Genomic DNA, 57,671 nt, shown 5'->3' with positions numbered 1-57,671 from the left:
TCGGTGGAATTGTACTGATCATCATTACTGTGGGATGTATAGGCGTAATGGGAGCTGCCGTCACCGCTAATCAATTATTTCCGGCCTACGTGCTGGCGAAAAATATTAACATCGGCCATTTTCTTGAACGTATTGAAGGCATTATGATGTTCATTTGGATTTTATCTATCGTGATGAAGATTGTGCTGACGTTTGATGCATCGTTGATTGGGCTCTGCCAGCTATTCAAATTGAAGGATTCGAAGCCATATGTCATTCCCATGGGATTTGGCTTGATCGCTCTAGCGCTGTTATGTTACACAAATACGATTTCCGTCAATGATTTCCTCACTAAAAACTGGACACCCTTTGCTACGATTTTCACGATTTTTGTACCCTTGTTCATTCTAGGTATATTACTGATTCGTGCACCGGGCGCGAGTAAAAGTAAGCAGGAGAATACAACTGAGAATGAGCAAGTATAGCTGTGATGAGGAGAAGACAAATTTGAGGTTTGTTTAATAAAACGGAGCCGCCTCAAAAGGCGGCTCCGTTGCAAAGCATAAATGACGGTAAAGCTCAGACATTATTTCCCCATAACTTCTTTCAATTTCAGCAGCACAGTAACCGCTTCAGCACGGGTAGCAACGCCAGCTGGCTCAAAATTATTACCGCTGCGTCCTTGTACAATTCCTTGCTTCTTCGCCGTTTCAGCAGCCTTCTTAGCCCATGCAGGTATAGCACTGTCATCAGCAAAGCCTGTTTTGCCGGTTGCATCTGCATCAAGGCCAGTAACTTTTGCGATCATAGCTACCATCTCGGCTCTTGATATGCTTGCATTTGGACGGAAGCTGCCATCCTCATAACCTGTAAGAATACCAGCTTCAACAGCCTGAGCTACTGCCTTAACCGCCCACGCGCCAATAGCAGACTTATCTTTAAATTGCAGCTCGCTTCCGCTTGTTTGCGGCTTCAGCATTTGCATCATCATCACTGCAAACTCCGCACGTGTTACCGAAATATTCGGCTTAAATGTGCCGTCTGAATAACCATTTACAAAGCCTTCTGCCACTGCCTTTTGGATATTCAGCTGTGCCCAGTGACCATCAATATCCTTGAAGTTCAGTTGATTTTTATTTATTGCCATGACAGCAAATTTCGTAAAGTGATCCACTTCAACTTCAATTTTATTACCGTTTATCTTGCCTCCAATAGATACCCATTTCTTGCTCGTCTCATCGAAGTAGAATACAGCTGCCGTTTGATTCTCTTTAAGCAGCGATGAATTAAATTCAAAGACGAGTGTTACATTTTTGCTGAATTTACCCGAACTGTTTTTCAACACTTCAAAGACTGAGCTGAGAGGAATATCGTCTTTCGAGAAAAGCTTAGCCGTATCCAGCAGCTCTTCAATGGTCAGCATAATTTCCTGAGCTGTTGCTCCAGCTGGGATCGTGACTTTAATTTTCTCACCTAAACTCACCTTTGCTGAGTAACCAGCTGGTATTGTTGCTTTGCCATTCGTAGATACAATCTCTGTTATACCAGTGCCGCCGCCTGAATTACCACCGATTGGCGCTTTAGGTGTCGTAATATTTCTCGCATTGCTTGCCTTGGAGAAATTATTCGCATGATCGAATGCGATGACATAATACTGGTAAGCTGTTTCCGAGCTTAACCCTGTATCACTATAAGATGTACTTGTTGTTGTTGCCAGCTCAATACCATTGCGGAAAACCTTGTAGCCTGCTACTCCCAAATTGTCAGTAGAAGCAGACCATGTCAAATTAATTTGAGTGCTGGAAACCGCTTCTGCTTTTAAATTCGATGGATCAGTAGGCGCATCCGTATCAACGATAGTTGGTGTCCACCAGTTGCCGGATACGACAATCATGCTGAGCAAACGGAGATTATTGCCAAAATATAAATCATCTTCCGTTTTAACAGCCGTATTATGATCCCAAAGCTTATTTAGCCATTCTTGATTGGATGAATCGATCATTGCACTAACCATTAGCGGAGCTGAGAAAGTGATATCTTGATAATCAGCTATCGCTTCCGAGCCATCCAATTTATAGCCCGCCAAAATATTTTGTGGATCGTTATCCGTCTTTTTACGAATCCACTCATTTAATGTACTTAACTGATCTTTTGCACGTTTTTCCCCTGTAATGAGATAGTCTGTACCTATGCGCCATGGTGTACGGGATGAGTTGTAGCTATAATCGCCGTCCGTATCTGATTCTAGGAAGAACGGCGGTGCAGGTATAAAGCTTCCACTGTCAGTATCCTTCACGACAAAGTCTGGAAGCAGACCAGCGTTCGGACTGAAATTTTTATAAAGGCTTTCCATCACGTTATAGGTTTTGTCGACTACCTGATTCCAACGGCCATCGCCGGAAACAACAGCAAAATCCTTCATATGCTGCAGCATGAAATCCGAAGGACGGGTAGCATTTTCATACTCGCCGCTAGTTGCCCAATCGGCAATTCTTAATACCCAATCCTTTTGGTTGACTTCACTATCCATAATGGCTTTTATTACTTTACGAGCCTGAGCCAAATAATCAATTTCCCCATCATTTCCCCATTGCTCGCTCGCAAGAAGAAGTGCATAAGCAATATCCATATCTCCATCTGTAGCTGAATCCACACCGTTAATGTCAATAATTGCTTTACCATTATCAGCTTGCTGCCAAGCCATGAGGTCTGGATTAATTTCACTTGGATGTGCTCTGAAATAACGATACATACCGTCAAAATACTTCTTCGCATCTTTATCATGGCCTGCCATTAGAGCAGTGATCAGCATGCCGTAGCCATGAGCTTCAGAAACGGTAATCTCATTCTCTTCAAACCAGTCTCCATCCGCATACCACACATAATATTGACCTGAGGTATATGGATTCTCTTTCAAATATTTCGTTTTCCACTCGTCATATAATCTTGACACGGTATTATCCATATCAGCTTGCGTAATATGATTTGGCTTAATTGTGCCGTCCGCATAAGCGGTATGCTGAGGGAATGCTTTAAGCGGACCTTCACCCGCAGCAGCTGGCTTCGTCTTCACGCTTATCGAATTACTTGCAAGCGATTCTAGTCCCTCTTGATTAACTGCTTTCACTTCATACGTATAAGTGCTGTTTGCAGCTAAACCTGTATCGGAATAGGATAGCTTTGAGCTTGATGTTGCGCCAACTTTCACGCCATCACGGTACACATTATAACCTGCCACGATGATGTTCCCAGAGGATGCCGCCCAAGTCAATTCGTTCTGATAAGGGGATACGGCTTTTCCAGTTAAGCTTGTTGGTGCTGATGGCGGCTCATTCTCGGCACCATTTTCAATCGTTGTGACTTCCACCGGAGCGGAGTTGTCTCTTGTTCCAACAGCCTTGACGATAAAATCATATTTCTTATTCGAATTGATGTCTTTAATTTCTAAGCTGTATTCTGTTTGATTGCCGGTTACCGAAATATATTCGCTCCAGTGTGCTGCTACTTTGTCGTTCTTCTCGTAAATTCTAAATCCTCTAACCGGTTCTGTTCCTGTAGAAGGCTTCTTCCAAGATAAAATCGCTTTATCCCCTTCCACCTTCACCTTGACGTTCTCTACCTTCTCCGGCTTCGTATCCGTTCTTCTGATTCCGTAATCATCATAAGCTTTCAATCCCTTGCCAACTGTATTTTCAGCTTTTTCGTCTGCAACAGCTGCTGTGAATGCGGTAAAAGCAAGTACTTTATCCGAAATAGACACATCCGTAAACATTTTCTTGAATGGTTGAGTGTCAATCTCAGCAAAGTAATCATCATAAGGAATGGGATTGCCGTTCTCATCCTTTACTTCTTGCGCATCCCCATTTTCATCAATATAATGCTGATTATTTTTTTCGTAAAATTTATTTCCGAACGCATTAGACATCAGGTAGACTGTCCCTTTAGGATCGATGGCATTGCCTTCCTCATCGATTTTAAAATCTTTAATGATCTCATCATTTAACATTTGAAATGATCTCATATACATGTGATCATGGGCTTCGAACACCATATCGATTCCCATTTCGTCAAATTCAGGAATAAGATACTTTTTGTAAAATTGTACCCGCTCATCTTCCCACTGCGCTGAATTGTCGCCAGCTCCGTAAGGTCCTTTATGGAAAGTGACGAACTTCCATTTCTTATCGCTTTTCGCTACTGTGTTTTGCATCCATTTCACTTGATCCCAGAACTCTTTATCCGCCCATTCTACATCTTTCCCATTCGCAGCAAGTCCGCCTTCATATTGAGAATTGAATACCATGAAGAGCGCGTCGCCATACTCGAAGGAATAAACAGAACCTTCATCCGTACCGGCTACCGTTTGCTTAGGCAAGTTGAAGTGGTTATAGAAGTTATTATTAGGCGTCGTTACATCACCGTCATAATCATTCACTTCATGACCGCCAAGTACAGGCACATAAGGAACATTCGTGAGAGAATCCTGTGCTAAGCCCAGCATCCACTGCCATTGCTCCTCCAAATCTCCATTGTCGACCAAATCGCCCGCACTGATCAGAAATTTAGGATCGCCAATATAATCAACTGCTTTCCTAAACGTATCTGCCCACGGTTCAAAATCAGACTTATTAGAAGCCTGCGAATCCGATCCTGCAATAAAGCGGAAAGGTTGGTTAGCTGCTGTATCCGTTGTAAATGAACCAATCGAGCTCCAGCTGCCTTCTTCTCCATTGCCAACTCGGAATTTATAAGCTGTACCTGGTTTCAGCTCTCTTGCGATTGCTTTATGACTAATGAATTTCGTGAAGGTTTTGGAATCACGATCAGCTTCTGTCATAAAGGTTTCAATTTCCTCCGCCGTTCCTTTATAGCTGACTACTCCATCTGCCGGGAAAACATTCCCTGACATTTTCGAAGCCTCAACGACTTGAACGACAGAGTCTGTCATCGTATCGGTATACCATGCTAGAGCGATACTCGTCTTGGGATCACCGTTAAATGTCATATTGATCATTTTCGGCAAGAAAGGCGATTGTTGTATGCTAAAGCTCCATGCCAAATCACGAATCTGAGTCACTTCGTCTGTACCTTTGATTAATGATTTCGGAACAGAGATCGTATACGTTTTGCCATAGCTAAACTCCGGATGATTAATTTTAAGCGTGTTTCCACCTACAACTTCAAGTGAAACACCGGCTAATGGTTTATTCTCATTGTCGACAATGCTTACAGCAGATGCGGTGTCTAAAGAGATAGCCTTATTAAACTTCACGGTCAACGGCGCATCCACCGATACATTTTCAGCCTTGTCCTTTGGAAGCTTAACCAGATCAATAGTCGGTACAGGAATGGCCGAGTTATCTATACGCTCTCCTTGAACCAGAATGTTTCTGATTTTGCTGGAGCCTCCGCCTCCAATTCCATCACTATTGCCATTTGTGTTCTGTCCCGAGCTAACGACCCAGCGAAGATACAGAAGCTCCTGATCATTCGCTTCACTTGGAATCGCAACGTTTTTCAATTTGCATTCATCGTTAGGAGGGCAACTATATACTCCTTTTGTCATTTTAACCGCAGCGTTTGGCACATCCGTCCATGACGCCCGATCCGTGCTCATCTGCAGTTTAAAATCACGCGGGCCGGAGCCGGAAGAAGTTTGCTCCGATGACAAGGTTAAATTTTTAAAGCCTTTAGTCGAGATCGTAGCAAGCCAATATTTTTGGCTAAAATCACCGCTCCAGCCTTGATAACTAAGATCCTTGTTGCTCCCGCTATAGTATTCAAACGTTCCACCGACATTTTGGAACAAGGAAGCCGCTCCGTAAGCACCGCCTGTTGCTATGGAGATGCCATTATCCCCTTCATTCGGAAATATCCATTCCGCAACCTTCTCTGCTCCGTTACTCACAGCTGCTGGTTCATCCGCGGCAGCAACAAAGTTGGAAAAAGTGGTTGTCAACATGATGAACGTTAATAATATACAAGTCATTACATGAAATGATTTTTTCCGTTTGTTTCTGCTATGCATATACTTAACCTCTTTTCTTTTCCATAATGAAAACGAATGACCTAAAAGTCCATTTTTTGAATGCGCTATCATTTATATTTGGTTTTCACAATCACTCTTGGCTCCACCCCCTCATCCAGGACGACTTTGCGCTGTCTAAAAGTTTAAACGCTTTAATCTTCAAAAAAGAGTTTATCCTGTAAGGAAAGTCCTGTCAATCACTTCCAAGGATTTTTCTGCGAATTTCAGAGCTATTTACCTGTCAAATTCAAATTTCTCTCCATATTTCGTACTTTTTCTCCCCGTTCCTATAAGAAAAACGAATTCATTAATTATTTTAAGTATAAGCGCTTAAATTATTTGTAAATTTGAACAGCGTTGACTTTTCAGATGCATAGACTTCCTAAAATGCTTAAAATATACATTAATTACTATTCGAGTTTTCGAGAAAAGGTGGGTTTAGCTGTGATGAAAATAAGAAGAGTAAGAGGTTTATCTAGTTTTATGAAAGAACGATCAAGCACAAGGCTTCCCAGTACCCCCATAAAATGACTATCGTCATATTAAGAAAATTACCTTTATCACTAAATAAGGCATGCCAAAACTATTAAGATAAAAGTATCAAATCGATGAGGTGAGCGAGAAAATGAACGGAAACACTTTTTATATGATGATCGCTTTTATAGCCGTTTTAGTTATATGGAGAAGGACGAGAAGCATGTACCGTCCAATACGGGGGAACGGGATTCGATTACTGATTCCATTATTATTCATAATCCCTGGCCTGTCTTTAATTATTAACCCGAACGTGAATGAACCAGCTTGGGCTTTTGGAATAGCCTTCGGGCTTGGCGTTATATTTTCAATCCCATTGATTTGGACGACTAATTACGAAGTGAGAGCAGACAATTTGATTTATTCCAAGAAAAACTGGGGATTTATCGCAGCTTTCATAGGAATTGTGTTCGTACGGTTTGCTCTGCGTCAAGAATTGTCCGACTTGGATCCTCAAGGTAAAACAGCTTTATTTATGCTAGTGGCTTTCGGTTATATCATTCCGTGGAGAGTTTTTTCGTTTATCAAATTTCGGCGTGTGGCCAACCAATTGCAATTGTCTAAAATAAACTAAAGTTTGGTTGCCTGTTCTTACACCTAAACTCTCTATCGCAGAATATCACTTAAATACTAAGATGATATCTCTTAATACAATAGCTGATTGAAAGTATGCTCTCTAAATGAGCACATCTGTCAGCAGCGGCTTTATTTAAGCGCATAAATGCACTTATTTAACCAACTCCTTCTCAAATCTGCTCAACTAGATGCATTTGTACTCCTATTTTCATCATTTCCATCTCATTCGTTAAAAACAAGTGCACTTCTGCGCTTATTTACACCATACTATCGGTTCACGCCCAAACCAATCACACAACATGCTACAACATGCACACTGCATACGAGAAAAACCCTTTGTGAATAACCAGTCCAATGAAATGGGAATCTTATACAGGATAAGACTGATAAGAATTTGGAGTGAGCGGAAAATGAAAACGATGACAGCGGCTGGCAGCGCTAACCTGCAAACTGGCGCGACTCAAAAAACAGTAGGCCAGTACTTGTTCGATTGTCTACAGCTGGAGGGCATTACCGAAATTTTTGGCGTTGCTGGAGACTATAACTTTACACTATTGGATACGCTGGAGCGCTATAAAGGCATCCGGTTTATGAGTGGACGGAACGAATTAAACTCAGGTTATGCGGCGGATGGTTATGCAAGAGTTAAAGGCATATCCGCTCTTATTACGACTTTCGGAGTCGGAGAGCTTAGTGCTTGCAATGCGATAGCGGGTGCTAACAGTGAGCATGTGCCGCTGATTCATATCGTAGGTGCGCCTCCCGATAAGGATCAAAAGGAGCATAAGCTGATGCATCACACTCTAATGGATGGAAATTTTGACGTCTTCCACAAAGTGTACGAGCAGATTACGGCTTATACTGCAGTACTGACACCTGAAAACGCTGAGATTGAAATTCCTGCCGCCATTCGTATTGCGAAGGAGAAGAAAAAGCCAGTGTACCTCGTTGTGGCTGATGATTTAGTGACCATACCGATCATGACACGAAGTGAGCCGGTGCCCCCACGTCCAATGTCCAATCTGAAAACTCTTCAGGCAGCAACGGAACATGCACGCCAACTGCTGGGGCGTGCCCAGCGGCCGGTCATTTTGGTTGATGTCAAAACCATGCGTTTCGACCTCGTAACAGCAGTTCGGCAGCTAGCCGATGCGATGAACGTACCTGTTGCTACAATGATGTTCGGCAAGGGGGCATTTGACGAAACCCATCCGAATTATATTGGGATGTACGAAGGTTCATTCGGAAGTTCTGAAGTCCAAACCACAGTAGAAAATGCTGACTGTGTCATTGCGGTAGGCATGGTATGGGCGGACAATAATACCGCGAACTTCACTGCGAAGCTAAACCCGCTCGTGACAATCAATATTCAACCGGACATGGTCAAGGTCGCAGAAGCGGAATATCCGAATGTGTTCGCAGCCGACATGCTGCTTGCGGTGCAGAATATTGGATACATAGGCCAAGGTTTAGCGGGAAAAACGACATTCCCATACGACCAAATAACTGGCAGTGCCGGTGACCCACTAACTGCAGCCATTTATTACCCGCGTTTTCAGAAGTTGCTGAAGGAAGGGGATATTGTGGTCGCCGAGACTGGCACGTTTTACAACGGGATGGCGCAGGTGAGACTGCCGCGCAATGCAACGTACATTGCACAAGGTGGCTGGGAGGCGATTGGTTATGCCACACCTTCCGCATACGGTGCCAACGTCGCTGCACCTGATCGGCGGGTGTTGTTATTTACAGGTGACGGCTCCTTGCAATTGACAGCCCAAGAGATCAGCACCATGCTCTATTATGAATGCAAACCCATTATCTTCATCTTGAACAACGATGGCTACACAATCGAGAAATATTTAAATGTCAAAACAGAGAATCAACAATATAACAAAATTCCGCGCTGGTCATACACTAAGCTTGCCGAAGTGTTTGGAGGCGATGCGTTTGCCGTGACAGTACGAACCTATGGAGAGCTTGATCAGGCTATAATCCAAGCGGAGAGGGAATGTACAGGAAGACTCTGTATCATTGAAATGATAGCCGCTGACTCTATGGACGCACCAGAGAATATGCGCAGGATGCGCAATTATTTGGAAATGCAAGAGAAACAACGCAGCCAGAACTAGAATAAGCAGCATCTAGTTTGCTTCTTCTTCCTTCATATACACTGTAAATAATCTCATTATAAGGCCCGATAGACTCGTGAACCAAGCTATCGGGCTTCAACTTTATTTATGGAATGATCAGAGTTAAACAATACGCTGTTACCCATTAATTGAACGTTGTAGGTCACGAATGTCCTTCCACGAAATGAGCTTGATGTTTTCCTTTAGGAAGAGCTGCTTTATATTCAAATCACAGAGTAAGCGGAATTCAATTTCCCTTTCCATACAACAGTTTGTTAATTGCTTCAGTTCTTCAGTAATGATAGACGGATGAACAGTTAACTGGGTGATACCAGGTTTTAGGTTTTTGATCATGGATACAAACTGCGCCTTCACCGTCTCGTACTCTGCATTTGTGCTAAGGCAATACGGAAGAGAAATGATATCATCAATGAGGAAAATACCGCGCCTGTCCGCTGAAGAAATTCGTTCGGAAAACCTCTCCTTTTGCTCTTCGTTTATAAACGGCTGCATTAGAATTCTTCTAGGCAAATTAAAGGGCAGTTGATACTCTTGGCATAAATCTAATGCTATATCCAAAAAATCACGTCCTGTGTTTAGACCAAAGATACTCCCTGCATGACTGTCAAGATGAGTGGGATCAATCCCTTGAGAAATCGCATATGTAATTTGAGCTCGCATTTCAAGCCTAACCTCATCCAGATCAGCATTGGACTCTAAAAATGCGATATCTGTAAAGAATTCATTAGCTGAAGTAACAAGGCTGTGGAGCGGATTCTCATGATACACAGGCTTATATCCTTGATGCTCTGAACTTGATAATGTCAAATGAATTCCGGCGTGCTCGATAGTCTGAATATCACCCTTGCTTAAAGCTTCTTTAGCTGCTCGGCAGGGAATCATTATTGAAGTTGAGGTAATGGCAGCCTGTTGAAATAATGTATGAATAGCCTCATTGGTTCCCCAAGTTATTCCATAATCATCCGCATTAATAATTAATAATCGATCTGATTCTTTATATCCTAATTTAGAATTCATTTACTCTCCCCCTAATTCAAGTTGAAACATGAATAAGGGCGTAAGCACATTTGTGCCTACGCCCTCAATTTATAGTTGCCTTATTTTAAGAGCCTAAATCAGGTTGATCCAAGAAGCTAACTGTGTTATCCGTCGTTCCATGCAATTCAAAGATAATAATCTCATTATCGCCTTGCTTCAATAATGGACCTGGCACATACAATCTCTTCTGCGGTCCAATATCCCAATAACGACCCAGATTGAAACCATTGATGAACACGACCCCTTTGGTCCACCCTTCCAGACTGAGGAAAGTATCACATGGCTCATCCACAATTAACGTTCCTCGGAAGAAGCTCGGTCCTGTTTGTTCCGTGATGCTCCCGAATTGCAGGCCCGATAAGTCCGTTAGCGGTAACGTGTACGTCGTCCAATCCGACAAGAACTGGCGTCCAAAACGTACCCCTTCTGTAATCCCTTTCCGGTCTTTCATATAAGGTCCGTAATTAACTCGGCCTAAATTCTCAACAAGGATAGAGACCTCTACTCCTTCAGCAGGCACTTCAAATTCTATCTTCACATCGGTATGAACGCGGTCCAGAACACCAGCCGGCTGTCCGTTAAGGAAAATTTGTGCACGGTCATGCACGTCTTGCAAGAAAAACTGATCTTTAGGACGAGGTCCGCTAATAAACGTACGATAATGGATAAATCCGTAATCCTGCCCCAGCTTTTCCATTGTCTCAGGGTATGCTGTATAAATAGGTGCAGAGATGTTGTCCAAATTAGCCGCTAATGAAGCTTGCTCGGTCATTTTCACTTGTCCATACGCTTTCTTAGCGATCGGAGCTGGCAATTCACATGCAGGTACATCCACATATTTGGAGATAATATCGCGCACCGCATAATATTTAGCGGTCGGTTCACCGGATTCATTTAGCAAGGCATCATAATCATAGCTAGTCACTGTAGGTTCATAGCTATCCGCCGTATGGCCGTTTGCTCCGTTGTAGAAACCAAAGTTTGTTCCGCCATGGAACATATAGAAATTAACGGACCCGTTGAGACTAAGCATTTCATCAAGCACACTCGCGACATCCTCAGCGGGACGGGTATGATGCTCCTCCCCCCAATGATCAAACCAACCATTCCAATATTCCATACACATAAATGGCGCATCCGGTTGATATTGTTTAAGCTTCTCGAACGCTTCTGCTGGCCGAGAACCAAAATTCACCGTTGCCAGAACACCATCGATCATACCGCCTTGCAGCATCGCATCTTCAGGTCCATCGGAAGTGAATAGCAGAACGTCTATTCCACGAGCAATCATGCTTTCTTTTTGATGAATTAAGTAGCGTTTGTCATTGCTGTAGCTTCCATATTCATTCTCGACCTGCATCGCGATGATCGGCCCGCCATTGGTGCATAGGAGTGGTTTTAATTTCGGAAGCAGCACATCATAATAAGCATCTACATGATCTAGAAACGGCTTATGGTAGCAGCGCAGACGCATATCAGGGTCCGCCAGCAGCCAAGATGGCAATCCGCCAAATTCCCATTCCGCACAAATATAAGGCGCCGGGCGAACAATAACATGCAGCCCGATTTCTCCAGCCAGCTCAATAAAACGAACGATATCCGCCATGCCTTCAAAATAAAATTGGCCTTTCTTCGGCTCATGAAGATTCCATGGGACATACGTTTCCACGGTATTGAGCCCGCAGGCTTTTAATTTTGCAAGTCGATCTTGCCAATGCTCAGGTACAGTTCGGAAATAATGAAAAGCTCCTGAGAGGAGACGTATCGGCTGATCATTATAATAAAATGAAGATCCTGAATAATTAAATGTAGTCATTTATTTCCCGCCTTATAAAATAGTTAAATCATTAATTAAGCATAATGACTCGCTATAGCCAGATTGATTCTCTCTCTTGCCGCTAACAGCCATTCCCCACTGCCCTTTGGATAAACAGAGAACGTCAATGGTTCTTGCAAACCCTCTTCCAACAGCTTTATCGTCTGTTCTTTGCCAATTTTCTGCTCTAGCAGCTCGAGTGCGCGCAAGTCTTGCATCGCTTCATAGAGAACTTCCAAGCGAATAGACTCAATTGGCCCCTCTTCGCCAGGATAAACCAAGAAGGAATCTCCCGAAGGAAACGCAAGCTTTGCATCCGTTGACCGATAGGGATCCAGCTTCTGATCGATGGAGTACTGCGAATACCAGAAATTAAAACCCCAATGCAGAAAGCCCTTCAATCCAAACTTATACAACTGAAGCCCAATAATCCGGTTTCTAGAGGAAGGCATGTTAAAAAAACGATTGGACACTTCTTGATGCTGCGCACAGCAATAATAGGTCCATAAATCCGGAACGCCATGCTCCAGAAACGGTTCGATATGATTGTTTCCCGGAATCGGTCTTTGCACTAGACCCCGCTCATACATATCCAAATCAGACAGCGCGTCCATAATAGGATAATCAGACAAATGCTTACGCACGATCTGGCTGGCAGCCTGATAGGATTCCAATTGACTGAGGTCCGGCTCATCCGAAATATGGAACCAGCTTTGCTGATCCAGTCCATTTTCTTTCAAGTAGCGATCAAGACTTGGCAGGAATTGATCCAAGAAGCTTCGATAAGCTTCAGAGGATGCATCCGTCTCCCAGCCGAATAGCTTTTTCTCTTCTCCATGTACCGTTCCCATAATCTTTGGAGCGCATTTTGCTCCCCATTGCGTAAACAAGTGTGAAAACTCAAAGTACTTCACGTCCAGCTTCTTGCACATCGTTACCCACCGCGTAAGCTGATCAAAGCCAAATGTATAAGTATCTCCCTCCACATCAACTTTCACCAGTTGGACAGTTGGACGTTCTCCTCCAACAAGGGTATCGAGCGGCGGCGTAAAGAGTGGCGTCAATACCATGTTCATGCCGTGCTTGACCATCGCGTCCACATAACGTTCCAGAAGCGTCCAATGCGCTTCACTAAAGACTTCGACACCATACTGCGTTGCAATACAATCCACATGAAACCATTCCGTGTGAATTAACTGCTGCGCGGGCAATGCCGCAGGGATGACTGTCAATTGAAATATATCGGATACCGCTAAGGACTCCCCTTCCTCTGATTGAAAGGAGAATTGAATGGAATGAACACCCGCAGCGACAGAATCATCAAGCTCCACGCTCACCCAAATGGAACGCCACTGCTCGGGTACTGCATTAATGGATTGTTGATTCAGCTCATATAATGGATCTGGATATAGTCCCGGTGTCGTGCGCAGGACGTTATCATCTGGATTTTGGAAACAAGGCATCTCCGAAGGAGCCAGCCCAACAGATCTAATCAAAATACGTTCTGCAAGGTCGGAGTCGATGTTTACTTTTATATTTTTTAAGAGAGTATCTGAGGTGTAGGCGACTTGGAAGGAGTAGGTTTCGCCGAAAAGCGCAGAAGCGCTTTGAAAGGCTTGTTCGGTTGGCGTCTCATCTGCGAATACTTTTGTCAACGAGCTTAGTAACTTCGTCTCAAATTGAACTGGATTATTCATACATCTTGCACCTCTTTAAATTAGAATGCTTTCTGCAAAATCTTTGAGATTGATGCTGTTTCCATCCACTCTAGATTGCTCCGCCGCGAAGGCCATTAAATGGCTTTGAACGGATTGACTTGCCGAGGTAAGCCCCTCACTCTTGCCATCTTCTCTTACCAGCTTTAAGAAATCCTTGAGTAAACCCATATCACCGCCGCCGTGGCCAACATGACCTCCCATGTCTTCAAATGCGATTCGCTCAATCTTGCCGCTGCCAAAATGGATCACTTCAATTTCATTTTTCTCCATGGCGCCGCGGATTTCACCTTTGGTTCCCATAAGCTTGATTGTGCGGCTGACATCTCTAGTAAATGCGCTCATCGTAAATGCTGCAGTGACGGAATTCGCAAACTCCAAATTCACAACCTGGTGGTCAACAACATCGTTGTCACAATGATAGACGCATCTGCCGTAAGGTCCTTCCTCAAGCGCCTTATAACGCGCACTATAGCTCAGATCATTACTAATTGCCGAAGTTGGCCAATTCGTATCCTCTGTTAAATAGTAATTAGGCGCGTAGTAGAGACATTCGTCTGACACTGGACACCCGTCTAAGCAGCGTAACGGCGCTCCTGCCGGCGCTTGATCGGCTGTAAAATGTGAGAGTGATCCGAAGGAGGATACACGAACGCATTCCGAACCAGCCAACCAGAGCAAGATGTCCAGATCATGACAGGACTTCGCTAGAATCATTGGACTGGAATCCTCTTTCCGGCTCCAATTTCCTCTTACGAAGCTATGCGCTTGATGCCAGAACCCTACATTCTCATTATGCGTGATAGACATTAATTTACCAATTGTTTCTTTTTCTAATAATTCTTTAATGGTAGAGAAGAAATTCGTATAACGAAGCACATGACAAATCGAAAACACTCGATTCAACTGAGACGCCTTTTCTCCCATAAGCAAACATTCTTTGGCATCGGGAGACATCGGCTTCTCAAGCAGCACATGATAACCTGCCTCAAGTGCTTTCATTGTCGGATCGAAATGCTGTTTATCTTGCGTGCAGATGAGTACGGCATCCGCTAGTTTTGGCATAGCGAAAAAATCATCCCAGTTCTCAAAACACATATTATCTGCAATGTTATGTCTAGCCTGGAAGCTCTTCCTGCGCTCTGCAACCGGCTCTGCAACAGCTACAACTTGCAGCTCATTGGGATGAGCAAGAGCATATTCCAAATAGTTGACACCCCGCAAGCCCGCTCCAATTATGGCAACCGTAACTTTTTTCATAATTAATCTCTCCTCGATGTTGTAAGTCTATCTATTCCTTGACGCTTCCTACGGTCATGCCTTTAACAAAATACTTTTGCAAGAACGGATATACGAGCATAATGGGCAAAGCACCCATAAAAATTTGCGCATTTCGAAGTGTCTTCTCGCTTAAGTTGTCCATCACTTTAAGCTGCTCAATAGACATGGAAGACATTTGGGCATTAATCGACATAATTAATGTAGACAGATACGTTTGCAACGGATACTTTTCTGGTGAATTCAAGTAAAGAATGCCATCAAACCATGAGTTCCAATGCCCAACAATCGTGAACAAGCCAATCGTTGCGATCGATGGAAGCGATACAGGCAAATAAATTTGCCAAAGCACACGCCAGTGTCCCGCACCGTCAATTGTCGCTGCCTCATCCAGTTCTCTCGGAATGGATCTGAAGAAATTCAGCATGAGCACCATATTCCATACATTCAAAGCACCTGGCAAAACGAGCGCCCAAATCGAATCGATGATGCCTGTATCTTTGACAATGATATACGTAGGAATCAACCCGCCGCCAAAAAACATCGTTATCGCAAAGAACCATACATAAGGGGTTCTAAATTTAAACTGATGATTAGATTTCGCAAGCGGAAAAGCGGTAATAAATACAAGCAGCATATTAACAGCCGTCCCAAGCACGACCCGCTGTACGGATACCCATAATGATCGGAAGAACTCAACCTTCTCTCCCAAGTATTGATAGGCATCCAAGGAGAAGCCGACAGGCCAAAGCTTAACTTCTCCTGCCATCGCAGCCGTATTCGAGCTAAGTGAGATGGAGAGTAAATGAATAAACGGGATAATACCAAGCAGCGTGATAGCTGTTAACAACAACGTATTGAAGACGACAAAAAGCTTTCTACTGATTGATGGTTTGTGTATCACTGTATTACCTCCGTTCTAGAATATTCTGTAGTTGTTAAGTTTATAAGCCGCATAGTAGGTAATGGATACTAACCCTAATGAAATGACCGATTTAAAGAGGCCGATTGCCGCTGCCGGTCCGAATTGCTGGCTGAACATCCCTAGTCGATAAACGAATGTATCAATGATATCTGCGCCTTCATAAACGGTCGGGTTATACATAATTAGAATTTGTTCGAAGCCAGCATTTAGAATTCCGCCTAAGCTTAATACGCCTAGCAAAATGAGTATCGGGGAAATGCCTGGAAGCGTAATGTGCATCACTTGCTTCCATTTGCCTGCTCCGTCAACCTCTGCTGCTTCATAAAGCGTTGCATTGATCCCTACAATGGCAGCGAGCATAACAATCATATTGTAGCCCATGCCTTTCCACACATCTGATCCAATGACAATGCCTCTGAACCAGTCATTGTCGAGCATAAACATAATCGGCTGAAATCCAATTTCGGTTAACAAGCCATTAACAGGTCCGCTCAGCGAGAACAATTCAATTACGACTCCGCCAAGCACGGTCCATGACAGAAAGAACGGAAGGAAGATGGCAGATTGAATGAAACCTGAGAACCATTTTCTTGTCACTTCATTTAGCAATAACGCAAGAATAAGAGGAACAAGCAAAAACAGGATCATTTTGAAAATCGCAATAATGATCGTATTCCAAAGCACTTGACCAAAATCCGGCAACGCAAATACGTAACGGAAATTGTCAAAGCCTACGAATTCAGATTTAAAAAAACCGGATAATGGTTCAAATTGTTGAAAAGCCATCACTAGGCCAGCCATAGGACCGTATGCATAGATCAATGTAGCAATAACACCGGGCAGTAACATCAAATGTAGTACATATTCTTTTTTCAGCGTTCTCATAGATGACCCTCCTAACCAGCTGCTAATTTTAAAGCGGGAGGAGTTGTCGACTCCTCGACTCGTCTCTCCCGCTTTTGATTGATTTAAGATTTAATTTTTCGCTTGCTCGCCGTACCATGCATTTACTTCTGCTGTAATATCATCGCCGCCTAGCGATTTCCAGCTTGCAACGAACTTATCAAATTCATCAATGGAAGCGCCCATAATGATCTTTGTAAAGGATTCCTGCATGAGCTTATCCAGCTGAGCGCCTTTCTCTACTTGTGTTTTTGTAGGAAGGCCATAGAATTCATTGTTTACAAACGCACCGCTTTCTTTAATTTTACGCGTCGTTCCCCAGCCGCCATCTTTTGCTGCACGGCTGTAATATTGACCCCAATTGACGCCTTTGGAAGCATCTTTTGTATTGCCTGCGAGGAAATCGGTTCCTGCTTTGAATACATCCGCTACATTCTTGTAGTTCTCGTCATCCAGCGTAATTTCAGTTTGTTTAGCGTCGAGTGCTTTGTTTACTTCTGTATAGATGGTTTCAATTTGAGCCGGGTTGTAGATACGTGGATTAAACCAGTTGTATACATAACCATTCTCGGCTTTGTTTTTCTCCAAATATTGTTTATTGCCCATTTCGATATAGAAGTTGATCATTTTAATTGCAGCTTCTGGATTTTTCGCTTTTTTGTTTACAGCGAAAACCTTGCCAGCGCGAATTTTCGGAACGAGTGATTTTGCTGGACCGTCCAGCCCTGGAATTTGAACAGCAATCCATTCAGCCTTCGGATCCTTGTCAATATTTAAATTAAGCGGCCAGTTCGGGTACCACCATTCTCCGTAGGAAATACCTACCTTGCCCGAAGTAAGATCTTCTACTGCTTTGTTCTCATCCTTTAGCGCAAACTCCTTATTGAGAATGCCATTTTGGTACCAAGACTGCAGCTTGCTAAGCGCCGTCTTCACCTCAGGTTGAATAAGGCCCGGTATTAGTTTATCTTCACCATTTTTGATCCAAGCCGTCTGAGCATCACCAATGGATGGGTAAGCTCCGAATCCGTTAAATAATCCTCTTACATCAAAGCCCCAGAAAAACAATGTTTTCTGCAATGAAATACCATAAGTATCATTTTGCTTGTTTTGATCTGGATCGTTTTTCACAAATGCTTCTGCAACCTTCTCCAGCTCATCGATTGTCGTAGGCGCTTGTAAGTTCAGATTATCCAGCCAATCCTTCCGAATCCAAAGCAATTGCGTGGATAGGAATGGATCTTCAAAAGCTGGAATGGCCAGCTGTTTGCCGTCTGCGTTATAAGTCTTCATTGCAAAGCCGCCATCCGATTCCATATATTTCTTAAGTGTTGGCGATGCATATTGCTCATATGCTTCTGTCAGATCAGCGAGCATATCTTGCTTTTTCAGCTTTTCGAAGTTTTTCGGGTCCAGCTCCAAAATATCAGGCAGGTCGCCCGATGCCATCGCAAGTGAGAACTTTTGTTCAAATTGGCTGGAAGGCACGGTCCATTTATATTTCACGTCAATGTTCATCATCTCTTTTAAATCTTTAAAGTAAGCATTTTGATCTGGTGTAATTCCTTTTGGCGTTCTTGAATCCTCAGGTGGATTAAATCCAAGCACTTCTGTAACCGTAACCGGTTCAGCGTATTTACCGAATGGATCTGGCGGAGTGATTTCAGTCTGGTTGTTCTCTGTTGACGGTTTTGATGTGGATGTGTTTCCTTTGTCATTTCCTTGGCTGGAGCATGCTGTAATGGCTGAAGCAGACAGCGATAACAACAAAATCATCTTCATTGTTTTATAATTTTTCATATGGAACACTTCCCCCTTTTGATAATGTTAGTAGCCCTGATCCCTGTGTTTATTATATTTCGAGAGGGAAAGCGGTTTCAATTTCACTTTTTTTACATCGCTTTTGAATTTTTTACTTATTGCGAATTTCGATACTCTTGAGGCGATAGACCCGTCATTTTTTTGAAAAAAGTCGTAAAATACGAAGCCGAGTCAAAACCCGCCTTACTCGCAATTTCATTTAACTTCAAGGAAGTATTCATCATCAGATCGATGGCAACGGTCATTTTTGTAGATTGAATGTACTCTAATAGATTATGTCCTGTGATCTGCTTGTAATAGCGAGACAAATAGGATGGATTAAAATGCACCTCGTCCGCAATAGCCGTTAGAGACACATCCTTGGACAGATTGTTATGAACATATTGATGAATTTGTTCAATAAGCAATTGTTTAAATTCTTCTTGCTTCATCTCTCCGCTCATATCGGATTCACAAGCATTCGATTTTTCGTAATCAACAATAACCATTTTTTGACCAAATGCCGCTCTTTTCTGAATCATTGCACGAACAGCTTCCACCTGATGATGGAGCGTATCCCACTTTCCTAACAAATTTCCAGAAATGCCGAATGAAACCGAAGCCGAGAGAACCTCAACACATTCATTCTGTACAAGCTCAAGAATGCCTTTCATATAGGATGCGATGCCTTGCTCCTTCGTATTCTCATCTGGCCCATTCCCTCGAAAACGTCCCAATAATTCCTCATCCGCTTGAAGAATCCATAGAAGTGAGCTGCCATTGTAGATAGCTTTCTCTCTAGCTATGGAAGCCGGCAAATGATTGTCAAAAATCCGTTGCACCGATTCCAGAACCTTTAAATTTTCAACCTCAAGCCGATCCACTTGTCCTACCAGGAAGAAAGCGGGGCGCTCAGCAGCAATGCCAAATTCCACTTCTGCATAAATGGATTCCGTCAATAAAGAAGGAAGCGGTTCTCCGGCAAGCATAGCTTCCATCATTTCTTTTTTGAGATACGGCTCGGCGATTTGAATATGTCTTTGCGCCTTCTCCTGCTGCAGCTTAACGCTTTTCTCTTCTTCCAGCTTTCCTATTACCTCTTTTACCGCTTGGAAAATAGGCTCAATGCCTTCTGTTTTCAAAATATAGTTTTCTACGTTTTTCTTTAACGCTTCGTATACATAATCAAATTCGCTATACCCTGTAAGAAAAATGACTCGGCATGCGGGCCAATAGTATACCATCTCATCCACCAATTGCAGGCCATTCTTCTGAGGCATACGAATATCGCTGATCAAAATATCCAGTTTCGTTTTTTTTGCTATTTCAAGCGCTTCACCAGAGGAATAGGCTTTGCATATATCCAGCTCAAAGTCTTTGTTTCCCTGAAAAAGCTGCACTAGGCCATTCACAATGACAGGCTCGTCATCTACGATTAACAATCGGTACATTATTGTGCCCCCTTATTCTCAAGATGTATGATAAGCTCCACTTTTAATCCGCCGTATTGGCTTCGGGAGACAAATAAGCCGCTGTCCGCTCCATAAATTAATTTTAGCCGATTGCTGACGTTAATTAATCCCGTTTTCTCAATCTGTTTCGTTTTGACTGCAAGCTGCTCCTGCAACTGCTCAATTTTATCATCTGTTAATAAACTGCCGTTGTCCTCTACGGTGATGCGTACGATATCATCCTGATAGCTGGCTCCAATATAGACAACTCCGTTCATCGTACCATCTTCAAAGGCATGATCAAATACATTCTCTACGATCGGCTGAATGATAAGTCTTGGAACGTAAACGGTATGCAATTGATCTGAAATCTCTGTGTATTCATACGAAATGCGGTTGGAAAAGCGAATACATTGAATTTCACAATAATCGAGCGCATGCTGAAATTCTTTGTTAAGCAGCACTTCATCAGAACCGCTCCTTGTAATGTATTGATAATAGCTTCCCAGCTTTTGGGAGAGCTCCGCCGCACTATCCGAATCGCCTACCTTACACATCATATAAATGTTAAAAAAGCTGTTGTATAAAAAATGAGGGTTAATTTGAGATTGCAGCTGCTTTAATTCCGAGTGCTGCAGCGCTATCTTTTGTTCATAGTTTTCCTTTATGGAAACCTTCAAGCGATGTGCCATCCGATTAAAGCTTTGAAATAAATAATGAAATTCATCCTTTGTTTTGGATTCGATAACTAAGTTCAGATTATCTGTTTCTATCATACGAAACGCCTTTCCTAGATTGGACAATGGGCGATGGATCATGACGTTAACGGAGAATGAATAAAGCAAAAGAATGATAATGGTAATGCTGAACAGCAGATAATACAGCGTATAAAACTGGCTTAATGATCTAGTGATCTCGTTCTGATTCACATACATAATTAATGACAGATTTAAAGAGCTTACAAAATTATGGATAACAAAATAACGGATGCCGTTTACCTTCTCCATTTTGGACATATTGTCATCTTGCTCATTAGGTAATTTAACCAGCTGTTGCTGTACAGAAATAGCTTGCTCATCTTGCGTCGTCGCAAATACACTCCCCAAACCCTCACTCCCAAGCAAAACCTCTGACTCCTGATAAAGGGTAGTAATGGTATGCAGCTCTTCCAGCAGCTTCACTTTAGAGATTTCGATATACGACCAAATGCCATCATTATTTGCCGTCTCAATAAAGAAGATCCGATCACCATCTAGGTAAAAAGAGGGCTTAATCGAAACGCCTATAAGCTTAGAAATAAGCTCGTATTCATCATTTGGCGTGTTGGTAACGCCATTCGAAATCGAGATGGTTTTCCCCTCTGAAGCAATATAAACGCCTGCATTAAGTACGTACTCGCTCGAATTCATAAGAAAGCTCAATCGATCCTTCACTTGCTCAATGAGTCTAACTTCATCATATTTCCCAAGGCTTCCTCCCCTGAAGCTAAGCTTTTGCAAATCTTCACCGTTAATAAAGCCTAATTGCTGATTGCGAATAAAATACATTTCCTTGTCCAGCTGCTTCGCATAAAAGGAAGCTCCCGCTTCGGCGGAATCCAACATTGTATTTTTCGAAAACGACATGCCCTTGTAATTGACCCAAATATTCATCGAAATGAGGGGAACAAGAAATACGATAAATACGATGACAATTTTCTGATAGACGAACCACTTCGCTTTGCCAGCAGCCTGCAATTTCATAGGATATCCCCTTCTTCACCATCTAGGAAAACTTCTCGATGCTAATTAATATAACCAGAATAAAAGAGACTTGGATCAGATTGTGCAACTTATTAACGGAGGGCTTTGGCCATTAACATTCATAAAGGAATCATACCAAGATTTTATTTAGACGCAATAGATAATTCAACCATGCCAGTCGCCTTTTGAATATAAATCCTAGAGTTCACGCCGATTTTTGGCGTACAACAAATAAAAACCCGACCTTTTATGGTCGAGTTTTTCCATGGTAGAGGCAAGGGCTGCTGCTTCCTCTTATTCCAAATTAACACTTTAATTAACAAAAAAAAGGTTAGCACATCAATTGATATGCTAACCTTCCTCTATAGTACTTCAAGAGCGCACGAACCAGTCACTTCCCGCACTTTACATCTAGTAAGCCCAATTCCCTTGATGAAAGACAGGCTCGATTGTGCCGTCAGGCAGTTCTCCATCAATATCAAGATCGGCGCAACCAATCATGAAGTCAACATGTGTAAGACTTACGTTAGCGCCTCGCTCCAGTAGTTCCTCTTTGGAGAGCTTCGTTCCACCTTCGAGGTTGACAGGATAAGCGCTTCCCAGTGCAAAATGACAGGAAGCATTCTCGTCAATGCCTGTATTATAAAATACTCTATTCAAGTTTGAGATTGGGGAATCATGTGGCACTAATGCCATCTCTCCGAGATAGGATGCACCTTCATCCGTTTCGAGCAATGAAGTTAAATGTTCAAGTCCCGATTCGGCATCATAAGCAACCACTTTGCCTTCCTTGAACGTAAACGTGATTCCTTCAACTAACCTGCCGTTCAAATTGAGAGGCAATGTGCTTTTTACCGTGCCGTTCACACCGGTACGATGAGGCATGGTGTACACTTCTTCAGTTGGCATATTCGCAACAAAATAAACACCTTTCTCATTTTCCCCGCCGCCGCCACGCCAAATATGTCCTTCAGGCATCTGTACTCGCAGATCCGTTCCCGGCGCGCGATAATGCAGACTCTTATAGCGTTTCGCATTAAGAATATCCTGGCTTTTCTTCAAATGATTAATATGGTCACGCCAAGCGGCAATAGGATCATCTGTATTTACACGCACCATGTGGAAAATAGCTTCCCACATCGCATCCACGCGCTGCTCCTCCGGAAGATCGGCATACACTTTATCCGCCCATGCACGAGTTGGCGCCTTGATCAGCGACCAGCTAATTTTGCTGTTCCGCGTATACTTTGAATATTCTTCTCGCGCGACAGCCGCGGACTTGACCGCAGCCGATACTTTTGCAGAATCGATGCCGCGAAACAGCTCTGGATTTGGTACTTTAATATGCAGTATAGCTCCGCCCTCTTCAGCAAAATGCACCATGCTGTCGGCAAGCCACTGTGGATAATAATCGAAGGAATCATCTGATGCCTTCTCATACCGAACGCGAGTAATTGCATCGTCATCCCACTCTACAATGACGTATTTGGCTCCTGCCTCATAAGCTTTTGCTACAATTAATCGCGTTAGTTCAGCCGTTTCAATCGGGGCATGTACGATAAGCACTTGCCCAACTTGAACGTTCACACCAACCTTAACGACTAATTCAGCATATTTGTTCAACATGAACTCAAACTTCTCCATTCATCAGTAACCCCCTTGTTACTCGACTTCTTCCAATGCAATTTCTTTTTCCATTATAAAATCATCCATCACAAAACCATTTCCTATATCAGCCACCTGAGTACGAACTGATTTAAACCCTTTTTTCTCATACACAGCAATCGTTGTATCATTATAACGATTTACCGTGAGCCATATCATACCTAACCCTCGATCTTTGCATATCTCTTCCAAGAAAGCCATAGCCTGACTTGCATAACCTTTTCCGCGATGCTCTTTTCGTATATAAAACTTGCTTAAAAACAACTTGTCTTCTTCTTGTTTTATTCCCAAGTAGCCGATATTATGGCCATGTATATTCATGAAAAAATATTCATAACCTTGATTTTCAATTTGATTCGTAATCGCATGATCGGATTGGAATTTATCCACCATATAATCAATTTGTTCTTTTGTTATAATGCTTACAAAATATTCATTCCAAATTTCCGATGCCAATTGCGCTAAAGCCGAGACTTCTTCCACTGTCTCTACTTTTGGAAAAACGAGCTCCATAAAGTTTACAAACCACCTTTTCAAATGCATGTCATAATTAATAAATTATCACATTCATCTGAATTTTTCTATTAACCGAATATTTATGTGAAGCCCTACATGAATCAATGTCAATAAATCGAGGGGGGTTCGATGGACTATTGCGTCTTAGATCTACTTAGCATTTTTTCTTTTTTTAATATTGTCTGTTCATATCTTGCAATTTTATCATCCATACGTTCTAATCCTTTTTTCATCTCTTCCATTTTTTTGGCTAGCAGTTTATGCTGCTCGATTAAAAGCTCTTTCCTAGCCCCGATGGTTTCATCACCCTGTTGATACAACGCAACATATTCAATCAAAATCTCAATAGGAAGACCTACACCACGCATGCATTTGATATATTCAACCCATCTGCAGTCTTCCTCCGTATAATCCCTGATTCCGCTTTTATTGCGGTTCACCCGTGGAATAAGCCCGACCCGTTCATAATAGCGGAGCGTGTCCGGTGATAAATCAAATTTCGCACTTGCTTCAGCTATCAACATGCAGATTTCACTCCCTAATTTAAGATCAAGAACGCCCGAAAAAAATCGATCGGGCGTTCTTGTTGTTCCTTATATTAAACACTCATTACATCGTAATAGGCCCAACGACTGGATGTGGAACATACGGCTCTTCCAGCGACGCAATTTCTTCTGGCGTTAGCTTAATGGAAACTGCAGCTGCTGCATCTTCGAGATGCGACATTTTTGTAGCGCCAATAATTGGTGCGGTTACTGGTTCTTTATGTAGTACCCAGGCTAACGCGATCTGAGCACGTGGAACGCCATGTTTTTCGGCAATGGCTGCAACCCGCTCTACAATTAATCGGTCAGTATTTGCAGTCGCATCGTATTTAGATTTTTGAACTTGGTCGGTTTCGAAACGATGCGTTGTTTCTGACCAATCACGTGTCAATCTTCCTGATGCGAGCGGGCTGTAAGGAATGACGCCAATTTTTTCTTCCTTACAAAGCGGCAGCATTTCTCTCTCTTCTTCACGGTAGATGAGGTTTAAATGATTTTGCATCGATACAAACCGAGTCCATCCATTTTTTTCAGCTACATGCAATGCCTTTAGGAACTGCCATGCGTACATGGCTGAAGCGCCAATGTATCTTGCCTTTCCAGCCTTCACAACATCATGTAATGCTTCCATCGTTTCTTCAATGGGTGTATGGTAATCCCAGCGATGAATTTGATAAAGGTCTACATAATCTGTTCCGAGACGCTTAAGGCTCTTATCTATTTCACTCATGATTGCCTTTCGAGAAAGACCAGCACCGTTTGGGCCTTGATGCATCCGAAAATGAACCTTTGTCGCCAGAACAATTTCATCTCGATTGGCATAATCCTTTAAAGCTTGACCCACAATTTCTTCGCTTGTTCCGTCTGAATATACATTCGCAGTATCAAAAAAGTTGATGCCTAAATCCAGTGCTTTTTTTATGATTGGACGGCTGCTCGCTTCATCAAGTACCCAAGGATGCACCCACCGCTCCGCTACACCAAAGCTCATACAGCCAAGGCAAAGCCGAGATACATCCAAGCCTGTATTACCGAGTTTCACATATTCCATTTAATCGCTCCTCACTTTCAAATAGATATTGTTTCCTTCAGCTGTAGTGTACTCCTTGGAGTTAACTCCAAGTCAAGCGATTGTGCACAATAATGCCCATATGACAGGCTACATCAGTAGATACTGCAGTTTCGGGAGCCTATAAAGCTTATATTCACTGTGTTTGGCAACCGTAATGAATAATAAAATCGTATCTGATGTTTAGTAGGATCGCAAATTTATATTGGTCAAGCTAAAGCTAGTGTCGTGAATTGTATTAAATAAGCGAATATATGGGTTTCTATCTATTTATCCTGAATATTAGGTACGACCTTACTATGCTCAATAGGTGAGGAGAGGACGATTAAAGTTGTCGAGTCTCCAAACTTTCCCATTTCATTAATAACATTTTCCATGGAATGCAATGATTCGCTAATCACCTTAACCAAAAAATTGTACTGACCACTTATACGATGCATCTCAAGTACATCAAGCGAATTTTTGCAATGATCAACAAAACTTTCGCAGCTCTTCGTATGAAATAATAAGTAGGCAACAATCGATTTGTTCAATTTTTCAAGAGAAACAACAGCACGGTAATGATCAATAATGCCTTTTTCCTCCAACCTCCGCACTCTTTCTGTTACTGCTGGCTGCGACAATGCAACGGCTTTTCCTAACTCCGTCATTGAAATTCTTGCCTGATCTTGAAGAATCATAATAATGTTTTTATCCAGTTCATCGACCAAACTAGTCACTCCTTTAATTTCAATGTCAAATAACATTAATAAAACAATTTTAAAGGATATCATGATACAACACCTTGAATTTATTATGTAAAATAGAACGATTCCATTATAACATTAATGCATAATCAACTGTTAAGCACTGAGGAGGCATAAAGATGGAATCTAATAAATTGCTTGAACAAGTTACGATTGAAAATTGGACGCTTCAATCACGTATAGTCATGGCGCCTATGACTCGTTCCTTTGCCGACAATAAGTCAGGTGTGGTTGGTCCAGATGTCGTAGAATATTACCGTAAACGGGCTGCTGATGGTATTGGTCTGATCATTACGGAGGGGATAAATCCAAGCCCAAGAGCCAAAGGAACATATGGTATATCAGGGCTATACACCAACGAGCAGATCCAAGCATGGAAAAAGGTGACTGATGCTGTTCATTTGGAAGGTGGAACGATCGTGGCGCAGCTTTGGCATGTTGGCAGGCTGACCCATCATGAATTAACGGGAGGCCTTCCTCCTCAAGCGCCATCTAGCATTGCAGCAAATGGACTCGTGCATCGGTTACGCAAACCTTATGAGATGCCTGAGGCGATGTCTCAGGACGAAATTTCCGAAGTGATTGAACAGCATGCTGCTGCTGCGAGAAATGCGATAATTGCCGGTTTTGACGGGGTTGAAATCCATGCAGCCCATGGGTATTTAATCGATCAGTTTAATTCAGAGATTACAAACACTCGGACGGACAACTATGGCGGGGATTTATCACAACGTTTAACATTCATGAAAGAGCTGCTAACTTCCGTAGTGACAGAAATAGGTGCGCTAAGGACTATCGTTCGTTTTTCAGAAATAAAAGATGATATTCCGAATTATAATTGGGATAATCCCGAACAAACAATGGCTGCTTATATACAAATTTTCAAGGCATTAGGCCTTAAGATTCTTCACCCCTCAACCAACCAGTTTACTAAGATATTCACCAAAGGAATGACATTTCATCAAGCTGTGCGCGAACATTGGAATGGTACAATAATCGGAGTAGGAAATTTAGATTATGAATCTGCTGCATCTGCTATAAAAGCCGGAACCATTGATCTAGCGGCTTTCGGGCGCCCACTCCTTGCCAATCCTGATTTTGTTCAACGTCTGAAGGCCGGAACCAACTTAACACCGTATGATGCTGCACTTCATCTAAAATATCTGCTTTAATACGTTACTAAGAAATCACAATAGATTAAAAAAAACAGACTAGAATATGCGTTTGCGATAAACAGCAATCCCCCCTTCCTTAATCACCATAAAAAAACAGAAGCCGCCAGCTCATGTCTGACGGCTTTCTTCTCTGAAGCTAGTAACAACTTAAACTCACATAAATCATTCAGCTGATTAAACTCATAATAAGCACCTCAATGCCCCTTTGAAGGGAATCCGTATTCTTTAGCACGCCACGCGACTAGCAGTGCAAGAACGATAAGAATAAGCAATGACAGCGGGAAAGAACCAACACCTATAGTTTCTATAAGAATAGCGCCCAACACGCCACCAACGCCGATGGCTAGGTTCCATGCCGTCACCAGCATCGACTGGGCCACATCTGCGCTCTCGCCAGCAGCTTCAGCCATGGCTGTCTGCAGCAATGTCGCCGCGCCTCCGAACGTCAGCCCCCATACTGCAACCACTAGGTAGATCACGATCGGTTGGTTATTACTAAAGGTTAATGCGATGGATGCGATGGCGAAAGCAAGCAGGCTGTTCAAAACGAGTGGACGCAGTTTCCGGTCGATCAAGACACCGATGATCCAAATTCCAACAAGCGCTGTTATGCCGAAAATAAGCAGTACCAAGTCTACACGCTGAGAGAGTCCAGCATGAGCAAGATACGGTGCAATATAGGTATACAAGATGTTATGTGCCAGCACCCAAGCAAGAACAACAAACAGTACCGGACGTACTCCTGGCTTACCAAATACCTTATATAACGAGAGTCTTTTACCTGGCGATTCTCCTGGATAGTCCGGTAATTTCCAAACCACCCATACGACTAATATCAGAGCCATAAGTGACATAATCCCGAAGACAAAGCGCCAGCCAACGAGCGAACCAAGCCATGTTCCTGCGGGGACACCAAGCGCCAGTGCTAGAGGTGTACCCACCATGGCCACTGCCATAGCTCTTCCCTTGAGTGATTCCGACACCATGCGGCGGGCATAACCTGCTATCATGCCCCATAAGACACCCGCAGAAACGCCCGCGAAGAACCGAGCGATCAGCGTCAGTGTATAGTTGGAAGAAAAAGTGGTAACTGTGTTAAAGACGAGAAAGCCAAGAATGCACATGAGCAGCAATGGTCTTCTCCGCCAGCCGCGCGTCATGGTCGTTAGGGGAATCGCAGCCAGCAGTGAACCAAGGGCGTACAAGGTGACAAGTTGACCAGCAAAAGCCTCCGATACTCCAAGTCCATGACCTATTTGCAGCAATAAGCCAGCTGGAATCGTTTCAGTTAGGATACAAATAAACCCCGTCATCGCAAGAGCGAGTAATCCAGCCCACGGGAGACGTTCTGAAGGAACTGCGCTGGAAGCACTCTGTGTAACAGAAGCTGGGTTTGAATTCATTATGAAAGTACCTCTCTTTTATTTATGTTTGATCTCTATTTATTAAGCCCGTCATAAACAGCATCGCAAAGGTCAACGGTAAACTGACCTGACATGCCTTCGAGTGCAGTATTGGTGAACGCCACCACACTTAGACGCTGATTAGGATCAACGAACCACGAATGACCATAGGTGCCACCCATGCGCCATGTACCAGGTGATTCAGGAGTGTTTGCTGACACTGGATCCTTAAGCACCGTAATGCCTAGGCCAAAGCCCCTCCCCGGCCAGAAAGCCATTGGCAGATCACCAATCTGGTTTGTAGACATCTCATGAACAAGAGACTGTGGCAGCAGAGGAGCTCCGCCATTCCGTAATGTTTCCAGCAGCACCAAAAAATCGTCTGCGCTTCCAATCATGCCAGCACCCCCAGAAGGATAAGCCGTATCATCAAGTGCCCGGCGCGGGGAAAGACGGAAGCCCGCTGTTCCTTCTAAGAAGGGAATGCTATCGTGCTCAAGCAAAGGCCGTGGTTCTGGAACTTCATTGGTATAAGCAGTAGTAAGACGTTCTGGGTCGATTGCAATAAAGCTAGTATCGCTCATACCAATTGGCTTTGTCACAAGTGAATGCACTGCTTCGCTTAACGGTGTTCCTGTAACCTTCTCAATTACTGCGCCCAGCACATCTGTTGCGATCGAATATTTCCACTCGGTGCCTGGCGTATAAAGGAGCGGTACAGAAGCTAAACGAATCAGGTTCTCTTCCAAACTGATGCCAGGCTGATCCATACCATCCGATACGCCAGCTTGATGATAAGAGCCATTTTCTTCTTGAAAGAACCGATAGGTCAGCCCAGCAGTGTGCGTCATCAAATGACGAACCGTTAATAGGGCAAGCTCACCATTTTGGAGACGTGGCTGAAAGTTTGGCAGCCAATGATCAACACGGTCATCCAGCTTGAGAAGGCCTTGCCCAACTAGTGCTAAAGCAGCCGTTGTAACGATAGGTTTAGTAACAGAAGCTAGCCGGAATAAGGCATCTTCACGCATGAGCCGGTTCATTTCACGATCGGCATAACCCGCAGCGCGGCTATAAACCACTTTCCCGTCTATCGCCACTTTAATGACAGCACCGACCAACCGCTTATCAGCAAGCGTTTGATCGATGACCTCATCGATCCGACCTGCTAATCGTTCTGAACTAAATTTGTTTGTATGCAACATACTTAGATGTTCATCCTTTCGAAATAGTTAAAGCCTATTACACTTTACTATTGTAAGTATATTATATAAAATAAGTTATCAAGCATACATAAGGGAACGAAGTTAGATTCGCCTTTTCACGGTTAAAGCCAAGCTAGTTTATAACGGATACCTTAAATTTAAAGGAGTCGATTTGTATGGACCATGTAGATAAGCAAATACTTTATCATCTCCAAAGCCAAGCGAGAATTTCTATGACTGAACTTGGAAAAAGTGTCGGTTTATCGCAGCCCGCAGTAACAGAAAGAGTAAAGCGCATGGAGGAAAAAGGGATTATCAGTGAGTATCGCACCGTTATTTCTCCTGATAAAATTGGCAAACATGCATCAGCCTACATGTTGTTTCATTCAAGAGATTGTCATGCATTCCTTGAGTTCTGCCGCTCTGCTCCTGAAGTCGTGGAATGTTACCGCATCAGCGGAGAACACAATTACTTGTTGAAAGTAATAACCGACTCCACACAAGCTCTTGAAGAGTTCGGAAATCAATGTGACAAATACGGAACCTATACAATCCTAATTGTCATGTCATCGCCTATCGATCATAAATTTCTTATCCCCGCGCTTATAGATGCCAACTCCAATATGCTGAGTTAATCCGTCCCTTTCGAAATAGAAGATATGTCCTTAGCTCTTGCCCCATTGATAGCAGCAAAAAAAAATGCGTCCCTAAAATTCCATTGAATAAACCTGAGGTTTGTTTCAATGTCCATTTTTAGGGATGCATTTTAGTCTGATCCAATTTTCTCTTATGTTGTGATCAAGGTGAGAGGCTTCCTCTCCTAAGCATGCTCTGCACTTTTCGTTGTGCATTGTGTTTTTCTATGTGCCAGGTACCTCGCTTACGAACCTAGCAGCTCTTATTTCGCCAATTTATTATGGATGAGAAGTTTAACGAATTCCAGAATCGTTATTTGTTGAAAAACAACTCAAAACACCCCAAACAGCATGCAATAACGTTAATACGGTTCGCTAAAACGTAGGAATAGTCGTTTTCTTCATAATAAGCGTCATACCGTTCGTTAGAGACGCAAGCAGACATGTATCGTTTAAATGCTAATTCGACAGCAAATCAGCATATTTAAATTGTAAGTGATAATGGTTATCAATTATAATGGTGAGATCGTATAGCTCTAACGTACTTCTCCCCGTTTATACGAATCCAATCTTACAGGGAGAAGGATTGGAGATGAAAGCATTATGAAACTGGAAGAACATATTTTGTTATGGAATCATGCAGCTGTAAAAATATTGGACATACGTCACGTTATTATGGAACCAGGCGAGCTGCTTGAGTCTTATCTGCTGCCGGCAAGCAGCTTTATTTATGGTGTTCGAGGCTCAGCAACTTTGCAGCTCGATGGCAATAAGCATGATGCAAGGCGCTTTCATATGCTGCATGGCGGTAAAGGGATGCGCCTAGATATAGAGGCAAAGGAAGAATTTGAATATTATCAACTGTTCTACAAAACCGGGTATGCATTCACGGGCCGGAAAGAGCTTACACAATTAATGGAGCGTTATCATCCGTTTTCACTGCAATATGCCTTTCGGCCAGAGGAGCCGCTCGCTCTGCTCCGCTGCCTTACCCTTATGAGAAATATATGGCAAGGTGCGCATAGTTTGGATCAGCTTCATATAAAGGGACTCTTTTATCAGTTTCTGCATGAGCTTCTTCGTCAAATGGATACTCAAGGGATTGATGCGCGCAAACCGGATCTTGTATCACAAGCCATCAGGTACATAGATGAGCATTATCAAAAAAGCCTCACACTGGAATCAATTGCTGACACGCTGAATTACAGCCCACGTCATCTATCCATGCGGTTTAAGGAAGAAAAAGGGGTCAGTCCGATCCATTATTTAATTCAGGTTCGGGTAGCTCACGCCATCGAATTACTGCTTGGTACTGATGCTGATATGCAGGAAATCGCACGGGAAATCGGCTATTCGGATGTCTACTATTTCAGTCGCATTTTCAAAAAATATACTGGGTTGTCACCGCTCCGCTTTCGGACATCAGAGCGGCAGCGACGAAAAATAGATGATTATCCATTTAATTCAACCAGATTATCCATTGGATCAGGCGGGATGAGGCGTTATATTGGTAATGATGATGATAATCATTATCAATATAAACGTGGAGGGTCTATACAAATGAAAAGACACACAAAACCTGGATTAGCTGTGAGCATATTGCTCAGTTTAACGCTTCTGCTAGGAGCTTGCTCAGCAGGTGGAACGAATACTGGCAATTCATCTTCGACTACTGCAAATACCGCAGCTGCATCCAATGCCGCTCAAAATATGAATGGTACCGCTGGCGATAACAACCAAGCGAGTAAATCAACACGTATCGTACCTACTATAATAGGTGAAATTGAAGTGCCTGCAAATCCTAAACGCGTCGTCGTGCTTTATTTACTAGGTGACGTCGTTGCTATGGGAATTAAGCCAGTTGGTGTGTCCGATGTATTTGAAGGGGCTGCTTTTGAAAAGGATCTTGCAGGTGTGAAAATGCTGGGCAGTTGGTTTGAGCCGAACCCAGAAGCCATTATGGCGCTTGAGCCAGATCTCATTATTGTCCCTTCTGAGGATACGTATAAGAAATTAAGCCAAATTGCACCAACCATTCTTGTTCCAAATGAAAAAATGACAACGGATGAAAGACTTGCTTTGCTGGGCAAAACCTTCGGTAAGGAGCAGGAAACGCAAACCCTCCTTGACAACTTTAATACGAAGGTAAAAGAAAGCAAAGAGAAGCTCGCAGCAGCTGGCGTGCTGGACAAAACGGTAACGATTATTGAGGGCGGAAAAAAAGAAATGTCGGTCGTAACCGGCAAGCAATTTGGACGCGGCTCTCAAATTATTTATGAATATTTAGGCATGAAAGCACCAGAGATCATTCAGAAAAAAATTGATGGATCAACGAATGAAGAAGGTGATACCGTTTCTATGGAAGTCCTTCCAGAGTATATTGGCGATTATGTTGTCCGTTCTTCCTATGAAGGAATGGATGATTTGACTGGCAATCCTATTTGGAATAGCATTCCAGCTGTCAAAGAAGGCAGAATGATCGAGCTCAGCTTTAACCTCTCATATTACAGTGATATCTATTCCCTTGATGAACAGCTTGACTTTATCGTCGAACAGTTGCTGGCCACAGCAACAAAAAACTAAACCGGCATGGTCTACGTAAAAGAGCAGCTGGCTTCAAAAAGCCAGCCTACAAACACTTATTTTGCTACCATTATTTTCGTTGGATGCCTGTTAGTGCTGTTGGCTGCTGCAGTGTCCATTTCCTTCGGAGCTGCTCGAATGAACCTATCAACGGCATGGAGCGCTGTCTTTTCTTTTGATCAGAAGCTGACTGAACACCAAATTATTCGTTTCCTGCGGTTTCCCCGAACCATTGCAGATATCATCGTTGGTTCCAGCCTTGCGGTCGCAGGAGCGATTATGCAAGGAAGCACACGCAATCCGCTGGCTGATTCGGGGTTGATGGGAATAAACGCAGGAGCCGCCTTAGCTATGGCAATTGCATTAGCATTTATGCCAGGGAGCCAGTACAGCGTGCTGCTATTGGTATGCTTTATCGGAGCCGGCCTTGGCGCAGGGTTAACGTATTTAACCGCTTCTCTGAGCCGCAAGGGCATGTCACCGCAGCGGCTAGTGCTTGCGGGCATGTCAATCACACTGCTTTTTGGAGCAATTGGTACATTTATCTCTATTAATTTTAATATCGGCCAAGCTCTTTCCTACTGGACCTCAGGAAGCGTTGCTGGGGCTACTTGGGCGGAGCTCGCACTGACTGCCCCTTGGTTTGTGGTAGGTTTAGCCCTATCGATGGGACTCGCGCGCTCTATTACCATCCTGAATCTAGGTGAGGAAATTGCTCGGGGCGTGGGACAGCGAACCGTAGTCGTCAAGCTCCTCTCTTCCCTTGCGGTTCTTCTATTGGCCGGTGTATCAGTTGTGCTCGTAGGCCCGGTCGGATTCGTAGGACTCATTGTTCCGCATATGATGCGGTTCATGGTTGGGGTCGATTATCGGTATATCATTCCTGCCTCGGCTGTATATGGCGGACTGTTTATGCTAATCGCCGATCTAATCGGCCGTTTGGTCAACCGTCCGAACGAAATGGCGCTTGGCATTATTTTCGCCATTGTCGGCGTTCCTTTCTTCTTGTTGATTTCTCGCAGGGTAAGGAGAGCGTTTGAATGAGGCAGCAACTATTACACGGAAGAAGAAGTCTGCTGCTAGCAGGGCTGCTGGTGATGCTAATTGCTGGTATTCTTATCAGCATGAATACAGGGAAGATGGCGCTTCACCCCGGAGAGGTGTTGAACACTTTATTTGGACAAGGCACGGAGAGACAAAATCTTGTCGTGTTCAAGTTTCGGCTGCCGCGCATCGTATTGGCTGTGCTTGTAGGCATGGGAATGGCGATCTCTGGAGCTGTTCTCCAAGGACTTCTGCGCAACGATCTCGCTGATCCAGGGATGCTCGGCATCAACGCCGGTTCAGGGCTCATGGTTCTACTGTTCATTACTCTATTCGGCCTTTCTGGATTGTCATCTGCCTTCCTGCTTCCCGTCATGGCGTTTGTTGGAGGACTGCTGGCTGCACTTTTGATTTATATTCTTGCCTATAGGTCACGAAGCGCTCCTTCTTCCACTCGTCTCGTACTGACAGGAGCTGCAATAAATGTCGGCCTCAGCGCCTTAACCCTGTTTCTGACGCTCAAGCTGGATGACGAGCAGTATGTCTTCGCTCAGAAATGGCAGGCTGGTTATTTATGGGGGACGGAATGGCAATATATTGCGCTTCTTGCCCCATGGGTGTTGATACTTGTGTCGTATATCTGGTACAAATCATTAGTGCTCAATACATTGAATCTTGGTACTGAGATTGCTACTGGCGTAGGCGCTCACGTTAAAAAAGAATTTCTAGGGCTCGTCCTAGCCGCGGTCGCCATTGCATCGGGATGCGTCGCACTCGGAGGCTCAATCGTCTTCCTCGGGTTGATCAGTCCTCATATTGCACGCAAACTTGTTGGTCCAGACCATAAGCTATTGCTTCCTGCTTCAGCGCTCATTGGCGGCATTATTATGGTTGCGGCCGATACGATTGCCCGCACCGTTAGTTTTGGAGCTGATATTCCAGCAGGTATTATCGTTACGATCCTAAGCGTCCCCTATTTCCTATATTTATTGATGCGATAAACATGGTAAAGACAATCGAATGTAATCAGATACATTCCCCCCAGATGTAAAGAAAAGAAGACCTCGGCCTGCTTGGCTCGAGGTCTTCCTTTCTTCTTCGTACATATCTACTAAATTTCCTCCTGCGACGCATTGCTCTTTCCGAATCGGATATTGTTAGCTATCGTGTCCTGAAACAAATAAACATCCTGAAATACCATCGAAACCTTGCGTCATAAATCGTTCGGCCCTGTGAAGACAAGTAGCCTGCTGGCCCTAAAGACAAACCATCTATGTTAGAAATTAAAATATTCAATAATGATTCTCATTTACTCATACAGTATATCAAAACTAACTACCTATGAGAACTTATTCTACTAATTAGCTCGATGAACATAACTAGAAGCACTTTGCAGCTGTTTTTTTGATATTTTCCCAAGCTGCCAATCGTATACATTACTCGCTTCAATCATGAAAATATCCAAAATATGTTAAAGGAAAAAACGCGTATTATGTCGAATTTCAATGTATGATGACACAGCTGAAAAATAAAATCACCTTCAAATATGTAGCTATTATTCTATTGTTTCTTAGCGTTCTTCTTGCCCTGCGATGGACATGGTCTGAACTATTTTCTACAGCGGAGCACCCTCGTGCTGTAAATGGCGTACTCGACATGCGCGGCTGGGACTTTAACAACTCAGCTACCATTCCCTTGGATGGCCAATGGGAGTTTTACCCTGCAAAATTAATCCATCAACAGGATGTTCAACCGCTGCAAAACCAGTTCCGATATATTCAGGTTCCAGGTGACTGGGGCAGTGTACTGACCAAAGAGGCAGACACCTCTATCGGGTACGGAACGTACCGATTGCGTATTCTGATCGATCCGCTAGAGCAGCCTGTCGCATTTTGGCTGCAAAACATACAAGCCTCATCAGGCGTAGAATTAAATGGGCTTGTTGAGAACGACTTCGGAAAACCAGCCGACAACGCTGAAGAATACACGCCCAAGAAACTCTCATACACCGCTTCCTACTTTGTAAAAGGCACCAAAGAGCTTGAACTGCTCATTCGTGTTGCTAATTATGACGATGCTTACAGCGGTGGGATTTTACACTCCATTCAATTTGGCTCTCAAGCAGCGATTGACTTTGTGCGATGGTATTCGATTGGCTTTCAGCTCGTCATATTTGTTGTTTTGCTGCTTCACGGCTTGTATGCTACTATCCTTTTCTTATTCAATCCTAAAGAAAAGAGTTTGCTTATCGTTGGTTTATTAACGCTCGCTACTGGTATTACGATCGTTGTCGGCCATGATAACCTGCTTTTGCTATGGCTGCCAATCAACTATACATGGGCGCTGAAGCTCAGGCTGCTCTCTCTGCTTTGGCATTCCTTTTTTATTTTTCTACTATTTAGAAGATTGTCTTCGGCTCCTCCGAAGAACCGATGGCTGCGAGTATTTACAGCGGCGCTCATATTTTATTCCTTGTTTCTAATTGTCGCAAGCGCACAGCTTGTAAATGGATCGGTAGCATTAAAAATATTTTCTTTTTTTTATCTATTGCCCTTTGCTTGGTTTGTTTATATAACAGGAACGATGGTCTTCAGGAAGCAAACAGACAACAACGACGTTGTCTTCCTGTTGTTATCCGCGGCAGGCGTTATGTCTAGCTTTCTGTGGAGCTTAATCAACTCAAATAGCCAGGTTTCGGTTGTATATTATCCAATAGATATCATAGCAGCTATCATTGGTTTTTCTACGTACTGGTTAAAGCAATTTTTCCGTAACTCGAAGGAAAACAAAGAGCTGAACGAACAGTTAAAAAAGGCTGACAAGCTAAAAGACCAATTTCTTGCCAATACTTCACACGAACTGCGAACGCCGCTGCACGGTATTATGAATATTGCTCAAACCGTTGTAACGAAAGAGAAAGGGCAAATGAATACAAAAAGCGTTAACGATATGGAGCTGCTTATACGAATAAGCCGCCGTATGTCGCATATGCTCGGTGATCTTCTAGATGTAGCAAGGCTGAAGGAACACGGAATTGTGCTTCAGCAGGAGCCTTTACAAATTCAATCCATCGTACCTGGCATCGTTAGCATGCTGAAATTTATGATCGAAGGCAAACCTATTCAACTGCATGTGAATATCGCTGAATCGATGCCTTGGGTCATGGCAGATGAGAAAAGGCTTGTACAAATTTTGTACAACTTATTGCACAACGCACTAAAATACACGGAAGAAGGATCAATCACCATTTCTGCGGAGATTCAGAATGGGAATGCCGTCATTCATGTCTCCGATACCGGAGTCGGCATGAATAAAGAAACGCAAGCGCGCGTCTTTCTTCCTTATGAACAAGGGATTTATGGAATCAATGATGGAAGAGGAATTGGGCTTGGTTTAAGCATTTGCAAGCAGCTGGTCGAATTGCATGGCGGAGTACTAAGTGTTCGCTCTGCGCTTGGCAAAGGTTCTTTTTTCAGCTTTCAATTACCGCTTGCCAATATGTCCAGCCTGCCTTCAGCACAGCCCTTGCTTCCTGTACACCAGACAATGGAAGCATCAGAAGAAAGCCATGGTGGATTGATTTTTCCAGACATCGCAATCGACGAAATAGCAATCTCTTCAATTAACCCGACATTTCTGAATGAGGGGAAAATGAATATTCTTGCAGTGGATGACGACCCTGTTAATCTGAATGTGCTTGTTGGCATTTTATCTTCCGAGCCATATAACATTACAACAGCCAATTCAGCACGTGAAGCGTTAGTGTTGCTAGGCAGTGGGCAGTGGGATCTATTAGTTGCCGATGTTATGATGCCACAGATGTCCGGCTACGAGTTAACGAAGAAGGTACGCGAGCAATACTCTGTATCGGAGCTTCCCATTTTGCTGTTGACTGCACGTAGTCAGCCAGCTGACATCTATACCGGATTCTCGTCTGGAGCAAATGATTATGTTACCAAGCCTGTAGATGCTCTGGAGCTCAAATACCGAATCAGGGCGTTGACTATGCTGAAGCAGTCCATTAATGAACGTTTGCGTTTAGAAGCCGCTTATCTTCAGGCACAAATCCATCCGCATTTTTTGTTTAATACCCTTAACTCCTTAATGGCGCTAAGCGATATTGATACAGACAAGATGCGTAATCTGGGCGATTCTTTTGTATCCTTTTTACGGATTAGCTTTGACTTCTTAAATACAGGGGAGCTTGTTGAGCTCTCTCACGAGCTGGAGCTTGTCGAAGCCTATTTGTATATTGAAAAAGAACGTTTCGAGGACAGGTTGACTGTCGTATGGGAAGTTGATGCCAACATCAGCTTACTTATCCCGCCCCTTTCTATACAGCCGCTGGTTGAAAATGCGATCAAACATGGGCTTCTTAGTCAGAACAACGGCGGCACGCTGCATATTCGAATCAATCGCGAGGACAGCTTCATACGAGTTGAAGTCATTGATAATGGCATAGGCATGAATGAAGAACAGGTCATTCAATTGCTCAGTCCAACGATGAAAGGAAAAGGCGGAATAGGGATTGCCAATACGAATCGACGATTGACTCAAATGTATGGTCAAGGCTTATCTATAATTAGTAAGCCTAAGGAAGGAACTACCGTGTCGTTTGTCATACCAAACAACCGCAATCAGCAGGCTATGGATAATGATTGATTTTAGCAGCTGCTAAATAACTTCATCGATACAAAAAAGACGGACAAATGGTTTCTCATTTGTCCGTCTTTTTGTTATTCGAAAAAAAATCGAAATAATAGTGATCCAAAATTTCATTAGCTCCGTTAGGCCTATTAGGAACGGAAAACAACAAAATATGAGGAGAGTGAATGATTCATGAAACTTAAAAGATTAATTGCCCCTGTACTTAGCTTATCTTTATTAATCCCTGCGTTTTCTGGCGCGGCTAGCGTAAGTGCAGCGGAGCCGCTGACGCCTTCATCCGAAACGCCGGCTGTAGAGCTCAGGTCGACATTGGACTACTCGCTTTCAGAGCATTTCACCCTCGCAGTCGATGCGATGATCAAGAAATACGATAACTCGTTTGACGCCGCCGCGGCGCAAGCCGCCTTAGAGAAAAATGCAAAAGATATGATCCCAGCTATCACTTCTGTCTATGGAGATGCCGGGGCGAAAGAATTTGACCGCATTTTTAGCGGACATCTAAACTATACCAAAGATTATGTTACTGCTGTTAAAACGGGCAATGCCGCTGATAAAGCGATGGTCGCGCAAGAAATTGAAGAGTTCGCAGTTGAACTCGGTAACTTCCTAGGGACTGCTACTGCAGGCAAGCTGCCTGCAACGGCAGCGCAAAACGTGCTTCGTACACATGAGAAGCAGGTGCAGCAGGTGTTCGACTATTATATCGCAGGCAACTATAAGAGCTCGCTTGCCAAATATCGTGAAGGTTTAAGCTATATGTTCACGATAAGTGATGCATTGTCAGGTGCGATCGTCACTCAAATGCCAGAAAAATTTAACGGCACAAAATCGGACACTCCGGCCGGCGATCTAAGATCAGCGCTAAATTATCTCGCAGCAGAACATTATGCCCTTGCTGTGTTCAGCATGCAAAAAGGCTCCGATAAGTCCCCTGCCTACAGCGCGATAATCGAGGCCGAAAACGCCAATACATCAGGTTTGACAGCAGCCATCGCATCCGTTTATGGTGCAGCAGGCGGAGATGCCTTCAAAGCGATCTGGCTTGGTGACCATATTAACGCACAAGACGAAATCGTGAAGGCAGCTCTTGCCGGAGATGCCGATGCAAGCGCGAAAGCTAGAGCTAAGCTAAGCAAATTTTCTGTAGATTTCGGTAATTTCCTTGGCGCTGCCACAGAAGGCAAGCTTCCCGCTTCGGCTGCAACAGCTGCTGTAGCAGAGCATGAAAGACTTGTACTTGAAGCATTTGATCTCTATAGAGCCAAAGATGCAAATGGCCTGTATGTCAGCTATGACAAAGGATACAGCCTCATGTTTGGAGTAGGCAAAGCACTGAGCGGTGCCATCGTGGCTCAGAAGCCGGAACTATTCAAAGTTCAGCCTCCTGTCACAAAACCGGAAAACCCGAACAACGTTCAAACCATTTGGCTTCAAATCAATGGTTATACTGCTAAAGTAAACGGCAATCATGTGAAAATGGACGTTCCGCCAACCCTTAAGAACGGAACGACATTCGTATCCTTAAGAGCATTGACTACGGCACTTGGCGCCGATTTGAAATGGAATCCCTCCACTAGCACGGTTGAAGTAAAAGTAGGTGACGACAAGGTTGTCTTCTGGCTCGGCAAAGATATGGCTAGTATCAATGGAAAGAACGTCAAGCTCGATGCTTCCGTATTCGTTCATAAAGGACGCACACAAGTCCCTCTTCGTTTCATCGCGGAATTGCTAGGTTGGGACCTAAATTGGAACAAGGCTGACTGGTCAATCGTGTTGACTAAAGCCATGTAGATGTAAATACATTCCGAAACTCGCAGCATACTTGTCCTGTTCTGGTAATTCTATACCGGAACAGGATTTTTATATTATAATGAGGGGGTGTGTAAAGGGGGAACAGCTCTAGTATGTCGGATGAACTGACGGATTTACAATTAATGAAGCGTATTGGCCGCAAAGATTCCAATGCTTTGCAGCTTATATACGAAAGATATGAGCGTCCCATGTACACATTCGCCTACCGAATCGTTAAAGATTCCATGCTGGCTGAAGAAATATTACAGGAGCTATTCTTGCGAATATGGAACGCAGCAGAGAAGTATGACGAAGATCAAGGTAAGCTATCCAGCTGGATGTTTACGTTAACTAGAAATATAGCGATAGATGGATTACGGCGAAGGCAAATTCGAACCTCGCAGCAGGTTGTTGAGACGGAGCAATTGAACCGAACGCCGGATGACTCGGCGGACACAGAGACTGCCGTGGAAACCAAGGTCATTGGCGAACAGATTCGTGAGGCAATGCGGAATTTAAGCCAAGATCAGCATCAAGTCGTCGAACTTATTTATTTTGGCGGATATACGCAGCAGGAAGTGTCCGTGAACTGCGACATTCCGCTCGGAACGGTTAAAAGTAGAGTTAGGCTAGCCATGAAAGCACTGAAGTTGCAGCTTGAAGATATCGGAGAGGAGGGGCAAAGTTATGAAACAAGAAACAAATCTATGCGATGATGTGGAAATGTATGCGCTTGGCGGTCTTGATGAAGCGGAGGCTAAAGCTTTCGAACAGCATCTTAAATCTTGTGCGGCATGCACCGAGCAAGTCGCGGAGCTTAAAGAAATCGTCGATATGCTGCCGCTATCGTCCGAGCCAGTCGCCGTTCCTACAGGAATGAAGGATCGGATTCTCGGTTCTATTTTACAGTCACAAGAGACGGCTGCACAGCCATTTGAACAACCTAAGTCTGCTATTCCAACTCAAGAACCCGAAAACGCAAAGCGCCCCCTCTCCGTAATTCAAGCCGACGCAAAGCGTCGAAACTACAATAGCTGGTTAAATATTGGGCTTGCGGCAGCGGTGCTTCTATTATGCGTGTATATTTTCACATTAAGAGATCAGGTGTCAGACCTCAGTAATGAGCTCACGCTCGCCCAGATGAATGATCCTCCACAGGGCTTGCAGACGAATCAGGCTGTCAGCTTAAGCTCGGCGGCACAAAATATTATTGCCCAAGGCCTCGCTACCATCGTCATTGACAGCAAAGGAACACATTTGCTCGTGCAGGCCGAGAAGCTTCCGCAAATCAAGGAAAACGAAGCATTTCAGGTATGGCTGATGAAGAAAGGTCAGGACGTCATAAACGCAGGAACCTTCTACCCGGTGGATGGAAAAGGCGGCTTGTATTTCACACTCGACCAGAACTTGAAGGGTTATGATCAAATCGCGATTACCCAAGAACCAGATGCTTTCGGTAAATTGCCGCGAGGGACTGCCGTCTTGACTGCCGAGCTTCATCTATAAAACGAATAATTGAAAATAAGCCAGCTTATTGGACTCGTGCGAAGTCTTTAAGCTGGCTTATTTTTTTGCTTAAACACCGTTTTTTTGTACTTTTTATAATCGTTTCAGCCTCCTTCACGCTCTTCCTTATCTAGCCAAGCGCACGCAGGACATCATCGATTTTCAGGCTATGGGCGAGGACGCCGTAATTCATCCAGCTCAGAAAATCAACCTCGAATACACGGTTATGACGTACTGCGGGAAGCGATTGCCAATGTGGCGTCGCGTAAAGCTTCCTTTTCTCTTGTTCTGAAATTTCAAAAGTGACGAACACATTATCAGCATCGATCTGCGCGAGCAATTCTGGTGTTAGCACGGCTGTCCTTGTGCTCTTTGTCAATTGCTTTACAAGCGGATGAGGCGTCATTCCCAGGTCACTATAGAGAACGGGCCCCGTGTATCCCTTATCCGGACCGCCGTACAGCAATATTCCATTGGCTTGAATTCGCAGAAAAACGGTCGTTTGATGATGAATCGGGCGAAGCTTTTTCCGAGCAGCTTCTGCTTTTTTTTCATACTTCGCTATAATATCAACGACTTTTACGTTTTTTCCTCTCCCAATTAGATCTGCCATGATTCGCAAAGTCTCCTGCCAATCTTCCCCCTCATTGGACATTTTGTAGAGCGGAGCCTGTTCCTCCAACAGATGATGGTCCCATTTATCTGGAAAGCCGTTGTCTACCAAAATAAAGTCCGGCTTTATCGGCAGCTGAGCAGCATATTTATCGGAAATCTCTATTGCGGGAATATGCTCAAGCCCCAAATACGACTGTTTTCCCCAATTCGTTATGGAGCACTGCAGGATAGGCGTAACGCCAAGCGTTACCAGAAAATCTTCAAGAAACGGTGCGAATACACGGATCTCCTCTCGATAATGCCTTCGGTATTGTCCTGGCGATATGCCGACCGTCTTCTTGAAGCGGCGGTTAAAATAAAACTCATCGCCAAATCCGGCGTTCTGTGCAATATCGGACAAACGATCATCGGTTGCTTGCAGCAAATGCTTCGCTTGATTAATTCGAATGCCGGATAAGTACTGCAGCGGCACCTGACCCGTTATCTCTTTGAACAAACGCGAATAGTGTGTGCGGCCAACATCGGTCAAATTAGCCAGCTGGCCCACCGACCATTCGTTGCGATAGTCATGATTTAGTCGATCAATTGTAGCTTCAACCGCTTTCCGACTGCTCTGGGCATGAGAAATGGTCAGATTGTGCATGAGAATATGTCGGAGCAATTGTTGAAAGCATATTTGTTGATCCAAATCGTCCAGCTCATCACTAGTGTCCGATAAGCTAAAGCTATTCAGCCTCTCAACCCACTCCAAGCACTGGGAAAATGGTTGGCACACCACTTCTCCTGTACATGGGAATGAAGTACTCCATTCGCTATCCGAAGCGGCCCGACCATCTTTTCCAATGTAAAGAATCTCAAAGCTCAGTTCATAATGAATGAGTCCGCTGCTGCCGACTTCATTTGTAATGGTTGCCCCTGGCTCGGAAATAAAACATTTGCCGCGCTCGAGCTGGTAACCGCATCCATCTAGAACGAGGCGCCCTCTCCCGTCCATAATGACAAACAATCGATAGCAATCATCTTTTTTCGCTTTTTGTTGTTCATAGGGTTCAGATTCCTTATATTTCACTCCGGTTAAGCGATAGATTTTGCTTGGAGATGTAATCGTATTGGCGTTTGTCTCTTGCATAGATTCATAAGCCCTCCTTTCCATGAGAATGATTATCATTAAAATTACTATAAACGATAAAGAAGAGCACTTCAACTGTTCGTTGAAATGCTCTTCCGATAAAATTGTAATTATGGCGCGAATGTTACTTCAGCAAAAATTTTTCCAAATCTTTAATCTTGAGTTGGTTAGCCGTGAAAGCGCCCGTCTGCCAATAGGTCCGATCCACTTGATAAACATTTCCTTTCTTTATGGCAGGGACGCTTTGCCAAATCGGACTATCGAATAGATTTTTAATGGATTCTTGATTCTCGGCCGATGACCAAGATCCATTTGAAGTTAAAATAATGATATGGTCCGCATTAAGATCAGGAAGCTTCTCCATGGAGATCGTATCAATAAAGGCTTCCATATCCGCAACCATCTTTGGAGGAGTTAAGCCTAATTCTTTGTAAAGGATAGAACCAATAAATTTGTTCTTAATTCCAAGAAGATTGAGGTCAGTCTCACCGATATTAAGTCGCAACACAGCAACTGATTCTTCTCCAATCGCTGCTTTCAGCTTGCTTTTTGTATCCGCGATTTGCTGCTCGTAGTCCTTCACCAGCTTCTCGGCTTTCTCTTGTTCACCAATTAGATCAGCAATCTTAAGAAGAATATCGGAGGAGCTGCTCATCAAAATGTCGTCAGGCATCCGAAAGGTCGGTGCTACCTTAGAGTATTTTTCATAGATAGCTGCATCTACAAAACCATCTGTAATAATAAGATCAGGTTCTGCATCTAGCAGCGCTTCAATGCTTCCTGTTATATCAAATGGAGGAACATCTAAATTCAAATATTCCTGTTTGCCCCACATCGGATGGTACCACTGTACAACAGGCTCCACGCCAAGAGTGACTAAATAATCCTCCAAATAGATAGCAGCTATTCGCTTTGGTTTAACCGGAATTTCAACCTCGCCAAAAAAATCCTTCACTACGCGGGTTTCATTCTCATTCGTTTCCACTTCTATGCCATTCTCTGCGGCTTTGTCTGTTTGCGTATTCACAGCATTTTCTTTGTTCGCTGCTTCTTTCTTCTCATCTTGCGGCGTGCTGCATGCCGTAAGTGCCATGAAAACAATCAGTAGAGAAATGAGACCCCTTACGATGAAGCTGCGTGAACCTGTATGCCGAAACATATTTTACCCACTCCTGTATATGTATTGTCGTAACGAAATGTTTTCATTGATTATCATTCTCATTTCGTTCATGAGCAATTATATCATTATGGTTTTGGGATACAATGTCCATTCTCATGCGAGTTTTTTATCCAAACATGAGATAACGAACACGATTCAATCTTAAAAAACATGTCATCTTTATATAAAAAAACAACCGCCTCTAGGCAAAATATTTCGCCCAAAGCCGATTGTTTGTCGCAAGTAATCATTATTTTACCGCACCAGCAGTTATTCCAGCTACAATATATCTTTGAAAAAAAGCATAGACGAGTACAACAGGCAACATTGAAATTAACAGTCCAGCGAACAATGGCCCCCATTCGGTTCGGTACTGCATCTCCCCCTGCATGATCGCAATTCCAACAGGCAGTGTGTACTTGGAAGGCTCATTCACGAAGATCGTCCCCATGATGTACTCGTTCCAATTGTTCAAAGCGTTCATAATCAAAATGGGAATCATACCGGATCGAGCCATCGGCAGCATAATTTGAAAAAAGGTTCTAAAATACCCCGCCCCATCAATATAGGAGGCTTCCTCCAATTCCTTCGGCAGCGATTTAAAAAAACTGACCAAAACAAAAACGCCAAACGGCAATGACCACGCTGTATATACAAGTACTAATCCGTTTAGTTTATTAATTAAGTACAAATCGTTTAGTAGAAAGAACAACGGAACCAGCCCTAAAATAAGAGGGATCATCATTGAGGACAAATAGACCATATACATCAACTGGCTGCCGCTGAACTTGAAACGCGCTATAACATATGCAGTTGTAGCCGATAACAAAATGGATAAACATGAGCTCATTAAAGTAATGTATACGGAATTCAAAAAATAGTCGCCAAAATGATAGGTTTTCCACACATAAGAAAAGTTGCTCCAGTAAAGCGGAAATTCAGGCAGTGACCAAGGTTTGTTCGTTAAAAATTGCGTATTATTTTTTAAAGCGCTTAGTAATGTCCAAAGCAGCGGATAAAGTACAGCCGAGGTCCACAGAAGAAGAACGAGGATGGCTGCTGTCCTAAATATTCGTGAAGGCTGACTGAAGCTCATACATGCATCTCCTCTATGAAAATTCAATGCTATCGCGTCGAAGCACTCGCTGCAAGACTAGCGTTGTTGCTAGGGATAAGATCAAGATCAATACACCAAGTGCTGCAGCGTAACCCATATGAAATTGACGGAATCCCATTTGGTACAAATAGGAACCAAGCACTTGCGTTGAATTATCTGGTCCCCCTTCCGTCATCAATAAAACCATCACGAAGGCGCCGTTTAAAGTCGTCATCACAATATGAAGAATGCTGACCTTAACCTGCTCCCAGATCAAGGGAAGCGTAATCCTCCAAAACTGTCGATTAGGCGAGGCTCCATCCATTTCAGCGGCCTCGTACAAAGAAGCCGGTATGCTAAGAATGCTGGCAACGAGCAGCAGAAAATAAAATCCTACCCCAGCCCAAATCGAGGGCCATAAGATCGACCATAATGCCGTTCCTTCTTCCCCTAGCCAAGGCCTATTGTTATGGGCATTCGTGAATATCCCAAGAAACGAATTAAGAAAGCCGATGCTCGGATTATAAACAAATCGCCATAACACACCTATAACCACAATTGAGATCAAATTCGGAAGAAAAAAGACTAATCTAAAAAACTGCTGCCCCCGCACTCTGAGCCTAGTAACTGCAACAGCGAAGAAAGTAGCTAACAGAATGATTCCAATTACTTTCCCAATGACTAGAAAATAATCGTTGCCAATCGCTCTCCATACGATCGGATCCTGAATCAGAGCCTTAAAGTTGTCCAAACCAATATAAGTCATGTGCTCAGAACTGCCAGACCAGTCAAACAAAGAGATGTATATGCCTTTGGAAATGGGAAACAGTGCAAAAAGGCAGAAGAAGAGGAACGTTGGAATAAGGAATATAATAATGAATAGCTTTCTTTGTGCTTGACGCGACATTGACGCTCATCCTTTACCTGAAATAACTAGATTGCTAATGGCTTACTTTCTAGCCTTGGCTGCTGCTGCCTCAACCCGCTCCGTCCACTCTTCCGGTGTGATTTTGTTGATCGTTAAAGCTATCGTTGCATCACTCATCACCTTGAATACATCAGCATTAAACACAACTACAGGTGCGACAATCGTATTGTCGCTATTGTAATATTTCATAGCATTTTTGGCCGTATCTCCAGCATTGGAAGATTCCAAATCTACTTTCACGTTCATGAGAGCACCGGTTTTCTCCGCCCAGTTCAAAGACGCTTTTTTGGTGAAAATAAATTCGATGAACGCTTTGGCAGCTTCAGGATTTTTCGCTTTTTTGGCAATCGCCATCGTACTTGTGTACGGCAACGCTATGAATTTCCCGCCCTTCGCTTGGGTTATTGAAGGAACGAACCCATACTTAAAATCAGATGGCGCATCATTTTTCATTTCGCTTTCCAGCCATAGCCCATTCGGAATCATAGCAGCCTTGTGCTGTAGAAATTGCATCTGAGAATCTGTATGGTTAAGCGCAGGAGCACCTTTATCAATTAGACCCTTAGCGGAAATCTCGCTTAATTGACGAAGCGCTTTAAGAACGGGCTCGCTTTTGAAAATGCCTTCTTTCATGTCACCCATGTCTTTCAGAATTTGCCCATTATCTCCGTTCGCCGATATAATCGCTGGATATACGAAGCCGCCAAGAATGTAATCCGGATATACACCTGTATGAATATAAGGACTAATACCAGCAGCTTTTATTTTCTCACTTACCTCCAAGAAACGATCAAAGTCTGTAGGAACAGCCCATCCATTTTTCTCAAACAACGCTGCATCGTAGAATGTGCCATATGAGCCGAATACAAGCGGAATATTATAGGTTTTGCCGCCGTATTGCTCAGGGCTTGCGATCATAACATCAGTAATTTTCTCTCCGTCTACGTTGCTCGCTTCATGAATCCAATCCGATAGATCCAGAAGCTGGTCGTCTTCTACCATCTGCCTCGGATTTGATCCAGCTCCATCTATGTAAATGAGGTCCGGAGGATTGCCTTGAATCCATCTCGGTTTCATTTGATCGTTAATTTTGGGGCCAGCGGATTGCTTGATTTTCAGATCAGGATTTAGCTTCTGGAATTGATCAATAACATCAATCCACCAAGCATCCCCATAACCCCCGACAAAATATTGGATTTCAAACTCTCCCTTAAGTCCATTAGCCACTTCGGATGGCGTGTCAGAAGCTGCTGGCTTTTCCGCCTCAGCACTCCCATTACTTGAACCGCAAGCAGCAACGATAAATAAAATCATGATGAGCAGTGTTACAAATACCGGCCTTTTCATGTTCATAATAAATCTCTCCTTTTGTCATTACTCCCTTTTAAAAATGATCCCCCGCAACAGATTTCGTCACGGAGGATCATACTGCCATTAATTCAAATACAATCTATTTTGCGGGATGATTTGTTTCGCTTGAAGCGGACTCGACCAAGACAACTTAGCGATGGCGTCTTCCGTATTGTCGTAATATTCAAGCTTAATATCGTACTTCTGCCCCGCTGTTAATTGAATCGTTCCAGACCATTCCGTCGTCGCTTGATCCACCCACTTATTAATGATGAGCTGATTGTTCACCCATAGCCGAACCCCATCATCGCTGCTCGTATAAAAAGTATAGGTTCCTGTATATTGAGGCTTCACTTTGCCCGTCCATCTTACGGAGAAGGTATCTGCATCCATACTGGTCATAGGAGCCCCTAAACCCCAATCGAAGTTCACGGTTGCATCGGTTCTAGTCGCTTTTAACGAGGTGAAATCCATGTTGTTAAAGTAATTGGCAGTAAGCCCCGTTCCTTCTGCTTCTCCCGGAGGAAGCTCGCTTGCTGGCGTAAATTTAATCCAATCGTAATACGCCCGAATCGGCGTGCCTGGATAGACGAACGGCCCGGTCCAGACTTCAGCAGGTCCTGCGCCTGACCATAAATTGGCCATAATATGACCTGGACTTGTAGGAAGCGCGCCTCGCGAGCCGTTCTCTGTATGCACCAAATTACCATCAACAAACCATTTGATATACGTAGGAGACCATTCGAAGGCATAGTTATGGAAGGCCAAGGAAGAGTCGAATCCAAGATCAATAATCGTGCTATGCTGGCCTACACCGTTTGTGAAGTAGTTCGCTTCCAGCTTAGTCGTATCCTTGCCTAATATTTCAATGTCAATTTCATCGTTTGACGTGTTTGTCGCTTGACCCGAATACGTAAAGAGTGCTGTAACAAGCCCTGTACCCTTAGCCGCTTTAATGCGCGCTTCAACACGACCGTATCCATATTTCACATTCGTTGCATATTCGCCGGAAGCATAATTTTTGCCAGCGCAATTGGTAGGGCAGCCCGTATTGTCCAAACGAAGCGCCATAATTCCATTACTAAACTCTTGATTCGCTGCCCGCCAGCCAACGCCAAAGTCCACTCCGTTGCCCCAGCCATCCGACGTATAGAACAAATTATTGTTAATCCCATTCAACGGTTCATCAAACGCAATATCAGCAGCAGAAGTAACAGTCGGCATCATTAAAGAGAGAAGCAGCATACAGGATAAGAGCCATACCATCATTCTTTTTTTGCTATTGCTTGCCTTGTTCATCATTACACACCTCTTTCTCAGATTGGTATTGCGAAAAAAAGTGGTAAACAGGCTTTCAATTTACTCGTTTCCTCTGCTAATGCTTACTTTTCCATCCTTCCGAATGACGTCAGCACCGATCGCATCCGTTAAAACAAGCAGTGGTACGTAAGCATGGCCATTATTCAGAATGACTGGATTTTTCATCATTGTTTTTATCCCATTAATAAAAGCAACGTTCGAATTCACCTTAAAGACCATTTCGGATTTGGACAATTTGTCATTGACGATGATTTCTTGTTTAGCTGCATTCCATTTCACCGTTGCAAATAAACTTTCCATAACAAAACGAAGCGGTGCCATTTCTGTTTGTCCGATTTTGAATACTTTTAGTTCTCGTGCATCTTCAACTAGCAAATCTACTGATTTACCTTGTTTTACAGGTGTTGAAGGATCTACATTCGTTTCAGGCTGCTGCTTCGGCAGCGTATAAGCGATTCGATCCACCTCAGCGATCTGGGTTTTCCCTGGATACACATACTCGTTCGCCCAGCCATTGGTTTTGGTAGCCGGCCACATGTTCGCAATCATATAGCCAGGTGCTGAAGGGAGCTCTCCTCTCGAGCCGGTTTCCGTATGAACGAGCTTGCCATCTACATACCACTTGATTGAATCCGGCGCCCATTCAAAGGCGTAATCATGGAAATCATCCGCTGCATCAAACCCTAGAGGAATGATCGTCGAATGCATGCCAACACCTTTTGTAAAATAATTCGTTTCGAACTGCGTCGTGTTTTTACCTAAAATCTCAATATCGATCTCGTCAGCCTTACCGTCTGAATCAGCGCCATAGGTGAAAAAACCGGTTACGACTCCATCGCCTTTAACCGCTTTCATTCGAACCTCAAACTTACCGTATCCGTAGCGCTGTGTTGTAGAATATTCCCCTGAAGCATACGGTTTATCGGAGCATTGCGCTTTATCCTGTGCACACGGCTTGTCGTCAATCAACAATTTCAATTTCCCGTCTTCAAAAATGACATGATCATCTCTCCAGCCGCTCAGAAAGGTTCCGCCATTGGACCATCCGTTAGAAGCATACCAGCGATCCGAATCCTTCTGGTCCAGCAAATCTATAAATGTTTTACCTAAAGCTTCTGGTGCTTCAGCTTCCTCTGCCATAGCAGCAACCGGCATTGCGCAGAGCACAACAGCGATTATGAATGTTAGCAGCGTGGATTTAAGATTTTGTTTCACAAATGAGCCTCCCATAGTAAATTGTGCTTTTCTCCATTTTTAACCCATCCTAATTGCCGTTACCTGAGGCCCCACCTCCCAACGTAAAAGCTTAGTTTTACTTCGTTAAATAGATGAAAAACATTCTTTACATTCGTGTCATTCCCACAGCAAGCATTTTTCAATAATAAGTTCTTTACGGTTAAATTTTACAAATAAAAAATAGGCTTTTCTCCTCCTTAACGATTATAAAATGGCACTATCCAACTGTTATTTGGCACACGGCCAGATGAAGCGTAGTTTTTAGGCATAAAAAAAACCGTTCGAGCGCTGAGCTCGACGGTTTAATATGCATATAGACTTTTACTAAGAGAACAAAAGCATTCACTGCACACTTATTTCATTGCTGCTATCCTCTGCCTTCTTAATAGACAAAGCCATATAAATAGCAACAGCATAAAATATTATTCCTATAATCATGAACAAAATGCTGATAACATGAGGCGCTGTCATCATCGTCTCATCCATAGCTATTGCGAATTTACCGGGCGGATCACTCCATCCCGTCATTTTTCCAGCAAAATTAGCAATGGCTAGAAAGACAATACCAAATAGTAGAGTTCCAGATAGAAGGAATGTGGATCCCGCAATTAAACATACTTTTTTCATATATGATAACCTCCCGATCTGTTATGAAAAAAAGGAGAACCGCTCCAATCAAGCGAAGATCAGAATCAGATCTATTTTCATGTTACCATATATCGGAAGTTTATCCAAAGAACATTGATCATACCGATTATGATTTATTCTTTTATAACAACGAGCTATTCTTTGCTTAACCTTTTAGCCTAGTCTGCATAAATACAACTTCATCAGCTAATTTCTCGATACGCGCAATGATGCCCTCATTTGCAATTTGCTGCTGCTCATCAAAATGTTCATCATGGATATAAACATGGCCCGGTGCTACATAAGCTCTAAAATAACCAGCTATCGGCTTCAGCTGATTTTCAACTACGAGGTAATGATGACTGGTTCCTCCAGTAGCGATAAATCCCATTACTTTATTCGATATTTTGGGTACGGGAACGAGATCAAATAGATTTTTTAATACGCCGGTAATCGAAGACTGAAAAATCGGTGTGCCGATAATATAGAAATCAGCAGCTGCTATCATCTCAATTACCTTTTGTGTATCTTCATTGTAGTCGGATATATTGCTTCCGTCGCAAAATTGTACGTTTTTGTAATGCCGCATATCCAGAAAATCCACTTCAATATCCGGATATTTGTTCCGGACAACGTCTAAGCTCGCATCTACAGCCGCAGCTGTTTTTGATCCCAAAATAGTACCTGAAATGCCCAATAATTTCATCCATTTTCACGCTCCCGCAATTTTATACTGTTTTTTATTCCGTTTTCGATTAAATACTTTTTAAACTATAATGTATATTATATTGAGGTCATTTGTTCTTTGTCAATGACCATATCCACAGCGTTGACATGATCTAACAGATAAGATACATTTATTATATATTTTAATATACTATATATAAATAAAAAGGGAGAGAACCTTTCGTGAGCAATGAACAACCAGATCTATTTACAGATATAACGATTATTGGCGGCGGTCCAACAGGGATGTTCGCTGCGTTTTATGCTGGGATGCGGCATGCAAGCGTGAAAATTTTGGACAGTATGCCTCAGCTCGGCGGGCAGTTGGCCGCTCTATACCCTGAGAAATATATATATGATGTTGCTGGATTCCCTAAGGTGACGGCTCAGCAGCTTATTCATAATTTACAAGAACAAATGAATCATTTCCCTGTGCAGGTTTGCCTGGAAGAGAAGGTTCAGCAGGTGATTAAGAAGGACGAGCATCATTTTGAAATCATCACCGATAAAGGAATACACTATAGTAAATCTGTCATTATTACCGGCGGCATAGGCGCATTTGAGCCGCGTCGATTAGAGCTTCCAGAAGCCAAACCTTTCGAGAACACAAACTTGCAGTATTTTATAAGTGACTTGAATCAGTATAGCGGCAAAAGGGTGATCATTAACGGAGGCGGAGATTCCGCGGTCGACTGGGCGCTTATGCTTGAACCGATTGCTGAAGAGGTTACGCTCATTCATAGGCGGGACAAGTTCCGCGCTCACGAGCACAGCGTCGAAAATCTTCTAAAATCAAAAGTGAATGTCATTACACCAGCGGAGATTACAGAGCTGCATGGGGATGAACAGATCGAGAAAATAACGATTACGTTTGGCAAAACAGGAGAAACACGCGAACTCGCATGCGACGCGCTCATCGTTAATTTTGGTTTTGTTTCCTCGCTTGGTCCCATTTTGGAATGGGGATTAGAGGTGGAGAACGGCTCTATCGTCGTTGATACTCGAATGGAAACGAATATTAAAGGGATCTTTGCAGCTGGAGACATTACAAGCTATCCCGGCAAAATAAAGCTTATTGCAGTTGGTTTCGGAGAAGCTCCTACTGCCATTAATAACGCTAAGGTTTATTTGGACCCTACCGCTAAACTCTCGCCCGGCCACAGCAGTAATCTGAAGCTTTAACTACAGAAAAAACAAGAACAGTGAGATATAAATGCTACCTCACTGTTCTTGTTTTTGTCTTTTTTTTATGGAATAGGTACATCTTTGTCCACCCTTGGCAAGACACTCGGATCTCGAAACCTCTACATCGCCCAGCATCGTTTCAAACAGCTTCAATTCACATTGGCAGGCATGCTGATATTTGGTCGCTACTTGCTCAATTGGGCAATTATTTTCTTTCAAAATAAATTGTTCATTGTTGATCTTTTCCCATTCCACCATATATCCATTCTCGTTCTGAATTTCTGCGAGTGCCTTCACTCTATCCTCAAGCTCTTTGCTTTGCATGCTCGATTCGTATGTTTTAGTCATTTTGTTTTTGCGGCCTTCAAATAACGACTCTACCGCCGACGAGCCAAGCTGATCGGTAAGCTCATCCAATAATTCAAGCGTTAAGGTATGATATTTGCGCGGGAAAAATCCGTCTGCATGCTCCGTTAAACAATAAACCGCTGTTGGTCTGCCCATCGCTTGTCTGATGGTTTTGGATGAGATAAGATTATCTCTCTCCAGCGATTGAATATGACGTCTAACGGCCATTACCGTAATTCCCAGCTCTTCCGTAAGATCCTTTGTACTTAAATTACCCTTCGTCTTCAGCAGCTGAAGAATATATTCTCTCGTAGAAAGCTGTCCTTGATCTATGTTGGTCATTCCTAATCACCTTCCGATAATTGTCATATGAAATATTTCATGTCTGAAATGAATACTGCAATAATAACATTTTCTAAAATCAATGTCTCCACTCTGCAATAATTCATCCTGCTATTCATCTTCATTTATCGGAATGGATCATCAAAATTAGATTTGATCTTTTATATACTATTATATATAATAAATTTAATAATTCAACTCCATCCTTTTTTCCAATTCTAAGCGAGGTGTATACATGATGATAGAAATAAGCGAAAAAGCAGAGTCCATTATTAATCAGATGGTTATCGATTCAGGAAATGATCGTACGTTTTTGCGAGTAGGCGTTGAAGATGGCGGCTGCAGCGGATTATCCTATAACATCAAATTAGATGATACCATTACTAATGATGACCACTCCTTGCAAACGGATCATATCAACGTGGTGTGGAACACACAGAGCGAGCCTTATTTGGCGGGGGTGAAAATTGATTATGTGGAGCAAGGCATGACTGGCGGCTTCACGATTGATAATCCCAATGCTAGAGCAACCTGCGGCTGCGGAGCTAGCTTTCGTACGGCGACCTTCAAAGGCAAACGCGAAAAATGCGATGAATAACCCTCTCCTCCCATTCGGAACGAGGCATTTTTTTATCACACTTATTATACATTTATATTGACTAAGTATGAAATATCAATTAAGCTGTAAGTATAACTTACCAAATCAACTTATGGAGGAATGAACCATGTCACATCAATTACCTGAACTGCCTTATGCAAACAATGCTTTGGAACCGCATATCGACGAGCAAACGATGATGATTCATCATGACCGCCATCATAATACGTATGTAACAAACTTAAACTCCGCTTTGGCGAACTATCCTGAGCTTCAGCAAAAAAGCTTAAATGAGCTGCTTCAAGATTTAAAAAGCGTCCCTTTAGATATTCGGACAGCCGTACAGAACAATGGAGGCGGACACGCCAACCACTCTTTATTTTGGGAATCGATTGGACCTGATGGCGGAGGATTGCCTGCTGGTCATTTGGCAGATGCTATCGATAAAGAATTAGGCGGCTTCGACTCGTTTAAGGAGCAGTTTACGAAAGCAGCTACAACTCGTTTCGGCAGCGGGTGGGCGTGGTTAAGCGTAGATCATAAAGGCCATTTGTTCGTTTCGAGCACGCCTAATCAAGATAGTCCGCTTATGGATAATCTGACTCCTATTTTAGGACTTGATGTATGGGAGCATGCTTATTATCTGAACTACCAAAACAAACGCCCTGATTATATTTCAGCATTCTGGAATATCGTGTTATGGGATGTTGTAGCAAAACGATACGAAGCGGCTATAAAATAAGATGACAACGAATTATAAAAAGCTAGGCTGCTGCATGGCAACCTAGCTTTTGTCATGCTTATGGCGACTCCAAAATGCTGCCGTCACTGCCGTCGTCAACCTTTGATTCTACGCTTGTCATTGATTTCATTAACTCCGTTACGGTCACGAATTGAAAACCCCGTTTATCCAGCTCGTACAGTATCGTCTCCAAAGCTTTGACTGTCTGCTGAGAACCAGGAATGTAATCATGCAGCAATACAATGTCTCCGTTTCTTGCGTTATTCAAAACTTTGTTTACAATTTTGTTCACGCCAGGGCTTCGCCAATCATTTGTATCTTGATGCCATGACCACAAAATCGTTGTGTAACCTAATGTTTTCGCAACCTGAATTGAATTTTCATTATAATAGCCTCCGGGCGGGCGAAATAAAAGCGGCTTTTTCCCCGTTAAGGCTTCTAACGCATTTTCAGTTTTTACAATCTCATCTCGAATAGTCGCTTGGCTTATCGATTTCAAGAAGTAAACATGATTAAACGTATGATTAGCTACCTCATGTCCTTCTGCAATTTCTCGCTTAATTGTTTCCGGGTAAAGCTTTACCTTGTTGCCCAGTACAAAAAACGTTGCTTTAGCATTGTATTTCTGCAACAAATCGAGAATAACTTCCGTTGTTTTCGGATATGGCCCATCGTCAAAGGTCAAAGCAATTTTCTTATCCTCCGTAGGAACCTCCCACACAATTTCCCCCCGCTTCTCATAAAAAAAACGGTCCTTTTTAATTGGTGCTGAGAAACCTACCAAAAAAACGAACATGAGCAGCAATAGCAGGCCACGCTTACTAATGGACAACGGTTTTCCTCCTAGCGGCTTATCGATATGTATGATTAGATGGATTCGGCAGCTCCATAAGGAGCTGCCGATATCAAGTCTTATTAACGTAGAGGAGCGGTTATTGCATTGCCAATATCGCGAATCATGATGGTCACGTCATTCGCTAACGTCTTCAATGGATGACCATTAGTCATGCTCGTGTTCATCGTTTGTATTTTCTTATGCATACCTTGATCGGATGTCACATGAATGTTGTACTCAGGGTATTGCCCTTTTAAGGCAGCATGCACTTGTTTCTCAATAATGGCTTTTTTGCCGATGTTATCAACATCTAGGCCTACGATTGCATCTTTATTATGAATGACGACTGTTGCTTTTTTCACACCGCTAACTTGCTTAGCACGGTTAGCTAATTGACCAGCGCTTTTATTATGATCCATTCCGAGGCGATGTACCGTTCCATCGGTGCCATTCATACGATTTGTGCCATTGAGACTGTTGGTTCCATTCATTCCATCACCGTCAATACCATAGGTGCGATTAGCACTATAAGGATTGGCGCTGTATGAATTGTTATTATTCACTAAAGGATCGACACCATATGCTCTATTATCCAAATTGTTATATCTTCTATCCGTCATATTAGTGCCGTGAGGAACCATTTTTGATTCAATACGATTCATGTCGTTTTTAGCTCTCATCGATTTTTGGTTCACCGTATGGTTTTGACCACATGCCGATATCGAAAATCCAATAGCAAGCACCATAACTGAAGTAAGAACCGGTTTTAAATGTTTTTTCACTACATAACACCTCCTGTTTGATGATAATAAGTTGTGCTAAATGTGATCATTCATACATGGAAAAAATAATTTAAGCAGCTACGGCATTTAAGATAACCTTTTTATTCGTTTATAAAGCACCTCAGGCGTAATATCGGGACTGCCGGCATTAATTCGCGGTATTTCCA

General features: G+C 43.2%; 45 protein-coding genes (2 of these 45 cut by a window edge). 15 read left to right on the top strand and 30 right to left on the bottom strand.

Features of this window, described 5'->3' with window-relative positions; genetic code table 11:
• A protein-coding gene (locus ACIFSR_RS22920) for a GerAB/ArcD/ProY family transporter (RefSeq protein WP_430060446.1) crosses the window boundary here: on the top strand, positions 1-464 show its 3' portion. 166 nt of this gene lie to the left of the window's left edge; the window shows 464 of its 630 coding nt (coding positions 167-630); the start codon falls outside the window, past its left edge; it ends in the stop codon at positions 462-464.
• Between the two features lie 101 nt (positions 465-565).
• Here the strand turns inward: ACIFSR_RS22920 and ACIFSR_RS22915 are convergent, their stop codons facing one another.
• Entirely contained in the window at positions 566-6,007 is a 5,442-nt protein-coding gene (locus tag ACIFSR_RS22915; protein WP_430060140.1) for a glycosyl hydrolase family 8, read from the bottom strand.
• Between the two features lie 625 nt (positions 6,008-6,632).
• Between ACIFSR_RS22915 and ACIFSR_RS22910 the strand changes: the two genes are divergently transcribed.
• Positions 6,633-7,115, top strand: a complete 483-nt coding sequence (locus ACIFSR_RS22910; protein WP_430060138.1) for a CcdC family protein — start codon at positions 6,633-6,635, stop codon at positions 7,113-7,115.
• Between the two features lie 412 nt (positions 7,116-7,527).
• Positions 7,528-9,246, top strand: a complete 1,719-nt coding sequence (locus tag ACIFSR_RS22905) for an alpha-keto acid decarboxylase family protein (RefSeq protein WP_430060136.1) — start codon at positions 7,528-7,530, stop codon at positions 9,244-9,246.
• 138 nt (positions 9,247-9,384) lie between these two features.
• On the opposite strand, the gene ACIFSR_RS22900 is transcribed toward ACIFSR_RS22905, so the two are convergent.
• The 14 genes from ACIFSR_RS22900 to ACIFSR_RS22835 all read right to left on the bottom strand — a co-directional run bounded on the left by ACIFSR_RS22900 (position 9,385) and on the right by ACIFSR_RS22835 (position 26,476).
• On the bottom strand, positions 9,385-10,284 hold the full coding sequence (locus ACIFSR_RS22900; protein ID WP_430060134.1) for a polysaccharide deacetylase family protein: 900 nt from the start codon (positions 10,282-10,284) through the stop codon (positions 9,385-9,387).
• An 85-nt stretch (positions 10,285-10,369) separates the two neighbouring features.
• Positions 10,370-12,121 carry a beta-galactosidase gene (locus tag ACIFSR_RS22895; protein ID WP_430060132.1) on the bottom strand — a complete coding sequence of 584 codons (1,752 nt, stop codon included), beginning with the start codon at positions 12,119-12,121 and terminating at the stop codon, positions 10,370-10,372.
• A gap of 35 nt (positions 12,122-12,156) precedes the next feature.
• A complete protein-coding gene (locus ACIFSR_RS22890) occupies positions 12,157-13,818 on the bottom strand; it encodes a DUF4091 domain-containing protein (RefSeq protein ID WP_339204336.1) in 1,662 nt (553 codons plus the stop codon).
• Positions 13,819-13,833: 15 nt separating this feature from the next.
• Positions 13,834-15,096, bottom strand: a complete 1,263-nt coding sequence (locus ACIFSR_RS22885) for a Gfo/Idh/MocA family protein (RefSeq protein WP_430060130.1) — start codon at positions 15,094-15,096, stop codon at positions 13,834-13,836.
• A gap of 31 nt (positions 15,097-15,127) precedes the next feature.
• Positions 15,128-16,015 carry a carbohydrate ABC transporter permease gene (locus tag ACIFSR_RS22880; RefSeq protein ID WP_430060443.1) on the bottom strand — a complete coding sequence of 296 codons (888 nt, stop codon included), beginning with the start codon at positions 16,013-16,015 and terminating at the stop codon, positions 15,128-15,130.
• An 18-nt stretch (positions 16,016-16,033) separates the two neighbouring features.
• Positions 16,034-16,924 carry an ABC transporter permease gene (locus tag ACIFSR_RS22875; RefSeq protein ID WP_076267643.1) on the bottom strand — a complete coding sequence of 297 codons (891 nt, stop codon included), beginning with the start codon at positions 16,922-16,924 and terminating at the stop codon, positions 16,034-16,036.
• Between the two features lie 90 nt (positions 16,925-17,014).
• Positions 17,015-18,742, bottom strand: coding sequence for an extracellular solute-binding protein (locus ACIFSR_RS22870; protein ID WP_339204338.1), 1,728 nt, complete (start codon positions 18,740-18,742; stop codon positions 17,015-17,017).
• A 116-nt stretch (positions 18,743-18,858) separates the two neighbouring features.
• Positions 18,859-20,193 (bottom strand): response regulator transcription factor, encoded by a 1,335-nt coding sequence (locus ACIFSR_RS22865; RefSeq protein ID WP_430060127.1) that lies wholly within the window; start codon positions 20,191-20,193, stop codon positions 18,859-18,861.
• Complete coding sequence (locus ACIFSR_RS22860) at positions 20,193-21,935, bottom strand: sensor histidine kinase (protein WP_076267640.1); 1,743 nt, start codon at positions 21,933-21,935, stop codon at positions 20,193-20,195. Before ACIFSR_RS22860 ends, ACIFSR_RS22865 begins: the two co-directional genes overlap by 1 nt.
• Before the next feature lie 411 nt (positions 21,936-22,346).
• Positions 22,347-23,579 (bottom strand): aminopeptidase, encoded by a 1,233-nt coding sequence (locus tag ACIFSR_RS22855; protein ID WP_430060125.1) that lies wholly within the window; start codon positions 23,577-23,579, stop codon positions 22,347-22,349.
• Positions 23,580-23,597: 18 nt separating this feature from the next.
• A complete protein-coding gene (locus ACIFSR_RS22850) occupies positions 23,598-24,113 on the bottom strand; it encodes a GNAT family N-acetyltransferase (protein WP_430060123.1) in 516 nt (171 codons plus the stop codon).
• A 137-nt stretch (positions 24,114-24,250) separates the two neighbouring features.
• A complete protein-coding gene (locus ACIFSR_RS22845) occupies positions 24,251-24,640 on the bottom strand; it encodes a MerR family transcriptional regulator (protein WP_339204343.1) in 390 nt (129 codons plus the stop codon).
• Positions 24,641-24,725: 85 nt separating this feature from the next.
• Positions 24,726-25,712, bottom strand: a complete 987-nt coding sequence (locus ACIFSR_RS22840) for an aldo/keto reductase (protein ID WP_339204344.1) — start codon at positions 25,710-25,712, stop codon at positions 24,726-24,728.
• 284 nt (positions 25,713-25,996) lie between these two features.
• Positions 25,997-26,476: an Lrp/AsnC family transcriptional regulator gene (locus tag ACIFSR_RS22835; protein WP_339209727.1), complete on the bottom strand. Its 480-nt coding sequence runs from the start codon at positions 26,474-26,476 to the stop codon at positions 25,997-25,999.
• A 119-nt stretch (positions 26,477-26,595) separates the two neighbouring features.
• Here ACIFSR_RS22835 and ACIFSR_RS22830 point away from each other — a divergent pair, with 119 nt between their 5' ends.
• Positions 26,596-27,648 (top strand): alkene reductase, encoded by a 1,053-nt coding sequence (locus tag ACIFSR_RS22830; protein WP_430060121.1) that lies wholly within the window; start codon positions 26,596-26,598, stop codon positions 27,646-27,648.
• A 197-nt stretch (positions 27,649-27,845) separates the two neighbouring features.
• Here ACIFSR_RS22830 and ACIFSR_RS22825 read toward each other — a convergent pair whose 3' ends face one another.
• Both ACIFSR_RS22825 and ACIFSR_RS22820 read right to left on the bottom strand, forming a co-directional pair.
• The gene (locus ACIFSR_RS22825; RefSeq protein ID WP_339204346.1) at positions 27,846-29,054 is read right to left on the bottom strand and encodes an MFS transporter; all 1,209 of its coding nucleotides are present in this window, start codon (positions 29,052-29,054) and stop codon (positions 27,846-27,848) included.
• 35 nt (positions 29,055-29,089) lie between these two features.
• Positions 29,090-30,259, bottom strand: coding sequence for a serine hydrolase domain-containing protein (locus tag ACIFSR_RS22820; protein WP_430060119.1), 1,170 nt, complete (start codon positions 30,257-30,259; stop codon positions 29,090-29,092).
• Between the two features lie 176 nt (positions 30,260-30,435).
• Here ACIFSR_RS22820 and ACIFSR_RS22815 point away from each other — a divergent pair, with 176 nt between their 5' ends.
• The 8 genes from ACIFSR_RS22815 (at position 30,436) to ACIFSR_RS22780 (ending at position 42,486) form a co-directional block, all read left to right on the top strand.
• A complete protein-coding gene (locus tag ACIFSR_RS22815) occupies positions 30,436-30,894 on the top strand; it encodes an Lrp/AsnC family transcriptional regulator (protein WP_339204348.1) in 459 nt (152 codons plus the stop codon).
• A 603-nt stretch (positions 30,895-31,497) separates the two neighbouring features.
• Positions 31,498-33,477 (top strand): AraC family transcriptional regulator, encoded by a 1,980-nt coding sequence (locus ACIFSR_RS22810; RefSeq protein WP_430060117.1) that lies wholly within the window; start codon positions 31,498-31,500, stop codon positions 33,475-33,477.
• A gap of 6 nt (positions 33,478-33,483) precedes the next feature.
• The gene (locus ACIFSR_RS22805) at positions 33,484-34,521 is read left to right on the top strand and encodes a FecCD family ABC transporter permease (protein WP_430060115.1); all 1,038 of its coding nucleotides are present in this window, start codon (positions 33,484-33,486) and stop codon (positions 34,519-34,521) included.
• Positions 34,518-35,522, top strand: coding sequence for a FecCD family ABC transporter permease (locus ACIFSR_RS22800; protein WP_430060113.1), 1,005 nt, complete (start codon positions 34,518-34,520; stop codon positions 35,520-35,522). Before ACIFSR_RS22805 ends, ACIFSR_RS22800 begins: the two co-directional genes overlap by 4 nt.
• Before the next feature lie 508 nt (positions 35,523-36,030).
• Entirely contained in the window at positions 36,031-39,183 is a 3,153-nt protein-coding gene (locus ACIFSR_RS22795) for an ATP-binding protein (RefSeq protein WP_430060111.1), read from the top strand.
• Between the two features lie 177 nt (positions 39,184-39,360).
• Positions 39,361-40,980, top strand: coding sequence for a copper amine oxidase N-terminal domain-containing protein (locus ACIFSR_RS22790; RefSeq protein ID WP_430060109.1), 1,620 nt, complete (start codon positions 39,361-39,363; stop codon positions 40,978-40,980).
• Between the two features lie 113 nt (positions 40,981-41,093).
• The gene (locus ACIFSR_RS22785; protein WP_430060108.1) at positions 41,094-41,696 is read left to right on the top strand and encodes an RNA polymerase sigma factor; all 603 of its coding nucleotides are present in this window, start codon (positions 41,094-41,096) and stop codon (positions 41,694-41,696) included.
• Entirely contained in the window at positions 41,668-42,486 is an 819-nt protein-coding gene (locus tag ACIFSR_RS22780) for an anti-sigma factor (protein WP_430060106.1), read from the top strand. Before ACIFSR_RS22785 ends, ACIFSR_RS22780 begins: the two co-directional genes overlap by 29 nt.
• A 130-nt stretch (positions 42,487-42,616) precedes the next feature.
• Here the strand turns inward: ACIFSR_RS22780 and ACIFSR_RS22775 are convergent, their stop codons facing one another.
• From ACIFSR_RS22775 to ACIFSR_RS22735, 9 genes are all read right to left on the bottom strand, one after another.
• Entirely contained in the window at positions 42,617-44,230 is a 1,614-nt protein-coding gene (locus ACIFSR_RS22775; RefSeq protein WP_430060104.1) for a helix-turn-helix domain-containing protein, read from the bottom strand.
• A 124-nt stretch (positions 44,231-44,354) separates the two neighbouring features.
• Positions 44,355-45,389 carry an ABC transporter substrate-binding protein gene (locus ACIFSR_RS22770; RefSeq protein ID WP_339204358.1) on the bottom strand — a complete coding sequence of 345 codons (1,035 nt, stop codon included), beginning with the start codon at positions 45,387-45,389 and terminating at the stop codon, positions 44,355-44,357.
• 250 nt (positions 45,390-45,639) lie between these two features.
• Positions 45,640-46,485, bottom strand: a complete 846-nt coding sequence (locus tag ACIFSR_RS22765; protein ID WP_430060103.1) for a carbohydrate ABC transporter permease — start codon at positions 46,483-46,485, stop codon at positions 45,640-45,642.
• 13 nt (positions 46,486-46,498) lie between these two features.
• The gene (locus ACIFSR_RS22760; RefSeq protein ID WP_430060101.1) at positions 46,499-47,392 is read right to left on the bottom strand and encodes a carbohydrate ABC transporter permease; all 894 of its coding nucleotides are present in this window, start codon (positions 47,390-47,392) and stop codon (positions 46,499-46,501) included.
• Positions 47,393-47,434: 42 nt separating this feature from the next.
• Positions 47,435-48,766 carry an ABC transporter substrate-binding protein gene (locus tag ACIFSR_RS22755; RefSeq protein ID WP_339204361.1) on the bottom strand — a complete coding sequence of 444 codons (1,332 nt, stop codon included), beginning with the start codon at positions 48,764-48,766 and terminating at the stop codon, positions 47,435-47,437.
• 81 nt (positions 48,767-48,847) lie between these two features.
• Positions 48,848-50,065: a beta-glucanase gene (gene bglS, locus ACIFSR_RS22750; protein WP_339204362.1), complete on the bottom strand. Its 1,218-nt coding sequence runs from the start codon at positions 50,063-50,065 to the stop codon at positions 48,848-48,850.
• 57 nt (positions 50,066-50,122) lie between these two features.
• A complete protein-coding gene (locus tag ACIFSR_RS22745; RefSeq protein ID WP_339204363.1) occupies positions 50,123-51,298 on the bottom strand; it encodes a family 16 glycosylhydrolase in 1,176 nt (391 codons plus the stop codon).
• A gap of 363 nt (positions 51,299-51,661) precedes the next feature.
• Positions 51,662-51,946 (bottom strand): hypothetical protein, encoded by a 285-nt coding sequence (locus ACIFSR_RS22740; RefSeq protein ID WP_430060098.1) that lies wholly within the window; start codon positions 51,944-51,946, stop codon positions 51,662-51,664.
• A gap of 166 nt (positions 51,947-52,112) precedes the next feature.
• The gene (locus ACIFSR_RS22735) at positions 52,113-52,652 is read right to left on the bottom strand and encodes an NADPH-dependent FMN reductase (protein ID WP_430060096.1); all 540 of its coding nucleotides are present in this window, start codon (positions 52,650-52,652) and stop codon (positions 52,113-52,115) included.
• Positions 52,653-52,855: 203 nt separating this feature from the next.
• Here ACIFSR_RS22735 and ACIFSR_RS22730 point away from each other — a divergent pair, with 203 nt between their 5' ends.
• Positions 52,856-53,854: an NAD(P)/FAD-dependent oxidoreductase gene (locus ACIFSR_RS22730; RefSeq protein WP_339204366.1), complete on the top strand. Its 999-nt coding sequence runs from the start codon at positions 52,856-52,858 to the stop codon at positions 53,852-53,854.
• A gap of 39 nt (positions 53,855-53,893) precedes the next feature.
• Here ACIFSR_RS22730 and ACIFSR_RS22725 read toward each other — a convergent pair whose 3' ends face one another.
• On the bottom strand, positions 53,894-54,547 hold the full coding sequence (locus tag ACIFSR_RS22725; RefSeq protein ID WP_430060094.1) for a helix-turn-helix transcriptional regulator: 654 nt from the start codon (positions 54,545-54,547) through the stop codon (positions 53,894-53,896).
• 235 nt (positions 54,548-54,782) lie between these two features.
• Between ACIFSR_RS22725 and ACIFSR_RS22720 the strand changes: the two genes are divergently transcribed.
• Both ACIFSR_RS22720 and ACIFSR_RS22715 read left to right on the top strand, forming a co-directional pair.
• Positions 54,783-55,145: a HesB/IscA family protein gene (locus ACIFSR_RS22720; RefSeq protein ID WP_430060092.1), complete on the top strand. Its 363-nt coding sequence runs from the start codon at positions 54,783-54,785 to the stop codon at positions 55,143-55,145.
• A 127-nt stretch (positions 55,146-55,272) separates the two neighbouring features.
• On the top strand, positions 55,273-55,887 hold the full coding sequence (locus ACIFSR_RS22715; RefSeq protein WP_430060090.1) for a superoxide dismutase: 615 nt from the start codon (positions 55,273-55,275) through the stop codon (positions 55,885-55,887).
• Positions 55,888-55,945: 58 nt separating this feature from the next.
• Here ACIFSR_RS22715 and ACIFSR_RS22710 read toward each other — a convergent pair whose 3' ends face one another.
• The 3 genes from ACIFSR_RS22710 to ACIFSR_RS22700 form a co-directional block, all read right to left on the bottom strand.
• Positions 55,946-56,719, bottom strand: a complete 774-nt coding sequence (locus ACIFSR_RS22710; protein ID WP_256710856.1) for a polysaccharide deacetylase family protein — start codon at positions 56,717-56,719, stop codon at positions 55,946-55,948.
• 83 nt (positions 56,720-56,802) lie between these two features.
• Entirely contained in the window at positions 56,803-57,504 is a 702-nt protein-coding gene (locus tag ACIFSR_RS22705) for a YhcN/YlaJ family sporulation lipoprotein (RefSeq protein ID WP_430060088.1), read from the bottom strand.
• 87 nt (positions 57,505-57,591) lie between these two features.
• Positions 57,592-57,671, bottom strand: the 3' end of a protein-coding gene (locus ACIFSR_RS22700; RefSeq protein ID WP_430060086.1) for a polysaccharide deacetylase family protein. Its footprint extends 757 nt past the window's final position; only the last 80 of its 837 coding nucleotides appear in the window; the start codon falls outside the window, past its right edge; its stop codon occupies positions 57,592-57,594.

The sequence above is a fragment of the Paenibacillus sp. NRS-1760 genome, from assembly GCF_050467785.1.
Taxonomy (GTDB): Bacteria; Bacillota; Bacilli; order Paenibacillales; family Paenibacillaceae; genus Pristimantibacillus.
The sequence above is the reverse complement of the archived record's forward strand: the minus strand, read 5'-3'. Positions and strand labels throughout refer to the sequence as shown.

Coding starts and splice junctions, on each gene's coding strand:
- ACIFSR_RS22870 (WP_339204338.1), bottom strand. CDS start 18,742: ATGAAAAATTATAAAACAATGAAGATGATTTTGTTGTTATCGCTGTCT.
- ACIFSR_RS22835 (WP_339209727.1), bottom strand. CDS start 26,476: ATGTTATTTGACATTGAAATTAAAGGAGTGACTAGTTTGGTCGATGAA.
- ACIFSR_RS22795 (WP_430060111.1), top strand. CDS start 36,031: ATGATGACACAGCTGAAAAATAAAATCACCTTCAAATATGTAGCTATT.
- ACIFSR_RS22830 (WP_430060121.1), top strand. CDS start 26,596: ATGGAATCTAATAAATTGCTTGAACAAGTTACGATTGAAAATTGGACG.
- ACIFSR_RS22845 (WP_339204343.1), bottom strand. CDS start 24,640: ATGTTGATAGCTGAAGCAAGTGCGAAATTTGATTTATCACCGGACACG.
- ACIFSR_RS22765 (WP_430060103.1), bottom strand. CDS start 46,485: ATGAGCTTCAGTCAGCCTTCACGAATATTTAGGACAGCAGCCATCCTC.
- ACIFSR_RS22815 (WP_339204348.1), top strand. CDS start 30,436: ATGGACCATGTAGATAAGCAAATACTTTATCATCTCCAAAGCCAAGCG.
- ACIFSR_RS22855 (WP_430060125.1), bottom strand. CDS start 23,579: ATGGAGAAGTTTGAGTTCATGTTGAACAAATATGCTGAATTAGTCGTT.
- ACIFSR_RS22755 (WP_339204361.1), bottom strand. CDS start 48,766: ATGAACATGAAAAGGCCGGTATTTGTAACACTGCTCATCATGATTTTA.
- bglS (WP_339204362.1), bottom strand. CDS start 50,065: ATGATGAACAAGGCAAGCAATAGCAAAAAAAGAATGATGGTATGGCTC.
- ACIFSR_RS22905 (WP_430060136.1), top strand. CDS start 7,528: ATGAAAACGATGACAGCGGCTGGCAGCGCTAACCTGCAAACTGGCGCG.
- ACIFSR_RS22840 (WP_339204344.1), bottom strand. CDS start 25,712: ATGGAATATGTGAAACTCGGTAATACAGGCTTGGATGTATCTCGGCTT.
- ACIFSR_RS22780 (WP_430060106.1), top strand. CDS start 41,668: ATGAAACAAGAAACAAATCTATGCGATGATGTGGAAATGTATGCGCTT.
- ACIFSR_RS22790 (WP_430060109.1), top strand. CDS start 39,361: ATGAAACTTAAAAGATTAATTGCCCCTGTACTTAGCTTATCTTTATTA.
- ACIFSR_RS22825 (WP_339204346.1), bottom strand. CDS start 29,054: ATGAATTCAAACCCAGCTTCTGTTACACAGAGTGCTTCCAGCGCAGTT.
- ACIFSR_RS22900 (WP_430060134.1), bottom strand. CDS start 10,284: ATGAATTCTAAATTAGGATATAAAGAATCAGATCGATTATTAATTATT.
- ACIFSR_RS22740 (WP_430060098.1), bottom strand. CDS start 51,946: ATGAAAAAAGTATGTTTAATTGCGGGATCCACATTCCTTCTATCTGGA.
- ACIFSR_RS22820 (WP_430060119.1), bottom strand. CDS start 30,259: ATGTTGCATACAAACAAATTTAGTTCAGAACGATTAGCAGGTCGGATC.
- ACIFSR_RS22720 (WP_430060092.1), top strand. CDS start 54,783: ATGATGATAGAAATAAGCGAAAAAGCAGAGTCCATTATTAATCAGATG.
- ACIFSR_RS22770 (WP_339204358.1), bottom strand. CDS start 45,389: ATGTTTCGGCATACAGGTTCACGCAGCTTCATCGTAAGGGGTCTCATT.
- ACIFSR_RS22885 (WP_430060130.1), bottom strand. CDS start 15,096: ATGAAAAAAGTTACGGTTGCCATAATTGGAGCGGGCTTGCGGGGTGTC.
- ACIFSR_RS22760 (WP_430060101.1), bottom strand. CDS start 47,392: ATGTCGCGTCAAGCACAAAGAAAGCTATTCATTATTATATTCCTTATT.
- ACIFSR_RS22725 (WP_430060094.1), bottom strand. CDS start 54,547: ATGACCAACATAGATCAAGGACAGCTTTCTACGAGAGAATATATTCTT.
- ACIFSR_RS22890 (WP_339204336.1), bottom strand. CDS start 13,818: ATGAATAATCCAGTTCAATTTGAGACGAAGTTACTAAGCTCGTTGACA.
- ACIFSR_RS22850 (WP_430060123.1), bottom strand. CDS start 24,113: ATGGAGCTCGTTTTTCCAAAAGTAGAGACAGTGGAAGAAGTCTCGGCT.
- ACIFSR_RS22910 (WP_430060138.1), top strand. CDS start 6,633: ATGAACGGAAACACTTTTTATATGATGATCGCTTTTATAGCCGTTTTA.
- ACIFSR_RS22875 (WP_076267643.1), bottom strand. CDS start 16,924: ATGAGAACGCTGAAAAAAGAATATGTACTACATTTGATGTTACTGCCC.
- ACIFSR_RS22810 (WP_430060117.1), top strand. CDS start 31,498: ATGAAACTGGAAGAACATATTTTGTTATGGAATCATGCAGCTGTAAAA.
- ACIFSR_RS22800 (WP_430060113.1), top strand. CDS start 34,518: ATGAGGCAGCAACTATTACACGGAAGAAGAAGTCTGCTGCTAGCAGGG.
- ACIFSR_RS22785 (WP_430060108.1), top strand. CDS start 41,094: ATGTCGGATGAACTGACGGATTTACAATTAATGAAGCGTATTGGCCGC.
- ACIFSR_RS22805 (WP_430060115.1), top strand. CDS start 33,484: ATGGTCTACGTAAAAGAGCAGCTGGCTTCAAAAAGCCAGCCTACAAAC.
- ACIFSR_RS22775 (WP_430060104.1), bottom strand. CDS start 44,230: ATGCAAGAGACAAACGCCAATACGATTACATCTCCAAGCAAAATCTAT.
- ACIFSR_RS22865 (WP_430060127.1), bottom strand. CDS start 20,193: ATGTACCGATTGTTAATCGTAGATGACGAGCCTGTCATTGTGAATGGC.
- ACIFSR_RS22715 (WP_430060090.1), top strand. CDS start 55,273: ATGTCACATCAATTACCTGAACTGCCTTATGCAAACAATGCTTTGGAA.
- ACIFSR_RS22735 (WP_430060096.1), bottom strand. CDS start 52,652: ATGAAATTATTGGGCATTTCAGGTACTATTTTGGGATCAAAAACAGCT.
- ACIFSR_RS22915 (WP_430060140.1), bottom strand. CDS start 6,007: ATGCATAGCAGAAACAAACGGAAAAAATCATTTCATGTAATGACTTGT.
- ACIFSR_RS22895 (WP_430060132.1), bottom strand. CDS start 12,121: ATGACTACATTTAATTATTCAGGATCTTCATTTTATTATAATGATCAG.
- ACIFSR_RS22860 (WP_076267640.1), bottom strand. CDS start 21,935: ATGAAATTGCAGGCTGCTGGCAAAGCGAAGTGGTTCGTCTATCAGAAA.